The sequence below is a fragment of the Paludibacterium sp. genome (genome assembly GCF_019232825.1).
Lineage (GTDB): Bacteria > Pseudomonadota > Gammaproteobacteria > Burkholderiales > Chromobacteriaceae > Paludibacterium.
On record NZ_JAFAND010000112.1, the window covers coordinates 1 to 55514 of the forward strand.

The 55514-nt window shown below is 61.9% G+C and carries 56 protein-coding genes, 6 tRNA genes and 1 riboswitch (1 of these 63 running past the window's edge); of the genes, 32 read left to right on the forward strand and 30 right to left on the reverse strand.

Annotated features, from left to right (window positions below; all coding sequences use genetic code 11):
* The 6 genes from JOZ06_RS14140 to rsmD all read right to left on the reverse strand — a co-directional run.
* The coding region (locus JOZ06_RS14140; RefSeq protein ID WP_293230606.1) for a GTP-binding protein at window positions 1-165 on the reverse strand (165 nt) is incomplete at its 3' end.
* 44 nt (window positions 166-209) lie between these two features.
* Window positions 210-284, reverse strand: a tRNA-Thr gene (locus tag JOZ06_RS14145).
* Between the two features lie 23 nt (window positions 285-307).
* Window positions 308-381: transfer RNA gene (locus tag JOZ06_RS14150), tRNA-Gly, on the reverse strand.
* A 51-nt stretch (window positions 382-432) separates the two neighbouring features.
* A tRNA-Tyr gene (locus tag JOZ06_RS14155) sits at window positions 433-517 on the reverse strand.
* A 150-nt stretch (window positions 518-667) separates the two neighbouring features.
* The gene (locus JOZ06_RS14160; protein ID WP_293233520.1) at window positions 668-919 is read right to left on the reverse strand and encodes a YfhL family 4Fe-4S dicluster ferredoxin; all 252 of its coding nucleotides are present in this window, start codon (window positions 917-919) and stop codon (window positions 668-670) included.
* Between the two features lie 76 nt (window positions 920-995).
* Window positions 996-1547, reverse strand: coding sequence for a 16S rRNA (guanine(966)-N(2))-methyltransferase RsmD (gene rsmD / locus JOZ06_RS14165; RefSeq protein WP_293233522.1), 552 nt, complete (start codon window positions 1545-1547; stop codon window positions 996-998).
* Window positions 1548-1715: 168 nt separating this feature from the next.
* On the opposite strand from rsmD, the gene ftsY reads away from it, so the two are divergent.
* From ftsY to rpoH, 4 genes are all read left to right on the forward strand, one after another.
* A complete protein-coding gene (ftsY, locus tag JOZ06_RS14170; protein WP_366814859.1) occupies window positions 1716-2708 on the forward strand; it encodes a signal recognition particle-docking protein FtsY in 993 nt (330 codons plus the stop codon).
* An 18-nt stretch (window positions 2709-2726) separates the two neighbouring features.
* Entirely contained in the window at window positions 2727-3380 is a 654-nt protein-coding gene (ftsE, locus tag JOZ06_RS14175; RefSeq protein WP_293233524.1) for a cell division ATP-binding protein FtsE, read from the forward strand.
* Window positions 3377-4285 (forward strand): permease-like cell division protein FtsX, encoded by a 909-nt coding sequence (ftsX, locus tag JOZ06_RS14180; protein WP_293233526.1) that lies wholly within the window; start codon window positions 3377-3379, stop codon window positions 4283-4285. The genes ftsE and ftsX overlap by 4 nt, the downstream gene beginning before the upstream one ends.
* Before the next feature lie 121 nt (window positions 4286-4406).
* Window positions 4407-5258 (forward strand): RNA polymerase sigma factor RpoH, encoded by an 852-nt coding sequence (gene rpoH / locus JOZ06_RS14185; protein WP_293233528.1) that lies wholly within the window; start codon window positions 4407-4409, stop codon window positions 5256-5258.
* Between the two features lie 69 nt (window positions 5259-5327).
* Here the strand turns inward: rpoH and JOZ06_RS14190 are convergent, their stop codons facing one another.
* On the reverse strand, window positions 5328-7133 hold the full coding sequence (locus tag JOZ06_RS14190; protein WP_293233530.1) for a Wzy polymerase domain-containing protein: 1806 nt from the start codon (window positions 7131-7133) through the stop codon (window positions 5328-5330).
* Between the two features lie 109 nt (window positions 7134-7242).
* Complete coding sequence (locus JOZ06_RS14195; RefSeq protein ID WP_293233532.1) at window positions 7243-7719, reverse strand: pilin; 477 nt, start codon at window positions 7717-7719, stop codon at window positions 7243-7245.
* Between the two features lie 130 nt (window positions 7720-7849).
* Here JOZ06_RS14195 and JOZ06_RS14200 point away from each other — a divergent pair, with 130 nt between their 5' ends.
* A complete protein-coding gene (locus tag JOZ06_RS14200; protein ID WP_293233534.1) occupies window positions 7850-9196 on the forward strand; it encodes an adenosylmethionine--8-amino-7-oxononanoate transaminase in 1347 nt (448 codons plus the stop codon).
* Between the two features lie 71 nt (window positions 9197-9267).
* Complete coding sequence (proB, locus tag JOZ06_RS14205) at window positions 9268-10386, forward strand: glutamate 5-kinase (RefSeq protein ID WP_293233536.1); 1119 nt, start codon at window positions 9268-9270, stop codon at window positions 10384-10386.
* A 74-nt stretch (window positions 10387-10460) separates the two neighbouring features.
* Here the strand turns inward: proB and JOZ06_RS14210 are convergent, their stop codons facing one another.
* From JOZ06_RS14210 to ruvB, 3 genes are read right to left on the reverse strand one after another with little or no spacing between them, the layout of a single operon-like run.
* Complete coding sequence (locus JOZ06_RS14210; RefSeq protein WP_293233538.1) at window positions 10461-10871, reverse strand: hypothetical protein; 411 nt, start codon at window positions 10869-10871, stop codon at window positions 10461-10463.
* Window positions 10872-10913: 42 nt separating this feature from the next.
* Window positions 10914-11849, reverse strand: a complete 936-nt coding sequence (locus JOZ06_RS14215; protein WP_293233540.1) for an ROK family protein — start codon at window positions 11847-11849, stop codon at window positions 10914-10916.
* On the reverse strand, window positions 11842-12873 hold the full coding sequence (gene ruvB / locus JOZ06_RS14220) for a Holliday junction branch migration DNA helicase RuvB (RefSeq protein ID WP_293233542.1): 1032 nt from the start codon (window positions 12871-12873) through the stop codon (window positions 11842-11844). The genes JOZ06_RS14215 and ruvB overlap by 8 nt, the downstream gene beginning before the upstream one ends.
* Window positions 12874-12949: 76 nt before the next feature.
* A riboswitch (FMN riboswitch) is annotated at window positions 12950-13101 on the forward strand.
* Window positions 13102-13169: 68 nt separating this feature from the next.
* Here ruvB and ribB point away from each other — a divergent pair.
* A complete protein-coding gene (gene ribB, locus JOZ06_RS14225) occupies window positions 13170-13802 on the forward strand; it encodes a 3,4-dihydroxy-2-butanone-4-phosphate synthase (protein WP_293233544.1) in 633 nt (210 codons plus the stop codon).
* Window positions 13803-13960: 158 nt separating this feature from the next.
* On the opposite strand, the gene ruvA is transcribed toward ribB, so the two are convergent.
* Genes ruvA through amgK form a run of 4 tightly spaced genes read right to left on the reverse strand, consistent with a single transcriptional unit; the run spans window position 13961 to window position 16829 of the window.
* The gene (ruvA, locus tag JOZ06_RS14230; RefSeq protein ID WP_293233546.1) at window positions 13961-14554 is read right to left on the reverse strand and encodes a Holliday junction branch migration protein RuvA; all 594 of its coding nucleotides are present in this window, start codon (window positions 14552-14554) and stop codon (window positions 13961-13963) included.
* A 36-nt stretch (window positions 14555-14590) separates the two neighbouring features.
* The gene (gene ruvC, locus JOZ06_RS14235; RefSeq protein WP_293233548.1) at window positions 14591-15121 is read right to left on the reverse strand and encodes a crossover junction endodeoxyribonuclease RuvC; all 531 of its coding nucleotides are present in this window, start codon (window positions 15119-15121) and stop codon (window positions 14591-14593) included.
* A complete protein-coding gene (murU, locus tag JOZ06_RS14240) occupies window positions 15118-15828 on the reverse strand; it encodes an N-acetylmuramate alpha-1-phosphate uridylyltransferase MurU (protein WP_293233549.1) in 711 nt (236 codons plus the stop codon). Before murU ends, ruvC begins: the two co-directional genes overlap by 4 nt.
* Window positions 15828-16829 (reverse strand): N-acetylmuramate/N-acetylglucosamine kinase AmgK, encoded by a 1002-nt coding sequence (gene amgK, locus JOZ06_RS14245; RefSeq protein ID WP_293233551.1) that lies wholly within the window; start codon window positions 16827-16829, stop codon window positions 15828-15830. The genes murU and amgK overlap by 1 nt, the downstream gene beginning before the upstream one ends.
* Before the next feature lie 73 nt (window positions 16830-16902).
* On the opposite strand from amgK, the gene JOZ06_RS14250 reads away from it, so the two are divergent.
* From JOZ06_RS14250 to JOZ06_RS14265, 4 genes are all read left to right on the forward strand, one after another.
* Window positions 16903-19146 carry an LPS-assembly protein LptD gene (locus tag JOZ06_RS14250; protein WP_293233553.1) on the forward strand — a complete coding sequence of 748 codons (2244 nt, stop codon included), beginning with the start codon at window positions 16903-16905 and terminating at the stop codon, window positions 19144-19146.
* A 2-nt stretch (window positions 19147-19148) separates the two neighbouring features.
* A complete protein-coding gene (locus JOZ06_RS14255; RefSeq protein WP_293233555.1) occupies window positions 19149-20429 on the forward strand; it encodes a peptidylprolyl isomerase in 1281 nt (426 codons plus the stop codon).
* Window positions 20426-21406 (forward strand): 4-hydroxythreonine-4-phosphate dehydrogenase PdxA, encoded by a 981-nt coding sequence (gene pdxA / locus JOZ06_RS14260; RefSeq protein WP_293233557.1) that lies wholly within the window; start codon window positions 20426-20428, stop codon window positions 21404-21406. Before JOZ06_RS14255 ends, pdxA begins: the two co-directional genes overlap by 4 nt.
* A gap of 141 nt (window positions 21407-21547) precedes the next feature.
* The gene (locus JOZ06_RS14265) at window positions 21548-25372 is read left to right on the forward strand and encodes a DUF3683 domain-containing protein (protein WP_293233559.1); all 3825 of its coding nucleotides are present in this window, start codon (window positions 21548-21550) and stop codon (window positions 25370-25372) included.
* A 627-nt stretch (window positions 25373-25999) separates the two neighbouring features.
* On the opposite strand, the gene JOZ06_RS14270 is transcribed toward JOZ06_RS14265, so the two are convergent.
* Together JOZ06_RS14270 and JOZ06_RS14275 are read right to left on the reverse strand one after the other, a co-directional pair.
* Window positions 26000-26905 carry a hypothetical protein gene (locus tag JOZ06_RS14270; protein ID WP_293233561.1) on the reverse strand — a complete coding sequence of 302 codons (906 nt, stop codon included), beginning with the start codon at window positions 26903-26905 and terminating at the stop codon, window positions 26000-26002.
* A 137-nt stretch (window positions 26906-27042) separates the two neighbouring features.
* Entirely contained in the window at window positions 27043-28356 is a 1314-nt protein-coding gene (locus JOZ06_RS14275) for a hemolysin family protein (RefSeq protein WP_293233563.1), read from the reverse strand.
* Between the two features lie 128 nt (window positions 28357-28484).
* On the opposite strand from JOZ06_RS14275, the gene JOZ06_RS14280 reads away from it, so the two are divergent.
* Window positions 28485-28886 carry an HIT family protein gene (locus tag JOZ06_RS14280; RefSeq protein WP_293233565.1) on the forward strand — a complete coding sequence of 134 codons (402 nt, stop codon included), beginning with the start codon at window positions 28485-28487 and terminating at the stop codon, window positions 28884-28886.
* 81 nt (window positions 28887-28967) lie between these two features.
* Entirely contained in the window at window positions 28968-29807 is an 840-nt protein-coding gene (locus JOZ06_RS14285; RefSeq protein ID WP_293233567.1) for a sulfurtransferase, read from the forward strand.
* On the opposite strand, the gene JOZ06_RS14290 is transcribed toward JOZ06_RS14285, so the two are convergent.
* Complete coding sequence (locus JOZ06_RS14290) at window positions 29804-30355, reverse strand: alpha/beta hydrolase (protein ID WP_293233638.1); 552 nt, start codon at window positions 30353-30355, stop codon at window positions 29804-29806. The genes JOZ06_RS14285 and JOZ06_RS14290 overlap by 4 nt on opposite strands.
* 5 nt (window positions 30356-30360) lie before the next feature.
* A complete protein-coding gene (locus JOZ06_RS14295) occupies window positions 30361-31143 on the reverse strand; it encodes an exodeoxyribonuclease III (RefSeq protein WP_293233569.1) in 783 nt (260 codons plus the stop codon).
* Between the two features lie 67 nt (window positions 31144-31210).
* On the opposite strand from JOZ06_RS14295, the gene pyrE reads away from it, so the two are divergent.
* Window positions 31211-31852, forward strand: coding sequence for an orotate phosphoribosyltransferase (gene pyrE / locus JOZ06_RS14300; RefSeq protein ID WP_293233571.1), 642 nt, complete (start codon window positions 31211-31213; stop codon window positions 31850-31852).
* Between the two features lie 94 nt (window positions 31853-31946).
* Here the strand turns inward: pyrE and JOZ06_RS14305 are convergent, their stop codons facing one another.
* On the reverse strand, window positions 31947-32270 hold the full coding sequence (locus tag JOZ06_RS14305; RefSeq protein ID WP_293233573.1) for a hypothetical protein: 324 nt from the start codon (window positions 32268-32270) through the stop codon (window positions 31947-31949).
* Between the two features lie 159 nt (window positions 32271-32429).
* On the opposite strand from JOZ06_RS14305, the gene JOZ06_RS14310 reads away from it, so the two are divergent.
* Window positions 32430-33515, forward strand: coding sequence for an ionic transporter y4hA (locus JOZ06_RS14310; RefSeq protein WP_293233575.1), 1086 nt, complete (start codon window positions 32430-32432; stop codon window positions 33513-33515).
* A 47-nt stretch (window positions 33516-33562) separates the two neighbouring features.
* On the opposite strand, the gene JOZ06_RS14315 is transcribed toward JOZ06_RS14310, so the two are convergent.
* From JOZ06_RS14315 to cutA, 4 genes are all read right to left on the reverse strand, one after another.
* Window positions 33563-33638: transfer RNA gene (locus JOZ06_RS14315), tRNA-Lys, on the reverse strand.
* Between the two features lie 73 nt (window positions 33639-33711).
* Window positions 33712-33787, reverse strand: a tRNA-Lys gene (locus JOZ06_RS14320).
* 23 nt (window positions 33788-33810) lie between these two features.
* Window positions 33811-33886 (reverse strand) — tRNA-Lys (locus JOZ06_RS14325).
* Between the two features lie 112 nt (window positions 33887-33998).
* Entirely contained in the window at window positions 33999-34322 is a 324-nt protein-coding gene (cutA, locus tag JOZ06_RS14330) for a divalent-cation tolerance protein CutA (protein WP_293233577.1), read from the reverse strand.
* A 15-nt stretch (window positions 34323-34337) separates the two neighbouring features.
* Here cutA and JOZ06_RS14335 point away from each other — a divergent pair, with 15 nt between their 5' ends.
* Window positions 34338-34772, forward strand: a complete 435-nt coding sequence (locus JOZ06_RS14335) for an FxsA family protein (protein ID WP_293233579.1) — start codon at window positions 34338-34340, stop codon at window positions 34770-34772.
* Between the two features lie 6 nt (window positions 34773-34778).
* On the opposite strand, the gene JOZ06_RS14340 is transcribed toward JOZ06_RS14335, so the two are convergent.
* Window positions 34779-35078 carry a DUF167 family protein gene (locus tag JOZ06_RS14340; RefSeq protein ID WP_293233581.1) on the reverse strand — a complete coding sequence of 100 codons (300 nt, stop codon included), beginning with the start codon at window positions 35076-35078 and terminating at the stop codon, window positions 34779-34781.
* 62 nt (window positions 35079-35140) lie between these two features.
* On the opposite strand from JOZ06_RS14340, the gene JOZ06_RS14345 reads away from it, so the two are divergent.
* The 5 genes from JOZ06_RS14345 (at window position 35141) to JOZ06_RS14365 (ending at window position 37802) form a co-directional block, all read left to right on the forward strand.
* Window positions 35141-35605, forward strand: a complete 465-nt coding sequence (locus tag JOZ06_RS14345; RefSeq protein ID WP_293233583.1) for a Dps family protein — start codon at window positions 35141-35143, stop codon at window positions 35603-35605.
* A 58-nt stretch (window positions 35606-35663) separates the two neighbouring features.
* Window positions 35664-36419 (forward strand): energy transducer TonB, encoded by a 756-nt coding sequence (locus tag JOZ06_RS14350; RefSeq protein WP_293233585.1) that lies wholly within the window; start codon window positions 35664-35666, stop codon window positions 36417-36419.
* 11 nt (window positions 36420-36430) lie between these two features.
* The gene (locus JOZ06_RS14355; protein WP_293233587.1) at window positions 36431-36802 is read left to right on the forward strand and encodes a VacJ; all 372 of its coding nucleotides are present in this window, start codon (window positions 36431-36433) and stop codon (window positions 36800-36802) included.
* 64 nt (window positions 36803-36866) lie between these two features.
* Complete coding sequence (locus JOZ06_RS14360) at window positions 36867-37286, forward strand: thioesterase family protein (protein WP_293233589.1); 420 nt, start codon at window positions 36867-36869, stop codon at window positions 37284-37286.
* A 24-nt stretch (window positions 37287-37310) separates the two neighbouring features.
* A complete protein-coding gene (locus tag JOZ06_RS14365; protein ID WP_293233591.1) occupies window positions 37311-37802 on the forward strand; it encodes a TlpA disulfide reductase family protein in 492 nt (163 codons plus the stop codon).
* Between the two features lie 297 nt (window positions 37803-38099).
* Here the strand turns inward: JOZ06_RS14365 and JOZ06_RS14370 are convergent, their stop codons facing one another.
* The 3 genes from JOZ06_RS14370 to dapA all read right to left on the reverse strand — a co-directional run bounded on the left by JOZ06_RS14370 (window position 38100) and on the right by dapA (window position 41514).
* The gene (locus tag JOZ06_RS14370; protein WP_293233593.1) at window positions 38100-38585 is read right to left on the reverse strand and encodes a peptidylprolyl isomerase; all 486 of its coding nucleotides are present in this window, start codon (window positions 38583-38585) and stop codon (window positions 38100-38102) included.
* An 885-nt stretch (window positions 38586-39470) separates the two neighbouring features.
* Complete coding sequence (gene bamC / locus JOZ06_RS14375; protein WP_293233595.1) at window positions 39471-40619, reverse strand: outer membrane protein assembly factor BamC; 1149 nt, start codon at window positions 40617-40619, stop codon at window positions 39471-39473.
* A gap of 19 nt (window positions 40620-40638) precedes the next feature.
* Window positions 40639-41514 carry a 4-hydroxy-tetrahydrodipicolinate synthase gene (gene dapA, locus JOZ06_RS14380; RefSeq protein WP_293233597.1) on the reverse strand — a complete coding sequence of 292 codons (876 nt, stop codon included), beginning with the start codon at window positions 41512-41514 and terminating at the stop codon, window positions 40639-40641.
* A 169-nt stretch (window positions 41515-41683) separates the two neighbouring features.
* On the opposite strand from dapA, the gene JOZ06_RS14385 reads away from it, so the two are divergent.
* The gene (locus JOZ06_RS14385) at window positions 41684-43309 is read left to right on the forward strand and encodes an ABC-F family ATPase (RefSeq protein ID WP_293233599.1); all 1626 of its coding nucleotides are present in this window, start codon (window positions 41684-41686) and stop codon (window positions 43307-43309) included.
* A gap of 257 nt (window positions 43310-43566) precedes the next feature.
* Window positions 43567-44307 carry a 3-oxoacyl-ACP reductase FabG gene (fabG, locus tag JOZ06_RS14390; RefSeq protein WP_293233601.1) on the forward strand — a complete coding sequence of 247 codons (741 nt, stop codon included), beginning with the start codon at window positions 43567-43569 and terminating at the stop codon, window positions 44305-44307.
* Window positions 44308-44396: 89 nt separating this feature from the next.
* Here the strand turns inward: fabG and cysB are convergent, their stop codons facing one another.
* Window positions 44397-45353: an HTH-type transcriptional regulator CysB gene (cysB, locus tag JOZ06_RS14395; RefSeq protein WP_293233603.1), complete on the reverse strand. Its 957-nt coding sequence runs from the start codon at window positions 45351-45353 to the stop codon at window positions 44397-44399.
* A 116-nt stretch (window positions 45354-45469) separates the two neighbouring features.
* Between cysB and JOZ06_RS14400 the strand changes: the two genes are divergently transcribed.
* The 9 genes from JOZ06_RS14400 (at window position 45470) to JOZ06_RS14440 (ending at window position 55113) form a co-directional block, all read left to right on the forward strand.
* Complete coding sequence (locus JOZ06_RS14400; RefSeq protein WP_293233605.1) at window positions 45470-46162, forward strand: phosphoadenylyl-sulfate reductase; 693 nt, start codon at window positions 45470-45472, stop codon at window positions 46160-46162.
* 3 nt (window positions 46163-46165) lie between these two features.
* Window positions 46166-47818: a nitrite/sulfite reductase gene (locus JOZ06_RS14405; protein ID WP_293233607.1), complete on the forward strand. Its 1653-nt coding sequence runs from the start codon at window positions 46166-46168 to the stop codon at window positions 47816-47818.
* Window positions 47802-48314 (forward strand): DUF934 domain-containing protein, encoded by a 513-nt coding sequence (locus JOZ06_RS14410; protein ID WP_293233608.1) that lies wholly within the window; start codon window positions 47802-47804, stop codon window positions 48312-48314. Before JOZ06_RS14405 ends, JOZ06_RS14410 begins: the two co-directional genes overlap by 17 nt.
* A gap of 241 nt (window positions 48315-48555) precedes the next feature.
* Window positions 48556-49209, forward strand: a complete 654-nt coding sequence (locus JOZ06_RS14415; RefSeq protein ID WP_293233610.1) for an OmpA family protein — start codon at window positions 48556-48558, stop codon at window positions 49207-49209.
* A gap of 156 nt (window positions 49210-49365) precedes the next feature.
* A complete protein-coding gene (locus JOZ06_RS14420; RefSeq protein ID WP_293233612.1) occupies window positions 49366-50286 on the forward strand; it encodes a bifunctional riboflavin kinase/FAD synthetase in 921 nt (306 codons plus the stop codon).
* 11 nt (window positions 50287-50297) lie between these two features.
* A complete protein-coding gene (gene ileS / locus JOZ06_RS14425; RefSeq protein WP_293233614.1) occupies window positions 50298-53081 on the forward strand; it encodes an isoleucine--tRNA ligase in 2784 nt (927 codons plus the stop codon).
* Window positions 53074-53550, forward strand: a complete 477-nt coding sequence (lspA, locus tag JOZ06_RS14430) for a signal peptidase II (protein WP_293233616.1) — start codon at window positions 53074-53076, stop codon at window positions 53548-53550. Before ileS ends, lspA begins: the two co-directional genes overlap by 8 nt.
* A gap of 65 nt (window positions 53551-53615) precedes the next feature.
* On the forward strand, window positions 53616-54554 hold the full coding sequence (ispH, locus tag JOZ06_RS14435; protein WP_293233617.1) for a 4-hydroxy-3-methylbut-2-enyl diphosphate reductase: 939 nt from the start codon (window positions 53616-53618) through the stop codon (window positions 54552-54554).
* A gap of 106 nt (window positions 54555-54660) precedes the next feature.
* A complete protein-coding gene (locus JOZ06_RS14440; RefSeq protein ID WP_293233619.1) occupies window positions 54661-55113 on the forward strand; it encodes a GNAT family N-acetyltransferase in 453 nt (150 codons plus the stop codon).
* Between the two features lie 19 nt (window positions 55114-55132).
* Here JOZ06_RS14440 and JOZ06_RS14445 read toward each other — a convergent pair whose 3' ends face one another.
* Window positions 55133-55514: the end of an HD domain-containing phosphohydrolase gene (locus tag JOZ06_RS14445; protein ID WP_293233621.1), read on the reverse strand. 2516 nt of this gene lie beyond the right edge of the window; only the last 382 of its 2898 coding nucleotides appear in the window; its start codon lies beyond the right edge, outside the window; its stop codon occupies window positions 55133-55135.

Consider the following 55514-nt stretch of genomic DNA (forward strand, 5'->3'; position numbering starts at 1 on the left):
TTCCGGCGCGCTGTCGATTTGATCGTAGCCCTTGGCTTCACCGCCGAATTTCTTCGACAGAATCGTGGTGATAGCGGCGGTCAGGGTGGTCTTGCCATGGTCCACGTGACCGATGGTGCCGACGTTTACGTGCGGTTTGGTCCGCTCAAACTTCTCTTTTGCCATGATAAACTTTTTCCCTGAAATCCAAATAAAAAAGTTACGCGGTATGGTGCCCATGGGCAGAATTGAACTGCCGACCTCTCCCTTACCAAGGGAGTGCTCTACCCCTGAGCTACATGGGCCTCTTACAACAAGGCTTTAACGCTGGAGCGGGTGAAGGGAATCGAACCCTCGTCATAAGCTTGGAAGGCTTCTGCTCTACCATTGAGCTACACCCGCCTAGCACGAACGAACGACCAACTTACACGCCGCACAAGACGCTAGTAAATCTGGTGGAGGGAGAAGGATTCGAACCTTCGAAGGCAGAGCCGTCAGATTTACAGTCTGATCCCTTTGACCGCTCGGGAATCCCTCCGTGAAGAGAGCCGAATATTATAGAAGCCCCCTGGGGGTGTCAACACCAGAAAGTCATTTTTTCCTGATTTTTTTGCTCCCGGCAAAGACAACGCCCGGCGTGCTTGGCAGCCGCGCCGGGCGTTATCTTTGCCATCAACGACTTAGCGTATCAAGCCTTGCTGGAAATGCGCTGATACTTCTGCATCAGCTCATCCGGCGTCTCCGGCCGCGCGGGATCCAGCGGAATGCAATCCACCGGACACACCTGCTGGCACTGCGGCTCGTCGTAATGGCCCACGCACTGCGTGCACAAATCGGGGTTGATCTGATAGATCTCCTCCCCTTGCGAAATCGCGTGGTTGGGGCACTCGGGTTCACAGACGTCGCAGTTGATGCACTCGTCGGTAATCATCAAAGCCATAATTCAATCCTCTACACATTGCACGGCAGGCGCGACCAGTCGATCCAGCCCCGCCCATTCATTCATTAAACACCATTCAGCCGGCGATTTCGCGCGCGATCAGCCCATAGCACACCACGCCCGCCTTGCCACGCCGCGACACCTCCCAACCGGGAAGCGCCGGCCAAGTCCGGCTTTCCAGATAAACCACCGCATCGGCCGCCAACACCGGCGCGAGCAGCGGCAGCACTTCAGACAACAGATCGCTGTCATAGGGCGGATCGACGAACACCACGTCGAAGGTCTCGCGGGCTGCGCGCAAAAAATGCAGCGCATCGGTGCAGAGCACGTCGACCTGCGTCGCGGCCAGCAACTGCCGATTCGCCTGCAGCGCTTCCGCCACGGCACGGCCTTTTTCCACCATCACCACACGACCCGCGCCTCGCGATGCGGCCTCGAACCCCATGGCGCCGCTTCCGGCGAACAGATCGAGGCAACGCTTGCCATGCAGCGACTGCCCCAACCAATTGAACACCGTTTCGCGCACGCGGTCCGGCGTCGGCCGCAAACCCGACGAATCGGGGAACGGCAACAGGCGCCGGCGGTATTCGCCACCGATGATTCTGACCTTGTTTCGCTGCTGATTCATGCCACCTGCCAAAGTAATAATATTACTGCTTGTCGGACGGACTGACACCGCCATCGATCAAACTTCGTCAACAAGATCGCTATTCTTTCATGAACCGGTGTTCCGGGCACAGCTTTAAAAGGTACAATTTCACATTCCCTTCTTCTATTAAGCACCGACAGGGCACGCATGTTCAGTTTTTTCAAGAAAAAACCCGACGCAGAATCCGCCGACGCGGCACAACCGGTCATCGAGCAGCCCGCCGCCGTGGCGCCGCGAAACTGGACTGAACGGCTGAAGTCCGGACTGGCCAAAACCCGCGACAAGCTGGGCAAGAACCTGGCGGGGCTCTTTGGCGGCGGCCAAATCGACGAGGCGCTGTACGAAGAACTGGAAACGGTTCTATTGACCGCCGACATGGGCGTGGACGCCACAGAGCATCTGCTGCGCGAAGTGCGCGAGCGCGTGACGCTCGCCGGTCTCAAGGACAGCGCCGAACTGAAGGAAACGCTCAAGGCGGTGCTCTTCGAGCTCATCTCGCCGCTGGAGGTGCCGCTCGCGCCACGCGCCGCCACGCCTTTCGTCATCATGATGGCCGGCGTCAACGGCGCCGGCAAAACCACCTCCATCGGCAAGCTGGCCAAATATTTCCAATGCCAGGGCTTAAGCGTGCTGCTCGCCGCCGGCGACACCTTCCGCGCCGCGGCGCGTGAACAGCTGATCGAGTGGGGGGAGCGCAACAACGTCACGGTCATCGCCCAGCAAGGCGGCGACGCAGCGGCGGTCTGCTTCGACGCCATCAACGCCGCCAAGGCGCGCGGCATCGATGTGGTGCTGGCCGATACGGCCGGCCGGTTACCGACGCAGTTGCATCTGATGGAAGAAATCCGCAAGGTCAAACGCGTCATTCAGAAGGCCATTCCCGAGGCGCCCCACGAAGTGGTGCTGGTTCTGGACGCCAACATCGGCCAGAATGCGCTCAATCAGGTCAAGGTCTTCGATGAAGCGCTCGGCTTGACCGGCCTGATCCTTACCAAACTCGACGGCACGGCCAAGGGCGGCATCATCGCCGCTATCGCCAAACAACACCCGGTGCCGCTGCGGTTCATCGGCGTCGGCGAGGGCCTTGACGATCTGCGGCCTTTTTCGGCGCGCGAGTATATCGACGCGCTGTTCGATTGAGTTGAGGAACAACTACGCATGATCCAGTTCGACCAGGTGACCAAACGCTATTCCGGCGGCATCGAGGCACTGAAGAACCTGTCGTTTTCCATCGAAACCGGCGAAATGGTCTTTCTGGCCGGTCACTCCGGCGCCGGCAAATCCACGCTGCTCAAGCTGGTCGCCGGCATTGAGCGCGCCACGCAAGGCGCCGTGCTCGTCAACGGCCAAAACCTGAGCCGGATGCGCGGCAATCAGATCTGCTTCGTTCGCCAGCATATCGGCATGGTGTTTCAGGATCACAAGATCCTGTTCGACCGCAATGTTTTCGACAATGTCATGCTGCCGCTCGACATCATCGGCTTCGACCGCCGCGACGCCGCCCGGCGCGTACGCGCCGCACTCGACAAAGTCGGGCTGCTCGGCCGCGAGAAAGCCATGCCGATCCGTCTGTCCGGAGGCGAGCAACAGCGCCTGTGCATCGCCCGCGCCGTCGTGCACCGCCCATCGATCCTGCTGGCCGACGAACCCTCCGCCAACCTCGACCGCGCCTACGCGCTCGACATCATGGAGTTGTTCAAGTCGTTTCATCAGGTCGGCGCCACCGTGCTCATCTCGGCGCACGACGAAACCCTGATGGAGGACTACGGCCGCCGCATCATCCGCCTGCGAGAGGGACAATTTGCCGCATGAGACACTTTTTCTATCTGCACGCGCAAAGCGCCAAGGGCGCCCTGGCCAAGATTCTGCGCCAACCGTTCGGCAGCCTGCTCAACCTGCTGATGCTGTCGGTGGCGCTGGCGCTGCCGCTGTCGCTGTTTCAAGCCATCGCCAGCCTGCAGGACTGGGCCGGCCGGCTGACCGCCACGCCGCAGATCACGCTCTATATGGAGCAAAGCGCCGAGGCGGCGGACATCTCTGCCGTCAACACGACGCTGCACAAGCATCCGGAAGTGCAATCCTTCGTCTTTATCAGCAAGGGCCAGGCGCTGAAAGACATGGAAGCGCGCAACGGCCTCTCCGGGCTCTCCGACGGGCTCGGCGCCAACCCGCTGCCGGACGCCTTCGTGGTGACACCGACCACGCTCGACCCGCGCGAGCTCGATATGCTGCAAAAGGAGCTTTCCGGCCTGCCCATGGTTGAAAGCGCACAATTCGACGCCAGCTGGGCAAAACGCCTGTTCGCCATGATTTCGCTCGGCCGGCAGCTCACCTGGTTCCTCGCCGGGGTGCTCGGGGTGGCGCTGGTGCTCGTCACCCATAACACCATCCGCATGCAGATTCTGGCACGGCGCGACGAGATCGAGGTGACCAAGCTGATTGGCGCGCCCGATAGCTTTATCCGCCGTCCCTTCATGTACCACGCATTATGGCAAGGCATTCTCGCCGCCTTGATCGCATGGGGCTTGACCTGTTGGCTCGCCATCGTCGCCAACCCGCCCATTCGGGAATTCGCCCGGCTGTACAACGAACAGGTTTCGCTACGCATGCTGCAACCGCAGGAACTGGCGGTCTTTATCGCCGGCGCAGCCATCCTCGCCGTCATCGGCGCCCGCTTGGCCGCGGATCACCACCTGCGGCAAATCGTGCCGCACTGATGTGATGCAGACAAGCTATTGAACGGATAAATAAATACATAGATTGATGCAACTTTCCTGACTAGCACTCGACTAACCCGAGTGCTAATATGGCATCACCCTATCGGAGAATCATCGCCTTATGACCACAACTTTCGCATTGCCCGTTCCATCCACTTCCGGCAGCCTGGAGCAGTACATCCAGGCGGTTAACAGCATCGCCATGCTGTCGGCCGAGGAAGAGAACGAGCTGGCAACCCGCTACCACGGATCCAACGATCTGGATGCGGCGAAAAAGCTTGTGCTGTCGCACTTGCGCGTGGTGGTGTCGATTGCGCGCGGGTACGCCGGTTACGGCCTTCCGCAAGCCGATCTGATCCAAGAAGGCAACATCGGTCTGATGAAGGCCGTGAAGCGCTTCGAACCGAACCGGGGCGTGCGCCTGTTCTCTTTCGCCATTCATTGGATCAAAGCGGAAATCCACGAATTCATCCTGCGCAACTGGCGTCTAGTGCGTATCGCCACCACGAAGCCGCAGCGCAAGCTGTTCTTCAACCTGCGCAGCATGAAGAAGAACTTCTCCGCCCTGACCGATGCCGAGGCGCAAGCCATTGCCGACGACTTGGGCGTCAAGCGCGAGGAAGTGCTGGAAATGGAAACGCGCTTGACCGGACAAGATATTGCCCTGACCGCCGATGATGGCGACGAGGAAGGTTTCGCGCCGATCGACTGGCTGGCCGACGCCGAGGCCGAGCCGACCCGTCAGTTGGAGAAAAAAGCCCTGGCGCAATTGCAGACGGTCGGCTTGGAAAAAGCCCTGTTGTCGCTCGACGAGCGCAGCCGGCGCATCATCGAAGCGCGCTGGTTGGCCGACGACGGCGGCGCCACGCTGCACGATCTGGCGGCCGAATTCGGCGTCTCGGCCGAGCGTATTCGTCAAATCGAGGCCAAAGCGCTGGGCAAGATGAAACACGCGATGTCGGCTCAGGCCTGACCCATACCGCTTCCCCACGACAAAAAACCCTGCGCTAGCGCAGGGTTTTTTGTCGTCGTCGATGGTGTTTTACTCTACCGGCGTACTGCGGTACTTCGCCGGCAGACGGGCATAAGCCTCGCTGCTCATTTCGCGCAGCCGCGTCCAGGAAGCCGGGCCATCCTGCAGATCCTCGATGAAATCCTGCGCGTAGGTCGGGAACGACGCCAGCGCCAAATTCAACGTCTGTTCGGCCTGCGGCTCCTGCCCCACCATCGCCTGCATCTCGGCCTGCTTGAGCAGCACATCCGGATAGGGGCGGATCGCAGCCAGCAGATCGATCAACGCGCGTTTGCGGGGCAAATCGTCCGGCGTGGCCTCCAGGTAGTTATCCAGCGTATAGATGGCATGGAACGCATACAAGGGCTCGGTGTGGATGATGGCGATCAGCCGTTCGATGCGCGGGTTGTCGATCTTCGCGTTGTTGGTAGGCGTATAGAGCCGGGTCAGTTCGGCATAATGCTTGACCGAGTCAATGGACACCGCCCCCAGCGCCACCATGCCGACAAACAGCACGAGCCGCCACAACACCCGCAACCCGGTGCCGCGACCGCGTTCCGGCAGCGGCGCCAGCGCCATGAAAATCACCAGCATGGCGAGAAAATACAGGTACCACAGCGGATACTCGACCATGCTGTGAATCAGCGTCACCGCCATGCAGGCCAACGGCAACACGCCCTCCACCTGTGCGCGCTGGCTGAAGTAAGGCCAAATCGCCCAGGCAAACCCCAAGAGCACGACAGCGGTGATCACCCAGCCCATTTCCGCCAACAGCTGCAGAATCAAGTTATGCGCGTTGGTAAACAGCCCGCTGTTGACGCCGTCGTTGGCGAACTGCGGCAGCGCCTGCAGCGTGACGCTTTGCGCCGCATACTGCGACCAGCCTACCCCGCGCGCGGCGTGGGCGCGGAACACCAGCCACGCCTTATGCATTTCGCCAAACCGGCGGGAAGACATGTCGTCGCCATTGGCTGCCAAACGCTCAACGCCGGAGGAGACGGCGGCGTGGCTGTGGGTGAAGAACGCCACCGCCTGATTGGCGTATGGCAGCAGGAACTGTCCCGCGACGATGGCGCAACAGGCGAAGAACATCGCCAACATCATCCTACGGGAAATCGCCGTGCGCACACGGGCATGCCAGATGATGCCGATGAGCACCACCGCCACCACATACAGCAGTACGGTGCGCGAGGCGGCATACGCCAGCATCAACGACAGCCAGAGGGTCCACAGCATGAACCAGCGGCCGCGCACTTTCTCGATCGAAAACAGGTACACCCCGGCGATCATGCCCCACATCAGATAGTGCGCGTACTGGTTACGCTGACCGATATGCCCAAAGATGTTGGTGGTGGGGTGCGAAGAGTCGTAGAAGACCACGCCGTTCATCATCGTCGCCAAACCGGTCAGTTGGGTGAACCCGATCAACGATTGCACCAAGCTGCCGATCACCAGCGCCCAGGCTAGCCAGAAAGTCAGGCGGGGGAGGCCTATTTCGTCACGCAGCGTCAGCGTGACCGCGGCCAATACCGCCAACGCGCAAAAACTCAGCGCGGTCGCGTAATTCATGCCCGGAAACAGGATCTTGACGAACCAAGGCTGCAAGGCCCAACACAGCGCCAATGCCAAACACCAAATCGTGGCGCGCGGCAGGCGTTCGAACAACGTACCGTTGCAAGCCAGCAACAACCCGGCGCCCAGCGCCAGCCAAACCGTGCCGATTTCCCCCCACCATTGGGGCAGCGGCACGTAATGAATCGGCGAAGCGAAAGGCACGATGGCTATCAGACACCAGAATAAGGTGGCCATCGTCAAAGTCAGGGTTCTGAATTGCATAGCTCGGGGTCGTTTCGGTGAAGCCGCAAGGATAGCGCAAAAATCGCGCCAAGCCAGCACGGTTTTCATCAAAGTTGCTCAAACGCATACACCCGAGTGATGCCTGACTCTATTTAGCTGGTCCAGCGAGGCTGCGGCAATTCGCCGGCAGCAGGCGCACGGGGATCGCGGACTGGCCCGCCGCACCACCGGATCGACAACGCCAGGTGATCACGCCGCCCGCCCTTTCCCCCTCCATGGAAAAATGGCGCTCGTCGACTTCCGGATTGCCGGTACCGCGTAGCCTGACCGTCAGCAAACCATTCCCGTTTGAATTCAGCGTATAGGAAATCGACGCCACCAAATCCGTGGCGATGTCGTCGATTCCGGCCTCCGCCTGGTTGGTGGGCATCTGGCCTTTTGCGATGGCGTACTCCGCCACGCTGACGCGCGCCGCCGCCAGCAGCTGCACCGCCTCCGCCAGCCGCGCGCGCGTACTGTAATCCTGATAGCGCGGCATGGCGGTCACGGCCAACACGCCGATGATGGCCACCACAACCATCAGCTCAATCAACGAAAACCCCGCCGACTCTCGATATACGCGCATGCTGACTCCTCGCCGACCGCCCAGAAGGGAACAGACTCATGCTAGCGCGCCACCGGCTGACAGGCACGGCCGCGCGGCACGGCGCCGTGGTAGCATCTTTACCCTGCTTTTCATCTCTAGGAATATCGGCATGTCGAACCAAGACTGGCTCAACCGCAGCCTTCAGGCCGTCTGGCACCCTTGCACGCAAATGAAGCGCCATGAACGCTTCCCGCTGGTGCCGATCGCCAGCGCTCAAGGCGCCTGGCTGACGGATTTCGACGGCAAACGTTACCTCGACGCGGTCAGTTCCTGGTGGGTCAACCTGCTCGGCCATGGCCACCCGCGCATCAAGCAGGCCCTGCACGACCAGCTCGATACGCTCGAGCATGTCATGCTGGCGGGCTTCACCCACCGTCCGGTCATCGAACTGTCCGAGCGCTTGGCGGCGCTCTCCGGCCTCGGCCACGCTTTTTATGGTTCCGACGGCGCCAGCGCCACTGAAATCGCGTTGAAAATGAGCTTCCACTATTGGAAGAACAGCGGCAAGGCGCAGAAAAGCCGCTTCATCAGCCTGGAGAACAGCTATCACGGCGAAACCATCGGCGCGCTGGCGGTGACCGATGTGCCGCTGTTCTCTGCAACCTATGCCCCCCTCATCGCGCGTGCCTTGCGCGTGCCGACGCCGGACGCGCGCCAAGCAGCGCCCGGCCAGTCCGCTCGCGACGTGGCGCTCGCCGCAGCGCGCGCGCTGGAGAACGTGCTGGCCAAACATGCCGGCGACGTGGCGGCGCTGATTCTCGAGCCGCTGGTCCAAGGCGCGGCCGGCATGGCCATGTACCATCCGGACTATCTGCGCGAGGCGCGGCGCTTGTGCGACCAATATCAGGTGCACTTGATCGCCGACGAAATCGCCGTCGGCTTCGGCCGCACCGGCACGCTGTTCGCCTGCGAGCAGGCCGACATCCGCCCCGACTTCCTGTGCCTGTCCAAAGGCATCACCGGCGGCTTCCTGCCGCTGTCGTGCGTATTGACCACCGACAACGTCTATCAGGCGTTTTACAGCGAGGACGTGCGCGCAGGCTTCTTGCACTCGCATAGCTACACCGGCAACCCGTTGGCCTGCAGCGCGGCACTGGCCGTGCTCGATACCTTGCGCGACGAGGACATTCTGGCGGGCAACCGCGACAAGGCGGCACGCTTTAGCGGCATTCTTGCCCCGCTCGCCGCACGCACAGACGTACGGCACTTTCGCCAACAAGGGATGATTTGGGCTTTCGACGTCGACACGCCGCGCGGGGATTTCGCCCAAGCGTTCTTCGCCGCCATGCTCGAACGGGGCTGCCTGGTGCGGCCGATCGGCAATACGGTGTACTACATGCCGCCCTACTGCCTGCAAGACGGCGAAATGCGCCAGCTGGCCGAGGCGACGGCCGAGGCGCTGGACGCGCTCGCCCGCGAGGCGGGCGGCGCGCCCGCGCAACCGGCATTGCCCTAATAACCCGAATAGGCTTCGCGCCGAGGCGCCGACTCCTTATAATTATTTCTTTTACCCGGATAACGTTCATTATGCATTCGGTTATTCACTCGGCCAGCCGCATCGTCGTCAAAGTCGGTTCCAGCCTGGTCACCAACGACGGCAAGGGGCTCGACCTGGCGGCGCTCGGCCGCTGGGCGGAGGAGATTGCCGAACTCAAGCGGCGCGGCAAGCAGGTGGTATTGGTCTCCAGCGGCGCCATTGCCGAAGGCTGTCAACGGCTCGGCTGGGCCGCGCGGCCCAAGAGCGTCGATCAACTGCAGGCCGCTGCCGCGGTCGGCCAGATGGGGCTGTGCCAAGCGTATGAATCGGCCTTCCGCGCCTTTGGTCTCGGCACCGCGCAGATTCTGCTCACGCACGAAGACCTGGCCGACCGCACGCGCTACCTCAACGCGCGCTCGACGCTGACCACGTTACTCAATCTCAACGTGGTGCCGATCATCAACGAGAACGATACCGTGGTCACCGATGAGATTCGCCTGGGCGACAACGACACGCTGGGCGCGCTGGTCACCAACCTGATCGAAGCGGATGCGCTGGTGATCCTGACCGACCAGATCGGCCTATTCACCGCCGACCCGCGCAAGGACCCGCTGGCAAAGCTGGTGCAAGACGCCACCGCCGGCGACCCGGCGCTGGAGGACATGGCCGGCGGCGCCGGCAGCCGCGTCGGCACTGGCGGCATGTTGACCAAGATTCTGGCCGCCAAGCGCGCGGCGCACAGTGGCGCCCACACCGTCATCGCCTGCGGCCGCGAGCCGCACGTGCTGTCGCGTTTGGCCGACGGCGAGCACATCGGCACCCAGCTGCAGGCCGTCACCAGCCGGCTGGCGGCACGCAAGCAGTGGCTCGCCGACCACCTCAAGCTTTCTGGCCGCGTCACCGTCGATGCCGGCGCCGCCCGCGCCATCGTCGCCAAGGGCACGAGTCTGCTGCCCATCGGCGTCGTGGCGGTGGAGGGCGACTTCCTGCGCGGCGAGGCCGTGGCCTGTGTCGATCCGCAAGGCAACGAGCTGGCGCGCGGACTCGTCAACTACAGCTCGGACGAGGCGCGGCAGATCGTCAAAGTCGCCACGCGCGACATCGAGGCCGTATTAGGCTATATCGGCGAGCCGGAGCTCATTCACCGCGACAACATGGTGGTTCTGTAACGGAACGGCGAAGCTGCCAAACAAAAAGCCGCGCTCCATAGGGCGCGGCTTTTCGTGAATATTGACGAGGCCGGCTACGAGGCGTCGTCGGCGTCACGCCGTTGGCGGCGCAGCTCGATGCTGCGCATGATGACGATGGCAATCATGCCACACAAGAAGAACAGCAACAGCATCCAGACGATCGACTGCAGCGTTTCGATCAGCGTGCGATAGATTTCCAGCACCCAGCTCATGAAGGTCAGCGGCGGCGGCGTGCCGTTATCGCCCTTGTTGGCAATGTACTTCTGCAGCTCCCACAACTGCACGCCCCCGGAAACACCCACCACCACAATGGCGAATTGGATGTACTTGTGCCAAGCGTCGGCCAGTTCGGTGCCAACGATGCGCGCCAGGATACTGTCGACCGCTTTGTCAAAAAAGCGCGCGGTCAGTACCGACGCCAACAGCGACACGACCAGCGCCACCAGCAACATGACTAAAAACATGCCTCACCTCGTCTCTTCGTATTCTGATCTATTGCGATCATTCTAGTCGTCGGCGCCCGCGGGCGCCCCCTCATTCCATAACCAAGCCGCGCCGCGCACGCCGGACGAATCGCCATGCGCCGGCGCCACCAGGCGCGTCAGGACACGGTCGGAGAACACGTAACGTCCCCAACGCGCCGGCACGCCCTCGTACAACGCCGGAATATTCGATAGCCCCCCGCCAAGCACGATCACGTCCGGGTCGAGGAGATTGATCACGCCGGCCAGCGCGCGCGCCAGCCGATCCAGATAGGTATCGAGCGACGCCAGCGACGCTTGGCACACGCCACTGGCAGCGCGCTCGGCAATCTCGGCCGGCTCAAGCGCCAACCCTTGCTCGCGCAGACAGGCCTCGCTCCAGGCCGGCCCTGACAGGTAGCGTTCGATACACCCGGCACGGCCGCAATAACAGGCGGGCAGCGGTAAATCGGCCGCCCCCGGCAACGGCAGCGGATTATGCCCCCACTCGCCGGCGATGCGGTTTGCCCCGTCAAGCACCCTTCCGTCCACCACAATGCCGGCACCGACGCCGGTGCCGAGAATCACGCCGAACACCACGCGCGCACCTTGCCCCGCACCATCGACCGCCTCGGACAAAGCAAAGCAGTTCGCGTCGTTGGAGAGGCGCACCGGGCGATCCAGTTCGCGCGCCAAGTCCTCCGCCAGCGGTTGGCCGTTCAGCCAAACCGAGTTGCAGTTCTTCATGCGCCCCGTCAGGGCGGAGACCGCGCCTGGCGTGCCGATCCCCACCGTGCCGCGCGCGCCCAATTCGGCCTCCGCCGCGCGCACCATACGGCCGATCTGCGCCACCGACGCGGCATAGTCGCCGCGTGGCGTCGCCTCGCGGCGCCGCAACAACACCTCGCCCGAACGCGACAACACCATGATTTCGGTCTTGGTGCCGCCCAGATCCACGCCGATACGCAACAGATCAGTCATTGCGCGCCAAGCCGAAGTGGGTGAACGCCAATGCCGTGGCCACACGGCCGCGTGGCGTGCGTTGCAGATAGCCCTGCTGAATCAGGAACGGCTCGATCACGTCCTCGATGGTGTCGGTGCTCTCGCCGATCGCAGCGGCGACATTGTCGAGCCCGACGGGCCCCCCGGCGAACTTCTCGATCACCGCCGACAACAACTTGCGGTCCATCACGTCCAATCCCGCCACATCCACATCCAGCATCGACAAGGCCGCATCCGCCACCTCGGCGCTGACCACGCCATCGGCGCGCACCTCGGCGTAATCGCGCACGCGGCGCAGCAGCCGGTTGGCGATACGCGGCGTGCCGCGGCTGCGTCGCGCCACCTCGAAGGCGCCGTTGCCGCCCAGGGTGACGTTCAACAGCCCAGCCGAGCGCTGCACGATGCGCGTCAATTCTTCCGGCGTGTAAAACTCGAGCCGCGACACGATGCCGAAGCGGTCGCGCAGCGGATTGGTCAGCATGCCGGCGCGCGTGGTAGCGCCGACCAGGGTAAAAGGGGGCAGATCGATTTTGACCGAGCGCGCCGCCGGGCCTTCGCCGATCATGATGTCGATCTGATAGTCCTCGAGCGCCGGGTAGAGAATTTCCTCGACCACCGGGCTTAGACGATGGATTTCGTCGATGAACAGCACGTCGTGCGGTTCCAGATTGGTCAACAGCGCGGCCAAGTCGCCGGCGCGCTCCAAGACCGGACCGGAAGTCTGACGCAGGTTGACGCCCATTTCGCGGGCAATGATGTGCGCGAGCGTGGTCTTGCCAAGTCCCGGCGGACCGAACAGCAGCACGTGATCCAGCGCCTCGCCACGCTTTTTCGCCGCCTGGATGAAGATTTCCAGCTGCTCACGCGCTTTGACCTGGCCGACATACTCGTCGAGCAGCTTGGGCCGCAATGCGCGCTCCAACGCCTCTTCCTGCGCCGAAAGCGTTTGCTGCGTCACGATGCGGCGCGGTGCGTCGCCCATGAGATTGTCGGTTTCCAGCATGACGGTCCATTAATTGAGGGGATTAGACTGCAATCTTATCATCCTGCTATGATGATTGCCGACCTTCGGGTCAAGACAACGTCTTCAGGGCGGGGTGCGATTCCCCACCGGCGGTAGGCTGGAATCTCCAGCGAGCCCGCGAGCGCCTGTCGCCTTCCCGGCGGCAGGGTCAGCAGATCCGGTTCAATGCCGGAGCCGACGGTATAGTCCGGATGAAAGAAGACTTCCCCGCGTCTGTTCAGGCGCGGGTCTGCCCTGCATGCGTGTTTCTCAACGATTTTTCGAGGACCGATGCAATGAACTTGCTGCAAGAAACCCCTATCCATACCGTGGCAACCGTGCTGGACACGTTCAAGCGCGGCTTGCCGATCGCGCTTTTGGACGACGACGACCGCGAAAACGAGGCGGACCTGATCGTCGCCGCCGATAAACTGTCGGTACCGATCATGGCGCAACTGATCCGCGACTGCAGCGGCATCGTTTGCCTGTGCCTGACGCGAGACACGGCCGAACGGCTGCAATTGCCGTTGATGGTCGAGCACAACCAGAGCCGTTACGGCACCGCCTTCACGCAATCGATCGAAGCCCGCCATGGCGTCACCACCGGCGTCTCGGCCGCCGACCGCGTCACCACCATCCGCGCCGCGGTCGCGCCGGATGCGCGGCCCGAGGATTTGGCCCGCCCGGGACATGTCTTCCCGTTGATCGCCCGAGATGGCGGCGTACTCGAGCGCCGCGGCCACACCGAGGGCGCGGTCGACCTGGCGCGGCTTGCCGGGCTATCGCCGGCGGCGGTGCTATGCGAATTGATGAATCCCGACGGTACGATGATGCGTGGCGAGGCGCTTGAGCGCTACTTGGCGCGCTTTTGCATTCCGCGGTTGACGATCCAACAGCTGGCGGACTACCGCCAGCGTCTTGGCGTCTAATGACGAAGGGGGGCTGTGGCGCACTGCCTGCGGCCAGTGCGCCCTACGCGAATGGAAGCCCGTTGCGTAGGGTGCAATCGGCGCGCAACGCGCGGCATTGCACCAAACACCGCGGGCATGACGTCTTTTTCATCCTCCGAGGTAACGCCGCCCCAGTTTCAGCCTTTGGCCAGACCCTTGAGCGCCAGGCGGATGCCCTCGCTGACGTCGACGTCGGCCGGCAATACCTTCATCGCCGCCTGCGCCTCTTTCTCGCTATAGCCGAGCGCGATCAGCGCGTTGAGAATGTCGCCGCGGCCATCGTTGGCGGCGGCAAACGGCAGTCCGCCCGGCGTGGCGAGCGCGGCGCCCGTGACCAGCTTGCCACGCAGCTCCAGCACCAGCCGCTCGGCGGTTTTCTTGCCGATGCCCGGCACCGCGGACAGCCGCTTCAAGTCTTCGCTGGCAATCGCCTGCGCCAACTCGTCGGCGCTCATGCCGGAGAGAATCGCCAGTGCGATGCGCGCACCGATGCCGGTGACCTTGATCAGCTGACGGAAGGTCTCGCGTTCGGCCCGGCTCAGAAAACCAAACAGCAGATGCGCGTCCTCGCGCACCACTTGATGGATGAACAGCACCACCTTCTCGCCCAATGACGGCAACTGATAGTAGGTCGTCATCGGCACGTCGACCTCATAACCGACCCCCTGCACATCGATCACCACCTGCGGCGGCAGTTTTTCCAGCAACACCCCGTTCAGGCGTCCGATCATCTTGGCTCTTTCATCGAATTGAAGGTAAAAACCGGCTCACACCAGCCGCCCGCCTTTGACGCGCAAGCCGAGCGCCCCCGCGGCGGCCAGCGCCGGGCCGCCATGATTGGCATGCGCCAGCGCCACCGCCAACGCGTCGGCGGCATCGGCCTGCGGCGTGCCCGACAGCGACAACAGCCGCACAACCATGTCCTGCACCTGCGTCTTGTGCGCCTTGCCCTGGCCGACCACCGATTGCTTGACCTGCAGCGCGGTGTACTCCGCCACCGGCAGGTCGCGCAACACCAGCGCCGTCACCACCGCGCCGCGCGCTTGCCCAAGCATCAGCGTCGCCGCCGGATTGACGTTGACGAATACCTGCTCGACCGCCGCCTCGTGCGGCCGATAGGTTTCGATCACTTCGAACAGATGCTCGGCGATCACGCGCAGCCGCTGTGCCAGCGGCGCCCCTTCCGGCGTGCGGATGCAGCCGGAGGCCACATAGTGGCGTTGCTGACCGACCACGTCGATCACTCCGAAACCGGTGATGCGCGAGCCGGGATCCACGCCAAGGATGCGTCGGCTCACGGCAGGCTCCAGCCGCGGGCGATGTGGTCGGCTTGCCGCAGGCGCTCCGGGGTGCCGACATCCAGCCACACGCCATTGAGCCGCTCGCCATGGATGGTGCCGCGCGCCATGGCTTCGACGAACACGTTCAGCAGTGTTTCGCGCACCGGCGAGCGCTGCGCGAGACTGGCCAGCAAGGACGGATGATAGGCGCCGATACCCGCGTAGGTCAGCCGCGGCAACCCCGCCACAGCCTCTCGCGTAACCAGACCGTCCGCATGCAGCGTGAAATCGCCTCCCGGCCGGTGTGGCGGATTGTCGACCAGCACCAGATGGGCTTGGCGCGCCTCACCGTCGAGCCGGCGCGCCATCTCGGCCAGCGGGGCGAAATCCAGATCGCACAACACGTCGCCGTTAACCAGCAAAAAGGGCGCCTCACCTAATAGCGGCAGCGCCTGGGCAATGCCGCCGGCCGTTTCGAGCGCCTCGCGCTCGGCCGACCAGGCGATGCGCACGCCGTAGGCGGCGCCGTCGCCGAGCGCCGCCTGCAGCGTCTCGCCTAGCCAGGCATGGTTGATCACCAGATCGGTAATGCCGCAGGCCGCCAATCGACGGATGTGCCAGCCGATCAGCGTCTCGCCGCCGGCCATGAGCAGCGGCTTGGGCGTATGGTCGGTCAACGGCCGCATGCGCTCGCCGCGCCCCGCGGCCAGAATCATCGCTTTCATTAGAAGGAGAACCCGCTTTGCACCTCGTCGCCGTCCAGCTCGACCAGCAGCTGATAGAGCGGCGCGAGTTCCTGGTAACGGCGCGTGGTTTTCTTCAGGTATTTGAGGAACCGCGGCACCTCGGGCAGATAGCGCTCCTTGCCGTCACGGTGCCACAGACGGCAGAAGATGCCCGCCACTTTCAGATGGCGCTGTACGCCCATCCACTCGAAGTCGCGGTAGAAATCGTCGATATTGGCCGCCACCGGCAGACCCGCCTTGCGCGCCTTCTCCCAGTACCGCACCACGATATCCAGCACCAGCTCCTCGTCGAACTCGATGAAAGCGTCGCGCAACAGCGACACCAAATCGTAGGTGATCGGGCCGTAAACCGCGTCCTGAAAATCCAGCACGCCAGGCCGCCCGTCGGTCAGCATCAAATTGCGCACGATATAGTCGCGATGCACGAACACCTGCGGCTGCGCCAAGGCGCGGTCAAGCACCAGCGGCACGCTGGCGTCCCAGAGTTTGCGCTGGGCGAACGTCAATGGCCGTTGCAGCTCTTTGGCGGCGAACCACTCCGGAAACAGGTCGACTTCGCGCTGCAATAAGTTCCGGTCATAATTGGGCAACGCCCCCGGGCGGCTTGCCCGCTGCATCTCGATCAAACTGTCGATCGCTTCCAACAACAGCAAGCGCGCGGTCGCCGGTTCGGACTCCTGCTGCAATGCCGCCATATAGGTGACGTTGCCAAGATCCTGCAGCTCCATGAACCCCTGTTCGCGGTCGTGGGCATAGATTTGCGGCACATTGAGCATCGCCAACACCTCGCGCGCATGCGCATAGGGCGCGGTGTCCATTTTATCCGGTTGGGCATCCATCAGAATGCGAGTGGAGCCGTCTGGGAACGTCGCCCGGAAATAACGGCGGAAGTCGGCGTCGGCCGCCGCGAACGCCACCTGCAAGTCGATTCCAGGGTGTCGATCGGAAAGCCACTGCTTTAGTTGTGCTAATCGCTGCATGTCTGTTGATTGCGGTACTGGTAGAATTGTGCGATTTTATACCGCCGACTGCACCCACGATATGGTTTTGTGCATGCCAAGAATTCAAAAGACACAGATTGTTCTGGCGCTTGCTGCCGCCTTTTCCGCCACATTTGCGTACGCGGATGACCCAACGGATTACGTGGCGCCTTCTCAGCCGGTGCCGGGAGAGGCGCACGTCACGGCCGATCACATCGACGGCACGATGAACGAGGTGCTGCGCGCGCGCGGCAATGTCGTGGTGACGCGCGACGATCAGAAGCTCAACAGCGACTGGCTCGACTACTACCAAGCCAAAAACAACGCCAAGGCGGGTGATCATTTTACCCTGACCCGCCAGCAGGACCGTATCGACGGCACCTTGCTCGACTACAACCTCGACAGCCGCACCGGTACCGGCCAGCAGCCGGTCTTCCGCTCCGGCACGCCGGGCAAGCAAATGCGCGGCAACGGCCAGGAAGTGATTTTCCAGGGCAAGGATAACTATCGCGTGCTGCAGTCGCAGGCCACCACCTGTTCGGTCGGCGACGACAGCTGGTACCTGCGCTCGTCGCAGCTCGACCTCGACTACACCACCGGCGTGGGCACCGCGCGCAACGCGCGCGTCGTGTTCCAAGGCGTGCCGCTGATGTATACGCCGTGGATGGACTTCTCGCTCGACGGCCGGCGCAAATCGGGCTTTCTGTATCCGACGCTGCAGGGCGGCAGCACCGGGCTGGATCTGGCCATCCCCTACTATTTCAATCTGGCGCCCAACTACGACGCCACGTTGACGACCCATACGAACAGCAAGCACGGCGTGATCCTGGGCGGCGAGTTCCGCTATCTGGAACCGACCTACTCCGGCTGGTTATATACCGAACAGAACACACGGGATCAAGCCACCGGTCATTACCGCTATTTGTGGAGCGGCGCGCATAATCAGACGCTGGCCCCTGGGCTGTCAGTCGGCTATGACGGCACCCAGGTGTCGGACGATAATTATTTCAGCGACTTCGGCGACCGCTATACGGTAGCCGCCAACGTCAACCTGGTGCGCGAGGCCTATGCCAACTACGGCACCAGCTGGCAAGGCGGTTCGGCTGGGCTGAACGTGCTGGTCCAACGCTACCAGACGCTGCAGGCCACGGGCACGACGGTAACGCCGCCATACGCCCGGCTGCCGCAGTTGACGCTGACGGTGAATCAGGATCTGCCGCTCGGTCTGTCCGGCAACCTGACGAGCGTGGTCACGCAGTTCTCGCATCCGACGCTGCAGGAAGGCAAGCGCTTCGTGCTCTACCCGAGCGTCACGCTGCCGTTCGAGCGCAGCTGGGGCTTTTTCAAACCCAAGATCGGCGTCAACGCCACCGAGTATCAGCTCGACAGCTACGGCGGCAGCAACGGCTCGACCATCGATCGCACCCTGCCGATCGCCAGCATCGATACCGGACTGTATTTCGACCGCCAAGTCGACCTGTTCGGCGCAGAACGGACCCAAACGCTGGAGCCGCGCCTGTACTACCTGTACGTGCCGGCACGCGACCAGAGCAACATCCCCAACTTCGACTCGTCGCTCAACGACTTCGGTTTCGCGCAGATCTTCTCCGAGAACGACTATTCCGGCTATGACCGCCTCTCGCCGGCCAACCAGGTCACCGCTGCACTGACCTCGCAGCTGATCGACAACGACAGCGGGCGGGAAATCATCCGCGCCGCCTTCGGCCAACGGTTCTACTTCAACTCCACCCAGTTGCTGTACAACCCCAATCAGCCGGGCGACGGCTCGCTCACCCAGCGCACCACCGGTGCGTCGGACTTTCTGGCGAGCCTGGGCGGCGAGGTCGTCAAGAACTGGAATCTTGACAGCCTCTATCAATACAGCGCCACCACTCACGCGCCGGTACAGTACAATGTATCGCTACGCTACCAGCCGACGGCGGGTAAGGTGGTGTCGTTGCGCTACCGCTTCTACACCAATGACCAAGTGAACGCGCAAGGCCAGCCGGAAAACCTGCACGAAATCGACCTGGGCACGCAGTGGCCGATCACGCGCCAATGGTACGGATTGGCGCGCGTCGACTATTCGCTGCAGGACCGTCAGATGATGAATCAGTTGGCCGGCGTCGAATACAACAACGGCTGCTGGCTGTTACGCCTGGTGGTCCAGCGGTACATTACCAATCTGACCCAGACCAAGACGGGATTCTTTGTGCAACTTGAACTCAATGGATTGGGCGCCATGGGTGCCAACCCGCTCGACACGCTGCGCCTGGCCATCCCGGGCTATACCCCGACCTCCAACCTTCAACCATGACCATGAATAAACTTCTGCCCGCACTGCTGATGTCCGCCGCGCTCACTCTGGCCCATGCGGCACCGGTTCAACCCGTTGACCGGATCGTCGCCGTGGTCAACAAGAGCGTGATCACCGAACTCGACCTGCGCGCCCGGGTTGCCGAGGCCGAGGCCTCGCTGCGCGAACAGCACGTGACGCCGCCGCCGGCGGATGTGCTGCGCCGGCAGGTGCTCGATCAAATGATTACCGAGACGACTGAACTGCAATTTGCCGACAGCAATCACGTCACGGTGTCCGACAGCGATGTCGATCAAGCCATCCAACGCGTGGCCCAACAGAATAAGTGGGATCTGAACGGGTTGCGCCAGAACCTGGCCAAACAAGGGATCGCCTTCGACACCTTCCGTGCCGACGTGCGCCGCGAGTTGCTGCTCTCCAAACTGAAAGAAAGCGTCATCGGCTCGCGCGTCACCGTCACCGACGCCGAGGTCGACCAAGCGCTGAAAAACCCGCAATTTGCCAACAACACCGAGTTCAATCTGGCCAACATCCTGATCGACGTGCCGGAGCGCGCCGACAGCACCGTGGTCGAGGCCCGGGCACAACGCGCGCATCAGGCACTGGCCGAACTCAAGGCCGGCAAGCCATTCGGCAACGTCGCCGCCGCCTACTCCTCGGCGCCGAACGCCATGCGCGGCGGCGAGGTCGGCTGGCGACCAGCTGCGAGCCTGCCGCCCGAATTCACCGCCATGCTGGAAGCGATGAAGCCCGGCGACGTCACTGACGTCATCCGCACCCAGCAGGGTTTCTATATCTTCCGCCTGGTCGACAAACGCAGTGGTCAGACGCAGCAAATGGCCGAGCAATTCCACACCTTCCACATTCTGATCCGCACCAATGAGGCGGTTTCGGAGAACGACGCGCGCACCAAGATCCTGCAGATCCGCGACCGGATTCTGCGCGGCGCCTCGTTCGAGGAGATGGCCAAGCTGTATTCGGAAGACGGCAGCAACCTCAAGGGTGGCGATCTGGGCTGGCTTGCCCGCGGCGATACCGTGCCGGAGTTCGAGCAAGCAATGCTGTCCTTGCCGCTGAACACCGTTTCGGAGCCGGTACGTTCGCCGTTTGGCTGGCACCTGATCAAAGTCGCGGCCAAACGCACGCAGGACGTCACCGCCGAGCGAGGCCGCTCGCTGGCGCGTCAGCAGATTCATACCCTCAAAGTGGATGAAGCCTATATCGACTGGGTGCATCAGCAGCGCGATGCCGCCTTCGTCGACGATCGCCTGAGCGAGCAATGAGCGGTCAGCGCCCCGTTCTGGCGATCACGGCCGGCGAGCCGGCCGGCATCGGGCCCGACTTGGCGCTCGACCTGCCCACACTGCCCGGCCGCGCCCGGCGCGTGGTGCTGACCGATATCGATCTGTTGCGCGGCCGTGCCGCGCAATTGGGGCGCGCCGTTTCGCTCGTCCCCTACCATCCGCAACAAACGCCGCCGGATGGCGCGTTGGAAGTGCTGCACATCCCGCTGGCGGCGCCGTGCGAAGCCGGCCGCTTGAACCCGGCCAACGCCGCTTTCGTGCTGGCCACGCTCGACCGCGCCATTGCCGGCTGTCAATCGGGCGAATTCGCCGCCATGGTGACCGGCCCCGTGCACAAGGGCGTCATCAACGACGCCGGCGTGCCGTTCACCGGACACACCGAATACCTGGCCGAAAAGACCGGCACGGCGCGCGTGGTCATGATGCTGGCCGGCGAACAGCTGCGCGTGGCGCTGGTGACCACCCACCTGCCGCTACGCGCGGTGGCCGACGCCATCACGCCGGCCGATCTGGATCAGGTCATCCGTATCCTGCACCGGGATCTCGTCGCCCGTTTCGGCATCGCCAAACCGCGCATCCTGGTGGCCGGGCTGAACCCGCATGCGGGGGAAGGCGGCCACATGGGCCGCGAGGAAATCGACGTCATCATTCCGGTGCTCACCCGGCTCATCGCCGAGGGCATCGACCTGCGCGGCCCCTTGCCGGCCGACACGCTGTTCAATCCAGAGCGCCTGAGCGGCTGCGACGCCGTGCTCGCCATGTATCACGACCAGGGCTTGCCGGTGTTGAAGTACGCGACCTTCGGCCACGGCATCAACATCACGCTGGGGTTGCCCATCGTCCGCACCTCGGTCGATCACGGCACGGCGCTGGACCTGGCCGGCAGTGGACGGGCATCGAGCGGCAGCCTGTTCGAAGCGGTGCGTCTGGCGGAAGCGTTGGGCGCGCGCCGCTGACAATGTCAGACAATATCCAAATACACGACAAACGCTTCATGTCGAGAGAATATTCCGCCTAATATCCCCCATCACAACATCGTTTTCTGCGTCGCAGCATTTGGGATACACTTTCCCTAGACAAAGACGATCGAGCAGAAAATGACTGTGAACCTTCCGGCAAAAGCGCGACTGCGCGAAATACCTTATAACTACACCTCATTTGCCGACCGCGAGATCATGATTCGCCTGTTGGGCGAAGACATGTGGCAGCTGTTGGAGGCCTTGCGCGCCGAGCGCCGCACCGGCCGCTCGGCACGCATGCTGTTCGAAGTGCTGGGCGATATCTGGGTGGTGGACCGCAATCCCTATCTGGTGGACGACCTGCTGGACAACCCCAAGCGCCTGTCGGCGCTGGTCGGCGCCATGCACCACCGCCTGCGCGAAATCGACAAGCGCCGCGAGGGCAATGACAAGGTCCAGGCGCTGATCGCCGCCACCGCGCGCGCGGTCGGCCGCTTCGAGGCGCAATTCAGCGAGACGCGCGTCTTGCGCGCCCAGATTCTCAAGCGACTCTCTCGCTTTACCCGCCGCGACAACATCCTGTTCGATGGCTTGGCGCGCGTGTCGCACGTGACCGACGCCACCGACTGGCGGGTCGAATATCCATTCGTGGTGCTATGCCCCGATAGCGAGGCGGAGATCGCGCCGCTGGTCAAAGGCTGCATCGAGCTCGGCTTGACCATCATTCCGCGCGGCGGCGGCACCGGCTACACCGGCGGCGCCGTGCCACTGGACGGCATGTCCGCGGTCATCAACACCGAAAAGCTCGATCGCCATCAGGGCGTCGAATATATTCCGCTGCCGGGCCTGGCCGGCAGCCACGCCACCATTCAGTGCGGCGCCGGGGTGGTCACTGCCCGCGTGTCGGAAGCCGCCGCCGAGGCCGGCCTGGTCTTTGCCGTCGACCCCACGTCGGCCGAGGCGTCCTGTATCGGCGGCAACGTCGCCATGAATGCCGGCGGCAAGAAAGCCGTGCTATGGGGCACGGCGCTCGACAACTTGGCCAGTTGGAAGATGGTCGACCCGGACGGCAACTGGCTGTTCATCGAGCGGCTCGATCACAATTACGGCAAGATCCACGATGTCGCGGTGGCGCGCTTTAGCGTATCGCGCTTGGCCGAGGATGCCAGCACCGTGCTCTCGTCGGAGACGCTGGAGATCCCCGGGCGCACCTTCCGTAAAACCGGCCTCGGCAAAGATGTCACCGACAAGTTCCTCGCCGGACTGCCCGGCGTGCAGAAGGAGGGCTGCGACGGCATCATTACCAGCGCGCGCTTCGTTCTTCACCGCATGCCGGACCATGTCCGCACCTTGTGTCTGGAATTCTTCGGCACCGTCACTCAGGCGACGCCGGCCATCGTCGAGATCAAAAATTACGTCGACGCCCACCCCGCCGTGCAGTTGGCCGGTCTAGAGCATCTCGACTGGCGCTACGTGCGCGCCGTCGGCTATGCCACCAAGGCCAAGTCGCGCGGCCGCCCCAAGATGGTATTGCTCGCCGATATCGTCGCCGACGATGAGCAGGCGCTGGCGGAAGCGTGCAGCCACGTGGTCCGGCTCGCCAACGCCCGAAACGGCGAAGGCTTCGTCGCCGTCAGCCCCGAGGCGCGCAAACGCTTCTGGCTTGACCGCTCGCGCACCGCCGCCATCGCGCGCCACACCAACGCGTTCAAGATCAACGAGGACGTGGTGATTCCGCTCGACCGCCTGGGCGACTACTCGGATGGGATCGAACGCATCAACATCGAGCTGTCGACCAGCAACAAAATCCGGCTGCTCGATACGCTGGCCGACTATTTCCACGGCCGGCTGCAGGTCGATACCGAAGGCAGTGCGCTCTCCGACGACGACATGATCGCCGGACGCCGCGACGCCGCCCTTGCGCTGTTGACGCAAGTCCGAGAACGCTGGCAGTGGATGCTGGACCATCTCGACAGCCCGCTGGACGACTACCGCGCCCGCTGGCCCGAGATCGAAGGCCTGCCCGCCGCCGGCACGCTGTTTACCGCCCTGCGCGATTTTCAGCTGCGCATCAGCTGGAAAGGCGAGGTCCAGCAAGAGCTGGAAACCATGTTCGCCGGCAAAATCGATGCGCCGATCCTGGCGGCGATCCACGCCATCCACCAAAAAGTACTACGCAGCCGGGTGTTCGTGGCGCTGCACATGCATGCCGGCGATGGCAACGTCCACACCAACATCCCGGTCAACTCCGACGATTACCAGATGCTGAGCGCCGCCAATCAGGCGGTGGCGCGCATCATGAATCTGGCGCGCGGGTTGGATGGCGTCATTTCGGGCGAACACGGCATCGGCATCACCAAATTGGCTTTCTTGCGCGAGGAGGAGCTGGCGCCCTTCGTCGCCTACAAGCAGCGCATCGACCCGAAAGGCCATTTCAACCGCGGCAAGCTGCTGCCCGGCGCCGACCTGCGGCGCGCCTATACGCCATCGTTCGCGCTATTGGGGGTGGAATCGCTGATTCTGGAACAATCGGATATCGGCGACATTGCCAATTCGGTCAAGGATTGCTTGCGCTGCGGCAAGTGCAAGCCGGTGTGCTCGACCCACGTGCCGCGCGCCAACCTGCTCTACTCGCCGCGCAACAAGATTCTCGGCGTCGGCCTATTGACCGAGGCTTTTTTGTACGAAGAACAGACCCGTCGCGGCGTCAGCCTCAAGCATTTCGAGGAACTGTCGGATGTCGCCGACCACTGCACCGTCTGCCATCGCTGCGTCAAGCCCTGTCCGGTCAACATCGATTTCGGCGACGTTTCCATCGCCATGCGCAATTTCCTGCGCAAGACCGGCAAGAAGTCGTTCAACCCCGGCACCGCGCTCGGCATGGCATTCCTCAACGCCAAGGACCCCGCCACGATCAAGATGCTGCGCAAGGGCATGATCGAATGGGGCTACAAGGCGCAGCGCAGCGCGCACGCCTTGGCGCGGCGCTTCCATCTGCTGGGCGACCAGACCAGCCATCCGCCGTCCACGGCCGATAAGGCGCCGGTCAAGGCGCAGGTGATCCACTTCATCAACAAGCCGATGCCGGGCGGACTGCCGAAACGGACCGCGCGCGCGCTGCTCGACCTGGAAGACCCGACGGTGGTGCCGGTGATCCGCAAGCCAGAACTCGCCGACGACGCCGAAGCGGTGTTCTATTTCCCCGGCTGCGGCTCGGAGCGCCTGTTCAGCCAAGTCGGGCTCGCCACGCAAGCGATGCTGTGGCATATGAACGTGCAGACCGTGCTGCCGCCGGGCTACCTATGTTGCGGCTACCCGCAGACCGCTTCGGGATTCAGCGACAAGGGCGAGGCCATCACCACGGAAAACCGCGTGCTATTCCACCGCGTGGCCAATACGCTCAACTATTTGGACATCAAGACCGTGCTGGTCAGCTGCGGCACCTGCTTCGACCAGTTGACCAAATACCATTTCGAAGACATTTTCCCCGGCTGCCGCGTGCTCGACATTCACGAGTACATGATGGAAAAAGGGCTGCATGTCGACCAAGCGTCCGGACAGCGCTACATGTATCACGACCCCTGCCACACGCCGATGAAGAGCTATCAGCCGATCAAGGTAGTCAACGAGCTGATGGGCGGCGGCGTCAAGCTCAACGACCGCTGCTGCGGCGAGGCGGGCACGTTCGCCGCCAGCCGGCCAGACGTCGCCACGCAAGTGCGCTTCCGCAAGCAGGAGGAAATCGAGCACGACATGGCCGCGTTGCCGCCGGGCGACGGCAAGATCAAGATTCTGACGTCTTGCCCGTCATGCCTGCAGGGGCTGTCGCGCTACAACAGCGACACCGGCACCGAAGCCGACTACATCGTGGTGGAAATGGCGCGGCTGACGCTGGGAGAAAACTGGATGCCGCAGTATCTCGACGCGGCCCGCCAGGGGGGGATCGAGCGGGTGCTGCTGTAGTGGGGAGTTAGGAGTTGGGAGTTGGGAGTTGGGAGTGGGGAGTAGCGTGCGCTCGCGAAGCAGCGCACGGAAAACTGTCAGCCGCGCTCCCTTGTCTTTTAGGCGGCAGCTAGATTAGGGTTTGGCTTGCGGCATCCGCCGCAAGCGGCACGGCCCCGGGGTATCTCACACCCCGAGGCCGCTGACCACAGCAACTCCTTATCCTCTTAACCATAGGAGAAGTTGATATGGCTACTTGCCATGGTACTGCAGTCCCATCGCCCCGTTCAAACCACGACCTCCGCCAATTGCCGTTGTTCTCTCTGATCTCGGAACTGTGCGCACCGCGCGCGGGCCAAGCCGACCCCAACGTTTGCCGGCTTATCGTCGACAGCCGATTGGACTGGTCGGCACTACGCGTTGATTCAGAGCGGTCATGGCTCTACTTGCCGGAGGTGGTGCGAACAAGGCGGGTGGCGGGTTGCATGATTCTCACTGCCGAGTAGGGCTCTAACGGAGGCGGAGGCCGCTGGCCTCCGATCCCGTACGACTCCCCACTCCCCACTCCCGACTCCCTCCCTGACATCTAGACGCAAAAAAGGGAGACTCGCGTCTCCCTTTTTTGTTACGACCGAATAATCCGGGGGATTACTTGGAAGCGGTAGCCTTCTTGGCAACCTTGTGATGCTTCTTGGCAACAGCCTTCTTGGCCGGAGCGGAAGCGTCAGCTTGAGCCTTTTGAGCCGAAGCGGCAGCCTTCTTAGCTACCTTATGATGCTTCTTGGCAGCCTTCTTGGCCGGAGCGGAAGCGTCAGCGGCTTGAGCCTTTTGAGCCGAAGCGGCAGCCTTCTTAGCTACCTTGTGATGCTTCTTGGCAGCCTTCTTGGCCGGAGCGGAAGCGTCAGCGGCTTGAGCCTTCTGAGCCGAAGCGGCAGCCTTCTTAGCTACCTTGTGATGCTTCTTGGCAGCCTTCTTGGCCGGAGCGGAAGCGTCAGCGGCTTGCGCCTTTTGAGCCGAAGCGGCAGCCTTCTTAGCTACCTTGTGATGCTTCTTGGCAGCCTTCTTGGCCGGAGCGGAAGCGTCAGCGGCTTGAGCCTTCTGAGCCGAAGCGGCAGCCTTCTTAGCTACTTTGTGATGCTTCTTGGCAGCCTTCTTGGCCGGAGCGGAAGCGTCAGCGGCTTGAGCCTTCTGAGCCGAAGCGGCAGCCTTCTTCATAACGTGCTTCTTGGCAGCGTGCTTCTTGGCAGCCTTCTTGGCCGGTGCGGAAGCGTCGGCGGCTTGAGCCTTCTGAGCCGAAGCGGCAACCTTCTTAGCTACGTGCTTCTTGGCAGCGTGCTTCTTGGCAGCCTTCTTGGCCGGAGCGGAAGCGTCAGCGGCTTGCGCCTTTTGAGCCGAAGCTTCAACCTTCTTGGCTACGTGTTTTTTAGCAGCATGTTTTTTAACAACGTGATGCTTGGCCGGAGCGGCAGCAGCGGCCGAAGCGTCAGCAGCGAAGCTGCTGGCGGAAACCAGGCCGAATGCAGCGGTCAGGATAAGCGCAGCGATCTTTTTCATGAAAATCTCCACAATGGATGAAGTGTGACTCCTGAAGCACTGCAGTCAGCGCTTCTATAGTCGGTATCCTAGGCATGCCCCGTCTATCCGTCTGTGAGTGGTATGTAAGGTCATGTAACGACGTGTACATACTTTCTTTACACTTTCGGCTCATCCATCGTAGGTGCTTGTAGTTGCGTCACCAGCAGCTGATCAACCTTGAAGTGATCGGTATCCACCACTTCGAACTTGTAGCCGCCGTACTCGACCACATCGGTGCGTTTGGGGATTTTGCGCAACATATACATCATGAAACCGCCGATGGTCTCGTAATTGGCGTCATCGGGGAATTCATCGATATCCAGCGCGCGCGACACGTCCGTCAGCACGGTGCTGCCATCGATCAGCCACGACCGTTCATCCCGACGCAGGATCTGCTCTTCCTGCGTCTGGCTGACCAGATCGCCCATGACCGTGCTCATCACGTCGTTGAGCGTGATGATGCCGACGACCAGCGCGTATTCGTTCATCACCACCGCGAAATCCTCGCGGCCGGCCTTGAAGCGTTCCAGCAGCTCGGACAAGGTCAGCGAATCGGGAATCACCATCACCGTATGGATCGGCAACTCCTTGCGCAACGAGATCGGCAGCCCCTTGAGCAGCCGCATCAGCACATCCTTGGAATCGACATAACCGACTACGCGGTCGACGGTTTCGTCGCATACCAGGAATTTGGAATGCGGCTGCGAGGCGATCTTCTCGCCAATTTCGTCCTCCGAGTCCTGCAGCGTGAAATACACGATACTTTCACGACTCGACATCGACGACGGCACGGTTCGGCTTTCCAGCTCGAACACGTTCTCGATCAGATGATGTTCCTGCCGTTGCAGCACCCCGGCTTCCGCGCCGGCATCCATGATGGCGAAAATATCGTCGGAGGTGATTTCCTCGCTGCGCGCCGTCGGCAAATTGAACAATTTGCACAATTGGTTGGCGGTGCCATTGAAAAACCACACCAGCGGACTAAATAGCGTCAACGAAAACAGCAGCGGCCCCACGATCACCACCGCGAATTTTTCCGGGTGAATCATCGCGGTGCGCTTGGGAATCAGGTCGGCGAAGATGATGAAAAACGTCGTTACGACCGCGAACGATAATACGAAGCTCACCGAGGCCAGCAAATCGCCGCGATAAAAGGCGCCGATCCAGTTTTCAAAAAACGGCGTCAGCGCCGACTCGCCCAAGATACCGCCCAGAATCGCCACGGCATTGAGACCGATCTGCACCACGGTAAAAAACTTGCCGGGCTTTTCCTGCAGCGACAATACTTTTTCCGCGCGCATATCCCCTTCATCCAGGATCTGCCGCAGCTTCATTTTACGGGATGCGGCCAACGCGATTTCCGAAACGGAAAAAAACGCGCTCACGCACATCAAAAGAAAAATGATCAATAAATGACTAGAGAGGCTCACAACCATTTCCTTGCTCTAAATAGACGGCTTTGCCGTTAGCTTCCCGCATTTGCATTACATCCGTGCAATCCAATTCGATGCGAAAGCCTATGTTAGGATACATTAATTTCCTTGATGGTAATAACACGATGGATTGCGAACTTTGCCAAGCGGAAGGCGAAACGCTGCTGTTTCGCGATGAAAAATTGCGGGTCATCCTGGCCAACGAGGCGGACTACCCCGGTTTTTGCCGCATCATTTGGCATGATCACGTCAAAGAGATGTCGGATCTGAGCGATGCCGACCGCCAACACTTATTTGATTGGCTGATGCGCACCGAGTGCGCCGTGCGCGCGGTACTCGCCCCCGACAAGGTCAATCTGGCCTCGCTGGGCAACATGGTGCCGCATCTGCACTGGCACGTCATCCCCCGATTCGCCGACGACGCCCATTTCCCCGCGCCGATCTGGGCGCCGGCGCGGCGCGACAGTCACCGCCAGGCGCCCGCCGATCTGGCGGCCCGGCTCAAAACGGCGCTTGCCGCGCACTAGGGCCCTCATCCCCGCCGGATGGCGGCTTGCCGTGCCGAGCCCGAGTGGATAGGCTGTTCTCGACAACCCAGGAGAATAGCCATGTTTGACACCCTCATCCGCGCCGACGAACTGTTGGCCCGGCGAACGCCCGACTGGGTGATCCTCGACTGCCGCTTCAGCCTCGACGACCCGCAGGCGGGCGAAGCGGCATGGCGCCAGGGCCACCTGCCCGGCGCGCATTACCTCAATCTCGACTACCACCTCTCGGGCATCAAAAACGGTCAGAACGGGCGGCACCCGCTCCCCGACGGCCAGCGTCTGGCCGTCGACCTGGGCGCGTGCGGCATCGGTCCGGACACGCAGGTGGTCGCTTACGACGATGGCGCCGCCATGTATGCGGCGCGGGCCTGGTGGCTATTGCGCTGGCTGGGCCACGAGCGTGTGGCGGTGCTCGACGGCGGCTTGTCCGCCTGGCTTGCCGCCGGCGGCACAACCGACGGCGCCGACCCCGAGCGCCACACGCGCCGCTTTGTCATGCGCGCATCGCGCGCGCAGGCGGTCGATGTCGAGCAGGTGCAGAACAATCTGGCCGAGCCGCAATTTCGCGTGGTCGACGCGCGTGCGCCGGAGCGTTTCGCCGGCGTCGGCGAAACGCTCGATCCGGTCGGCGGCCATATCCCCGGCGCGCTCAACCGCTTCTTCCGCGACAATCTGACCGATCAGGGGCATTTCAAGGACGCCGCCGCGCTACGGCGCGAGTGGCTGGCGCTCCTGGGCCCCGCCGAGGATGGCACGGACATCGTGCATCAGTGCGGCTCGGGCGTCACCGCCTGCGTCAACCTGCTGGCCATGGAGGTGGCCGGCCTCCCCGGCAGCAGCCTCTATCCGGGCTCGTGGAGCGAATGGTGCGCCGACCCGGCACGGCCGGTCGCGCGTTAGTCGCCCAAGATCAAACGCTGCAATAGCCGCTGCCCCGCTTCCCATTGCCCGAGCCGGCTATCGGCGTTGATATGGCCGGCAGGCCCAATGTCGACGAACGAGGCGCCCCAGCGGTCGGACAGCGTTTGTGCGCACTCGATGGCGCAATAGGGGTCGTTGCTGCTGGCCACGACGATCGCCGGAAATGGCAAGCGCCAGTCCGGCTCGTCGCCGAAGCCTTCGGCCGGCACATCGGCGGCAAACGCCGCGCCGCGCACATCCGGCGGCGCCACCAACAAAGCGCCTTTGACGCGCCGCTGCGCGCTAAGGCTCAACGATGCCGCCCAATGCGCCACCGTGCTGCAGCCGAGGCTGTGCGCCGCCAGCACGACGTCGTCGTCGGCTTGCGCCACGGTCTCGGCGAGCGCGCGCACCCAATCGGCACGGCGAGGATGCATCCAATCATGCTGTTCGACGCGCAGGCAGCCGGGAAAGGTCTTTTCCCACAAGGTTTGCCAATGCAACGGCCCGGAGTCCTGCCAGCCCGGCACAATCACCAATGCCACCATGTCGCTCACCGCCAGTCCGGGTGGTCGTAATCAACGATCAGCGGCGCGTGATCGGAGAATTTTTCCTCCTTGTAGACGGCGGCGCGCACCGCGCCGGCGGCGATGCCCGGCGTGGCCAGCTGATAATCGATGCGCCAGCCGACATCCTTGGCGTACGCTTGTCCGCGGTTGCTCCACCAGGTATAGCCGGGCGCCTCCGGATACAGCGTGCGCCAGGTATCGACCCAACCGACGCGCTGGAACAAGTCGCCGATCCAAGCGCGTTCCTCTGGCAAGAAACCCGAATTCTTCACATTGCCCTTCCAGTTTTTCAGGTCGATCTCGCGATGCGCGATGTTCCAGTCGCCGCACAGCACCATTTCGCGCCCTTCGGCATGGAGCGCCTCGAGAATCGGCAAAAAACGTTTCATGAAAGCGAATTTCACCAGCTGCCGCTCCTCGCTGCTGGAGCCCGAGGGCAGATAGAGGGAAACCACGCTCACATTGCCGAAGTCGGCGCGCAGATAGCGCCCCTCGGCATCGATGTCGGCGATGCCCAATCCTTCGACCACCCGGTCCGGCGCGCGCCGGCAATACAAGCCGACACCGCTGTAGCCTTTCTTTTCCGCCGGATGGAAAAACCCGTGATAGCCATCGGGCGCTTGCATGTGCGGCGCCAGATCGGGCAATTGCGCCTTCAGCTCCTGCACGCAAACGACATCGGCGCCGCTTTGCGCCATCCAGGTGAAAAACCCTTTTTTATCCGCTGAGCGGATGCCATTGAGGTTGGCGGAAACGATTCGAAGCACGCGGCTCTCCCATGGTATGCTTGCCGGCATCAAACGCACGATGCGGACAGTTTTTTCGAGGTTATAGATGAGTAATTTCCGTCACGATTTTATTCGATTTTCCCTGGACAAGCAGGTACTGCGTTTCGGTTCCTTCACGACCAAGGCCGGCCGCCAGTCGCCGTACTTCTTCAACGCCGGTCTGTTCAACGACGGTCTGTCGACATTGACGCTGTCGCGCTTCTACGCCCAGGCCATCGAAGAGAGCGGCATCGGCTTCGATATGCTGTTCGGCCCGGCCTACAAGGGCATCATCCTGGCCTCGGCCACGGCCATGGCCCTGGCGGAGCGCGGCCGGAACCTGCCGTTCGCCTACAACCGCAAGGAAGCCAAGGACCATGGCGAAGGCGGCACGCTCGTCGGCGCGCCGCTGGCCGGCAAGGTGCTGATCATCGACGATGTGATATCGGCCGGCACTTCGGTGCGCGAATCGGTCCAGCTGATCCGCGCAGCCGGCGCCGAGCCGGCCGGGGTGGCCATCGCGCTCGACCGCATGGAGCGCGGCCAAGGCGAGCTGTCGGCCGTGCAGGAGGTCAGCCGCGACTTCGGCCTGCCGGTGGTGGCCATCGCCACGCTGGAGGATATGCTCGGCTATCTACAGCAAAGTCCCGAGCTGCAATCGCACCTTGAGGCCGTACGCGCCTATCGGCAACAGTACGGCGTGCGCTGAGCGCGTCTGCAACACAAACAAAAAGCCGGCAATGACCCTGCCGGCTTTTTGTTTGTCGGGCGCTTAGGGCCCTCTGATTCAGAGGGCCCCTCACTTACTGCCCGCTGTCTTTTCGCTTCCATGCGGCGCTTAGCGCCGAACTCAGCTGATCCATCGTCTGCTTGGCCGATTGCTCCGCCGATTGCGCGGCGGCAAGTTCGGCATTACTGCGCTCGGCGGCGGCCTGCGCATCCTGCAAACGTTGATCGGCCAGTTTTTTGTTGGCTTCCGCCTGAACCCGCCGGTTGGTGGCCTGGGTCATCTGGGCGTCACCCTGCTGATAGGCCATCTGCGCCGCCAGCAATTGTTCGTCCACGGTCTGCGCAGCGGCCACCACCGCGGCCAGCGACAACAGCAGCCCCAAAGCCATGTTTTTCATGCGAGGACTCCATCCAGTTACGTTTCACGATTGAATTATGCGTCACGGCCGTGGTCCAGACAATTGCCCACGCCAACGGCAATGACACTAAGGCCCCTCTGATATGCCATTGCGTTATTTTGCAACGACGATTGCCGTCATTAGACATTGGAAAGCGTCATGAGTGCTCGCACCCATCCCCTCCCGCTGTGGACACGGCTCGCCCCCTTTGCCGGCTGGCTGCTGCTGGCCGGTCAGTACGCCGGCCTCGGCCGCGCCTGGCAAGGTTTGCTGCTTGCCGGCTTGCTCGTCGGCGTACTGGCTGCCGTCCATCACGCGGAAGTCGTGGCCCACCGTGTCGGCGAGCCATTCGGTACGCTGGTGCTGGCCGGCGCCATCACCGCCATCGAGGTCGCGCTCATCGTCACGCTGATGCTCAGCGGCGGCAGCGCCGCATCGATGCTCGCGCGCGACACCCTCTTCGCCACGGTGATGATCATCCTCAACGGTATCGTCGGCCTGTGCCTGCTGGCCGGCGGCCAGCGCTTCGGCGAACAGCGCTTCAGCCTGATGGGCGCCAGCGCCGCGCTCTCGACGCTGGCGGCGATCGTCTCGCTGACGCTGATTCTGCCCAACTACACCACCACGGTGTCCGGTCCGCTCTACAACCCCCGTCAGCTGGCGTTTGTCGCCGTGGCATCGGTCACGTTGTACGCGGCATTCGTTTTCGTCCAGACCGTGCGTCACCGCGATTACTTTCTGCCGGAGATCGGGGAGGCCAACGAAAGTCTGCACGCACCTCCGCCATCCTGGCGCGTGGCGTTGATCAGCCTCGCCTGTTTGATCGTGGGTCTGGGGGCGGTCGTGCTGCTGGCCAAGGCCATTTCCCCGCTGATCGAATCGGGGGTGGCCGCCATCGGCGCGCCGCGGGCATTGGTCGGCGTGATCATCGCCGTCATTGTGCTGCTGCCGGAAGGATTGGCGGCATTACGCGCCGCCCGGGCCAATCGCCTGCAGACCAGCCTGAATCTGGCGTTGGGCTCGGCGTTGGCCAGCATCGGCCTATCGATTCCGGCAGTGGCCCTCGTATCGATCGCCCGCGGCTGGCCGCTGACACTGGGGATCGATGCCAAATCGACGGTGCTGCTCCTGCTATCGTTCCTGATCGCCACGCTGACGCTGGGCAACGGCCGCACCACCATCCTGCAGGGCATGGTGCACTTGGTGCTGTTCGCCACCTATTTGTTCTTGACCGTGATTCCCTGACGAGAGAAACGAAAAAGCCCAGACGGTTGTCTGGGCTTTTTACAAATTGGTGGGTCGTGAAAGGCTCGAACTTTCGACCTACGGATTAAGAGTCCGCTGCTCTACCAACTGAGCTAACGACCCGGCATTACTGCGAGGACAGACTTTAACAGATCGTCGTATCCAATGCAACTGAGCCGGCTGGCTGCCTGAAGGATGGTGGGTCGTGAAAGGCTCGAACTTTCGACCTACGGATTAAGAGTCCGCTGCTCTACCAACTGAGCTAACGACCCCCTTCTGGTACTACAAGCCGCTCTGGTGGGTCGTGCAAGATTCGAACTTGCGACCAACGGATTAAAAGTCCGCTGCTCTACCAGCTGAGCTAACGACCCCCGAGAGACCGCAACTATAATGAGGGGTTTTTCGGATGTCAACGATTTTTTCCTAAAACCCCACGCCGGATGGCTTTTCGCCGCTCGCGGCACCCTCCAGCGCAACGCGGAACTACTCGCTTGAAAAAACCTGTTCGGCGACCCATGTTAAGTATTCAGGCAAGCCGGCGGCAATGTCGCAAGCGATGATTTCCGGCACCTGATACGGGTGCAACGCCCGCAGCCGCTGTTCGAGCTGCGGATAGGCATCGGCGGTCGTCTTGATGAGCAGAGGCACTTCTTCGGCCTTTTCGATCCGCCCCTGCCAGCGGTAGACCGACTGGCATGGCGCCAAGACGTTGACGCAGGCGGCCAGTTGCGCCGCCACCAGTTGCTCGGCAATGCGATCGGCAACCGCGCGGTCGGGCACATTGCAAAACACCAATAACGCTTTCATGGCAAACACTCCATCATGCCCATCTTTCTTTTCATCCTATTGCTACCCATCATCGAAATTTTGCTGCTGGTCCAACTCGCAGGCCACATCGGCTTTTTGGGCACATTGCTGTATCTGATCTTGAGCGCCATGCTGGGTAGTTGGATGCTGCGCCACCAAAAGGTCGGCGCCTTGCTGGCACTGGGCAGCGTACTGCGCCACGGAGAAGGCACCTCCATTTATTCCCTTCTCTGGCCGCTGCGCTATGCCCTGGCGGGTGTATTATTCATCATACCTGGCGTGCTCAGCGAGATCGCCGCACTGATGCTGTTGCTGCCCCTCAAGGGGCCGAAACTAAGCGGACGAGCTGAAGCCCAAACCCCACCCGCAGACGACCATGTGTTCGAAGGGGAATTTCATCGGGTCGACGACCCGGCAGGACAGCTCGGCCGCGCACCGCGCGACGATTAGACGGCCTCAGCCGTCTAGTCCAAGGCGCGCCATCACCGTCGGCTCATCGGCCGGCGTATCCACCGCCACGATCTTGTGCCGATTCTTTTCGCCGACCAGCAGCGCCACCTGCCGCTTAGGCACGTCGAAACGCGCGGCAAGCCAGGCGATGAGCGCGGTATTGGCCTTCCCTTCCACCGGCGGCGCCGCCAAGCGGATCTTCAGCGCGTCGCCGTGCTCGCCGCAGGCTTCGGTTTTCTTGGCGCCTGGCTGGATATGCAGGGTCAGGGTGAACCCGTGTTCAGTGATTTTCAGCCAGGGTTTCATGGCAACTTTCATCAACAAGGACACGCCGTCTCTTTCGGCACGGTCCATATGGAGGACGCAGCATGGATATCGGCATTAATCAGCAAGACCGGCAACAGATCGCGGACGGACTCTCCCATCTCCTGGCAGATACGTACACGCTTTACCTTAAAACGCACAATTTCCACTGGAACGTCACCGGCCCCATGTTTCAAACGCTGCATCTGATGTTCGAGCAGCACTACAACGAACTGGCGCTGGCGGTGGATCTGATCGCCGAGCGCATTCGCGCGCTCGGTCACCCGGCCCCCGGCAGCTATGCGGATTATGCCCGCCTGACAGCCATATCGGAAGCCAGTGGCGTGCCCAAAGCGGAGGACATGATCCGGCAACTGGTCGAAGGGCATGAAACGCTATGCCGCACCGCGCGCAGCATTTTCCCCGTGGTGACGCGCGCCAGCGACGAGCCCACGGCCGACTTGCTCACCCAGCGGCTGCAGGTGCACGAAAAAACTGCTTGGATGCTGCGCAGTCTTCTGGAAAAATAAGCCGGAACAAGCCCTTGCCCCCGCCTTTGGCGGCGGGGGCAACCAGTCCGGATAGGAAATGGCATCAACTCGCCCCCGCTCACAATCGCTCGACCATGCTTGGCCTTTGCTGCTCGCCTTGCTGCTATCGCTCGGGGCACATCTATTGCTGCTGTGGCTACCGCCCGTGCCGCCGCCGCAGAGCGTGCCATCGGTGCCGCCGCCGCTGCGCCTGACACTCGCGCCACCGCTCCCCGCACCGCGCAATCGGCCGCCGATGCAGCCCGTCGTGGAACGCATCACGCCCAAAACCGTTGCCAAAGCCCATGCGCCGACTCGCGGCAAGTCTGGTCATAGCGCCCGAACCGCGATGCCGGCTCCCGCGTCGCAGGCCGCCACGCCGGTGTCCACGGCGGTGTCCGCCGCGAGTCTCCTGGCGCAGATCGGCGCCGAAGCGCCGACGCCGACGGCACCAGTCAGCGGCAGGCTGGTCTATGGCAGCACGGCTCAGGGCATTGTGTGGCAGCAGTATATGGACGACTGGGTCCGTAAAATGGAACGCCTCGGTGCACTCAACTTCCCGCAGGAAGTGCGCGACCAGGGGCTCTCCGGCGGGCCCACCTTAAGCGTGATCATCAACGCCGACGGCTCGCTTGCCGACGTGCGCATCGTCAAGGGATCCGGGTATGCCACGCTCGATGCCGCCGCGGAAAGGATCGTGCGCGCAGCGGCGCCATTCGCCCCGTTCCCGCCGGCCGTGTCCGCCCAGGCGCGATCACTGGAAATTCGCCGCAAATGGCGATTCACCACCGGCAACGATTTGTCGGTGAAATAACAGGAACACTTATGTACGAAGTCAATCGCAGCGTCATCATCCTCCGTCCCAAACAACCTTTCCTGGACTGGCTGCAAAGTCTGCCTGGCGAGTTGGATCCCGCGCTCACGCTGACCGAGCTGCGCGAAAACGGCAACGCCATTCTGGTGCCGGCCGTGGATCGCCTGGATGAGTTGCATGAATTTCTGTCCCAGCACTGCCTCGCCCTGTTCGAAGCCGAACTGGCCGATTGGTGCGAAGAGGATCGGCTCTGGCCGCAACCGCTGACGCCCACACTGTTCGCACAGTGGTTCGACGTTGGCGTGCATGGCGTCGTCACCGATCTGGTGGAAGAACCGCTCGAGCGCGAACGCTTCCTGCCTTTCGATCTCAGCGACGAATAACGCAATACCAAAACAGGCATGGCTTGACCATGCCACACGGGGAAACCAAGGGAGAAACCGCTTTATGCCGCACACGACCCGCATTAAGGTCCGGGGTTATCACCTGGATCTGTATAGCCACGTCAACAATGCCCGCTATCTGGAATTTCTTGAGGAGGCGCGTTGGACATTATTCGAAGAACGCACCGACTTGCCGCGCTATATGGCCTCGGGCATCGCTTTGATCGTGGTGAATATCAATATTGATTATCGCTACCCTGCTACCATGGGCGATGAATTAATCATTGAATCGTCGGTCAAGTCGATCAGCAACCGCAGCGCAGTCATCCATCAGCGTGTGCTGTTGGCCGGCAAAGACACCGTGGTGGCGCAAGCCGACGTGACCATGGTGGCGTTTGACAGCCAAGCAGGCCGGGCGGTGCCGATTGCCGGCGAATTGAAGTCGGTGCTCGAATCGATGCAGGAACCGGTCGCGGCCGTCTAACCGTTTGAGAGAAAGTCCCATCGCATGAAAAAAACCTTGATTGCGCTGGCGCTGGTCTTGGTGGCCGGCTTCGCCGCTTACACGCTCTGGTTCAGCCCGACCCCGGCGCCCGATGTGCGCTTTACCACGCTCACCGGGCAATCGACGAGCCTCGCCGCGCTCAAAGGCAAAGTGGTGTTGGTCAATTTTTGGGCAACCAGCTGCCCGGGGTGTATCGAGGAAATGCCGCAGATGCGGCAAATGCTGCAGCAGTACGGTCCTGCCGGATTCACCGTGGTGGCGGTAGCGATGAACTACGACCCGCCGAACTACGTGCAAAGCTTCGCGCAAAAAAACCGGCTGCCGTTCCTGGTCACGATGGACACGCAAGGCCAGATCGCCAAGGCATTCGGCGACATCCAGCTGACGCCGAGCACCTTCCTGATCGATCGCAGCGGCAACATCGTCAAGCGCTACGTCGGGGTGATGAACTTCAATGAAATCCGTCAGTTGATCGAGCACAATACCCGCGCCTAAACGCGGATCAGCGACAAACGAAACAGCCAGGCCTCGCCTGGCTGTTTCGTCTTTTGGGACTCCGCCCCTAGGGCCTGTCTGCAGACTATTTGCGGCTGCGGCCGGCATCAGCGGGATGCAGCGCTAGAAGCGCGTCCCGCCGCAGTGTCATTCACTGCAAGGGGCAAGCGACAACGCGATGCGCCGGCTGATACCGGCCCCGAAGGGCTGGCCTGGTAAACGGCCAGATGCTAGGCCAGCGCAGTTCACAAATAGTTTGCAGACAGGCCCTAGGCCTCGCTGGAAGTGCTTCGGCGCTTAGTGGTCGTGATGGTGACCGTGGGCGCCGTGCACGTGGCCGTGGCCGAGCTCTTCCTCGGTGGCGGCGCGTACTTCGATCACCTTGGCGGCGAAGCGGATGGTCAGGCCGGCCAGCGGGTGGTTGGCGTCGACGACGGCTTTGCCATCGGCAATGTCGGTGACGCGGAACAGCAGGATTTCACCGCTTTCCGGATCATCGGCTTCGAACATCATGCCGACTTCGACGTCGGTCGGGAAAACTTCGAGCGATTCGACGCGAATCAATTCTTCTTCCGGTTCGCCGAAAGCGTCGTCCGGAGCGAGTTTGACGTCGACCGATTCCCCGACGTCCTTGCCATGCAGTGCTTCCTCAACCAGCGGGAAAATGCCGTCGTAGCCACCATGCAGATAGCTGATGGGCTCTTCGGTCTTGTCGAGCAGGTTGTTGTCGGCGTCGAACATCTCATAGTGGATAGTCACGACAGTATTTTTGGCGATTTGCATGAAAGTGTCCGTGCAGGAAAGTCATAAAGGCTTGACGGGCGAACCGCAGGCATCGCCGACAAGAGATAGGCGCGTTTGGCGCGCTTGCCGGCATTGTAAACCATTCGTCGTTCCTTGCCGATCCATCCTCTTGGGTAAAAAGCGCGCGCGACGCGCGCGAATGGCGACGCGAGTCGATTGGGTGTCGCCTGATGACAACACATGAAGGTGGGGGGCATCTGTGGACAGATCGCCATGGTAGGCGGTCTTTTGGAGGTAAATATTAGCCGGTAATGGATTTCGTCTTGGCATTCCGATAATTTTGTAGCACAATAACAACAAAATCTGTTCGCAATTGCGCATGTTGTTGGTTCGAAAACGGAACGAGAGGTCTTAGACCTGCCGTTTTGACTGCTTTGTTGCTTTGCAATAAGCTTTCGTCGCGTTCATGTTATTTTTGGACGTAATGCACTCTATGCAGGTTTTTTTTTCGTGCTACAATTTGCGCACTGAAGGATTTTCAGCCGTTCCCATCGTTTTAGATGGCTGCGATTAAACTGACGTCTTGTTCAACTTATCCTCTAAAGGTAAAGAAAAAATGAAACAGTCGCTCCTCGTTGCTGCCCTGCTGGCTGTGGCTCTGACCGCTTGCGGTAAGAAAGACGAAGCTCCCGCTGCTGATGCTTCCGCTCCGGCTGCTGCTTCCGCTCCGGCTGCCTCGGCTCCGGCCGCTTCCGCTCCGGCTGCCTCCGCTCCGGCTGCTTCCGCACCGGCTGCTTCCGCTGCCAACTAAGCGGAAATCGAGCAGTAATAAAAAACCGGCCTCGAGCCGGTTTTTTATTTGATGTGCGAAGCAATAATAAAAGGCCCGCGAAGCAATTCGCGGGCCTTTTGTTTTGCTCGGTGTTATTGCAACTCGGACTGTAGTTTCTGCAGTGCCGATTTAGCCGCGCCATCGGAGAGGATACGGCCTTGTTTGTCGGTAATCGACACGGCGGTGTTGCCCGGCGTGGTTTCTTTCACCCGTATCTGCAAACCGCTATCGTCGATCGCCGTTGCCTGCGGGGTGCTGCTGCGCCAGAAGGCGAGGCTCGACCAGAAACCGCCGCTTTCTTGCTTTTGATCGAGATCCGCCTTGGCCGGCTTGACGTAATAGATGCCTTGCGAGCGGTCGCGGTCGTCGACCACCAGGCCGATGCGGTCAAGCGCGAGGCCGACACGGCGCCAGGTGCGGTCGAAGGTGTCGCCGATGGTCAGCGTGCCGTTGGCAATCGGGTTGGCTTGCGTTGCCGTCGGGACGATGGTCTGTTTCAGTACGGTCTTGGCCTGTTCTTCACTCATGCCCAGGCGCATCATGAAGCGGCCGAGCATCTCGGCTTCCAGCTCCGGGTCGACCGGGCGCGGTTGCCAGATGGTTTGGGTTTTGTCTTTGTCGGTGTAGACCTCTTCCAGACCACGGTGAGAGAAATAGACCTCGGTGCCGCCGTTTTCACCCTTTTCCAGGCGGATGCGGAACATATCGCGCTCCGACGTGGAATAGACGCCGCCCAGACCGACCTTGTCGAGCAAAGCGCGCAGGCCGTCATTGGGCAGCTTGGCGCGGTTTTCCGCCCAGTCGGTTTCCATGATGCCGATGTTCGGCTCTTCGGTCTTGATGGTGAAGCCGCTGTCTTGCCAGAAAGCCTTGAGCATGGGCCACAGCTGGGTCGGCGTCTTGTTGCCGACGTCCAGCCAGCGCTGCGAGCCGGCGCGCATCATTTTGACCTGATCGACGTTGACTGCCACATCGCCATTATTGGCGGCCGGGGTGACGGCGGGGGCCGAAGCGCTCTCCTTGGCCATCTGGCTCGCGGACGCGCTGCTCGCGCCCGGCAGGCTGTATTTATCCTGGGTTTGCGGTGCAGTCAGATCCGGCGGAACCTCCAGGCCGGCATCGGCCGCCTTGGCCGGTACCACGGATTCGAAATTGGCTTTCTGGCTAAGCGGTTCACTAGTGCTGCAACCTGCGATCAGGCCGGTTGCCAGCAGAATCGCGGCAGGCGCGGTTCGTTTCATGCGAGCTCCCATCTTGGGGTTAGATGACTTCTGCTTGTTTCATGGCGGCCTCGACCAGTGGCTGACTGGCGTCGGTCAATGGCATCAGCGGCAAGCGGATGCCGTTTTGTATCAGCCCCAGTCTGGCCAGAGCCCATTTGCTGGGGGCCGGGCTGGGTTCGATAAACAATCGTTGGTGCAAATCCTGCAGCATAGCATTACAGCTTCGCGCCAGGGGAATATCTCCCGCCTGGGCTGCGAGGCATAGCCGGCTCATCAATCGGGGGGCGACGTTGGCGGTGACGGAGATCACACCGTGCCCGCCGCTGAGCAGGTAGGCCAGCGACGTGCTGTCGTCGCCGCTGTAGAGCGCGAAGTCGGCCGGCGCGTGGCGCGTCAAGTCTGCATGACGCGCCAGATTGCCAGTGGCGTCCTTGAGGCCGACGATATTGTCGATCTGCGCCAACCGCAAAATGGTGTCGTTGCTCAGGTCGGCGACGGTGCGGCCGGGAACGTTATAGAGCAGAACGGGGAGAGCGACGGCTTCCGCCTGGGCGCGAAAGTGCTGATATAAGCCTTCTTGGCTCGGCTTATTGTAGTAGGGCGCGACCGACAGCAGCATGTCGGCGCCGGCCGCTTGCATGTCGCGCGCCAATTCGACGGCGTGCGCCGTCGCGTTGGCGCCGGCGCCGGCGATGACCGTGACACGGCCTGCGGCGTGCTGCGCCACGGTCTGCACGACGGCGCGATGTTCTTCATGGGTCAGGGTAGGAGATTCCCCGGTGGTGCCGACGGCCACGATGCCGGCGGTGCCTTGTTCGATGTGAAAATCGACCAGGCGTTTTAACGCCGGGAAGTCGACCTGTCCATCCTCCCGCATCGGCGTGACCAGGGCGACCAAACTGCCAGTGAGCATAACGCTGCCTATAAAGGTCTAGAAATGTTAGTGCCCGATTGTAGCGGAATTCGTGCCGGCGTCGAAGGACTCTTTACTGTTTTACCCAATGTCCGGCGGACGGCGTAGATGTGCTAGAATCCGGTGTTTTTCCCGATACTTACGGCTAGCAGGCTGAAGGATCCAAAGCGTGATTACCACACAGAACATTACCATGCAGTTTGGCGCGAAACCGCTATTTGAAAAGGTTTCGGTCAAATTCGGTGAAGGCAACCGTTACGGCCTGATTGGCGCCAACGGTAGCGGCAAGTCCACTTTTATGAAAATTCTCGGCGGCGATCTGGAGCAGACCAGCGGCGAAGTCGCCATTGAAAACGGCCTGCGCCTGGGCAAATTGCGCCAAGACCAGTTTGCCTACGAAGACCAGCGCGTGATCGACGTGGTCATGATGGGGCACACCGAGATGTGGGCTGCCATGGCCGAGCGCGACGCCATCTACGCCAATCCGGAGGCCACCGAGGCCGATTACATGCATGCCGCCGAACTGGAAAGCAAGTTCGCCGAGTTTGGCGGCTATACCGCCGAGGCGCGCGCCGGCGAGCTGCTGATGGGCGTCGGCATCCCGACCGACCAGCATGTCGGTCTGATGAGCGAAGTGGCGCCGGGCTGGAAGCTACGCGTGCTGCTGGCGCAGGCGCTGTTTGCCGATCCGGACATCCTGTTGCTCGACGAACCGACCAACAACCTGGACATCAACACCATCCGTTGGCTGGAGCACGTGCTCAACGAGCGCAACTCGACCATGATCATCATTTCGCACGACCGGCACTTCCTCAATTCGGTCTGCACGCACATGGCCGACTTGGATTACAACACCATCCGCATTTATCCGGGCAACTACGACGACTACATGATCGCCTCGACCCAGGCGCGCGAACGCCAACTGGCGTCCAATGCCAAGGCCAAGGAGCGCATCCAGGAGCTGCACGAGTTTGTGGCGCGTTTCTCGGCCAACAAATCCAAGGCGCGTCAGGCGACCTCGCGCTTGAAGCAGGTCGACAAGCTCAAATCGGAGATGGTGGAAGTAAAGCCGTCTTCGCGCCAAAGCCCGTTCCTGCGTTTTGAAGTGGACGACAAGAAGAAGCTGCATCGTCAGGCCGTGGAAATTGCCGGTCTGTCCAAGTCGTTTGACAAGCCGTTGTTCAAGGATTTGAACCTGATCCTGGAGGCGGGGCAGCGCCTGGCGATCATCGGCCCCAACGGTGCCGGCAAATCGACGCTGGTCAAGTTGCTGGCCAGCGCTTACGACGGCACGGCGGCCGATGTCACCGCGGATGCGGGCCGTATCAAGTGGGCGGAGAAGGCCGAGATCGGCTATTACCCGCAAGACCACGAGAACGATTTCGATTCCGACCGGACGCTGTCGGAGTGGATGCGCGACTGGGCGCAAGACGGCGACGACGAGCAGGTCGTGCGCGGCACGCTCGGCCGGCTGTTGTTCTCCGGCGATGACGTGACCAAGGCGGTGCGCGTGCTGTCGGGCGGCGAGAAGGGCCGCATGCTGTATGGCAAGCTGATTCTGACCAAGCCCAATGTGCTGATCATGGACGAGCCGACCAACCACATGGATATGGAAACCATCGAGGCGCTGAATATGGCGCTGGAGCAATACAAGGGTACGCTGATCTTTGTATCGCACGACCGCCAATTCGTCGGCTCGCTGGCCACGCAAATTCTCGAACTCGATGGCGAGGGCGGCTATCAGTACTACATGGGTGAGTACGAGGACTATCTGGCCAGCCGTGGTCTGGAATAAGCCTTTGACCCACCAGGGAAAACGGCCGCGCTCGCGGCCGTTTTTTTATGGGCGCCGCATCATTTTTTTGCTATGCCAACGGCTTTACCCCCAGCAGAGGCTAGTCTATAGTCAGCTTACCGATTTGTGCGCTGCAATATGCGTATGGCACAAAGCCTCGGTTAACATAGCGGCTCGCATCACCATAACAACGATCAACAGGGGGACAGTGCGGCCAGACCGTTCTGTCGGAGAAAATAGCCATAGAAGGAAGCATCATGAAATTACAAGGTAAGGTATCGATCATCACCGGCGCGGCCAGCGGCATTGGCAAAGCCACCGCGGAGAAATTCGTCAAGGAAGGATCGATCGTTGCCGTGTGCGACGTCAACATCGAAGCGGCTCAGGCGCTGGCCGGCGCGTTGGAAGCAGCCGGCGGCAAGGCCGCAGCCTATCGCGTCAACGTCACCGACAAAGCCGAGATCGCCCGCATGGTGGCAGATGTGAAGGAGCGTTTTGGCCGCATCGACGTATTGGTGAATAATGCCGGCATCGTGAAAGATGCGCAGCTGATCAAAATGACGGACGAGCAGTTTGACGACGTGATCGACATCAACCTGAAGGGGGTCTACAACTGCACCCGCGCCGTGGTCGACACCATGGCGGCGCAGGGGAGCGGCGTGATCCTCAATGCGTCGTCGGTGGTGGGCCTGTATGGCAACTTCGGTCAGACCAACTATGCCGCCACCAAGTTCGGCGTCATCGGTTTCGTCAAAACCTGGGCCAAGGAGCTGGGCAAGAAAGGCATTCGCGCCAACGCGGTGTGCCCGGGGTTTGTCGCCACGCCGATTCTGAGCGCCATGCCGGAAAAAGTGATCCAGGCCATGGAGGAACGCGTGCCGATGCGCCGCCTGGCGCAGCCGGAGGAAATCGCCAACGTCTACGCCTTCCTGGCCTCCGACGAAGCGAGCTACATCAATGGCGCGGCCATCGAGGTGACCGGCGGTCTGACGCTGTAAGGCGGTGCGGTGCAAAGAAAAAAGCGCGGAAGAGGTTTCCGCGCTTTTTTGTTCGGAACTCAGTGGCAAATAGCTTGTTCGGCGGGGCCTTAACCCTCTTCGTCCTGCTCGTCGTCATGTGCGCTGGCCAGCAGCGCGGTCTCGACCTCGCGCCGGTGCAGATGCGGCGCGAACAACTCGATGAAGGTGTAGGCGAAACCGCGGAGATAGGCATCGCGGCGGATGCCGATCTTGGTGGTCGACGGTTCGAACAGATGGCTGGCGTCGATGATGCGCAGCCCCCTGTCGCGTTCGGGCTCGAATGCCATGGTGGCGATGATGCCGATGCCCAGCCCCAATCCGACATAGGTTTTGATCACGTCGGTGTCGATGGCCGTCAGCGTTACCGTCGGGTTGAGATTCTGATTGGCGAAGGCCTTGTTGATCTTGGATCGGCCGGTAAAGGCGAAGTCGTAGGTGATGATCGGGTAGCGGGCGATATCCTGCAGCGTGATCGGATGGTCGAGCGCCAACAGCGGGTGATCGTCCGGAACCACGACGCCACGGTTCCATTCGTAGCACGGCAGCATCGCCAATTCCTTGAACAAGGCGATGCCCTCGGTGGCAATGGCCAAATCGGCCTCGCCGCTGATGACCATGTCGCAGATCTGTGTCGGGCTGCCCTGCTTGATCGACAAACGCACTCCCGGATAGCGCTGCATGAAGGCGGTGATGGTCGCCGGCAGCGCATAGCGCGCTTGCGTGTGAGTGGTGGCGACGGTCAGCGAGCCTTCGGCCTCGCGCGAAAATTCGTCGCCCACGCGCTTTAGATTTTGTGCTTCGCGCAGGATGCGCTCGGAGATTTTCAGCACCTCTTTGCCCGGGTCCGACACCGCCACGACGCGCTTGCCGTTGCGGATGAAAATTTGAATGCCGAGCTCGTCTTCCAGTAGGCGGATCTGTTTGCTGATGCCGGGCTGCGAGGTATGGAGTTTCTCGGCGGCTTCGGATACGTTCAGACCCTGTTTGGCCACTTCAACCAGATAGCGGAGCTGCTGCAGCTTCATGCGGGAGGCGCCTTGTTTGTTAAAACTAAGAGTAATTAAATACTAACACAATATTCTTTTAGGTTCGTAGGTCATTTGGGTAGCATTCATCAGTAATATAAGGAACGAATTTCACCATGAATGACGAACAACGGCTGGAGGCGACGCGCGACCGGCTTCAAGACATCCATGCACGTTATGGCGCCGTGGTGTTGGCCAACAGCCTGGGTGCCGAGGATATGGTGCTCACCGATTTGACCGCCCGGCTGGGGTTGCCTTTCGGCGTCTTTTGCCTGGATACCGGGCGCCTGCCGTCCGAGACCTACGACTTGCTCGACCGGTTGCCCGAGCACTACCCGGCGCTGACGCTTAGCGTGTATTACCCCGATGCCGAGGCGTTGGCGGCCTGGGTCGGCCAGCATGGCGTCAATGCCTTTTATCGCGGCGTCGAACTGCGGCAGGCCTGCTGTCACCTGCGCAAGGTCGAGCCGTTGGCCCGCGCGCTCGCGGGCCAGCAGGCCTGGATCACCGGCATGCGCCGCGAGCAGTCGAGCACGCGCAGCGAATTGCCGTTCGAGGCGTTCGATGACGACCATGGTTTGATGAAATTCAACCCGTTGGCCGACTGGCAAGAAGCCGACGTCTGGCGGTATATACGCGAACACCAGGTGCCGTACAACGCGCTGCACGACAAACACTACCCCTCCATCGGCTGCGCGCCCTGTACGCGAGCGATCGCCGTCGGCGAGGATCTGCGCGCCGGCCGCTGGTGGTGGGAAAACCCCGAAACCAAGGAATGCGGCTTGCACGTGCGCATCCCCCAGGGCTGAGCCATGTATCAATACGATGAAATCGACCAGCGCATCGTCGACGAGCGGGTCGCGCAGTTCCGCGATCAAACCGAGCGCTTTCTGGCCGGCGGTCTGAGCGAGGACGAGTTCCGTCCGCTGCGGCTGATGAACGGCCTCTATGTCCAACGCCATTCGCCGATGCTGCGCGTGGCCATTCCCTACGGCATGCTGGCGGCGCGTCAATTGCGCAAGCTGGCCGAGATCGCTCGTCGTTTCGACCGGGGTTATGGCCATTTCACCACGCGGCAAAACATGCAGTTCAACTGGGTCCGTTTGGAGCAGGTGCCGGACATTCTGGCTGAACTTGCCACGGTGCAGATGCATGCGATCCAGACTTCCGGCAATTGCGTGCGCAACACCACCACGGACGCTTTTGCCGGCCTGGCGGCGGACGAGGCGGTCGATCCGCGCCCCTGGTGCGAGATCATCCGTCAATGGAGCACGCTGCACCCGGAGTTCGCCTTCTTGCCGCGCAAATTCAAAATCGCGGTATCCGGCAGTGCCGAAGACCGCGCCGCCACGCTGGTGCACGATATCGGCTTGACCGCTTATCGCAGCCCGGCGGGGGAGGTCGGTTTTCAAGTGGCCATCGGCGGCGGCTTGGGCCGCACGCCGATTGTCGGCGACGTCATCAAGCCGTTTTTGCCGGCGCGGCACCTGTTGACCTATCTGGACGCCGTGCTGCGCATCTACAACCGCTTCGGCAGGCGCGACAATAAATACAAGGCGCGCATCAAGATCCTGGTCAAGGCGATGACGCCGGAAGGCTTCGCCGCCAAGGTCGAGGACGAATGGCTGCACTTGAAGGACGGTCCGTCGACGCTGACCGACGCGCACGTGCGCCATTACGCCGATTTCTTCACGGCGCCGGCCTACGGCGCCGCGGATGCCGGCGAACTGGCCGCGCGCCGCGCCGAGGACCGTGCCTTCGACCGCTGGGTCGAGCGCAATACCCGGGCGCAGCGCCAGGCGGGATACCGTAGCGTGATCCTGTCGCTGAAGAAAACCGGTGTGCCGCCGGGCGACATCACCGCCGAGCAGATGGAGGCCGTGGCCGACTGGTCCGAGCGTTTCGCCTTCGGCGAGGTCCGTGTGGCGCATGAGCAGAACCTGATCCTGCCCGACGTGCCGGAGCGCGATCTGTACGCCGTCTGGCAGCTGGCGCGCGCCCAGGGGTTCGCCACGCCGAACATCGGCTTGCTGACCGACATCATCTGCTGTCCCGGCGGCGACTTTTGCGCGCTGGCCAACGCCAAGTCGATTCCGGTTGCCGAGGCCATTCAGCGGCGGTTCGAGGATTTGGACTATTTATATGACCTCGGACACATTCAATTGAATATGTCCGGTTGCATGAACGCCTGCGGCCACCACCATATCGGCAATATCGGCATTCTGGGCGTCGATAAGAATGGCGAGGAGTGGTACCAGATTCTGCTCGGCGGCAGCCAAGGCAACCAGGCCGCGATTGGCAAGGTGATTGGGCCGTCGTTCGCGCGCGCGGTCATTCCCGACGTGATCGAACAAATCCTGCAGGTGTTCATTGAGCGCCGCCTGCCGGACGAATCCTTCCTCGATGCCGTGCGCCGGCTTGGCATCGATCCCTTCAAGGAGCAAGTCTATGCGCAACATCATTGACCGCGGCGGCGTGCGCGACGATGGCTGGCTGCTGCTGCGGCCGGATGACGCGGGCGCACTGCCCCCGTATGCGGATGACGCGGACGTGATCGTGCCGTTGACGCATTGGATCGCCGAGCGGGGGCGGTTTGCCTCCCGGCTGGGCAGGACGGCGGTCTGGCTCGGCGCCGACGCCGATCCGGCGGCGTTGCAGACGGAATTGAACCTGTTAACGCTTGTTGCTATTGACTTTCCCAGCTTTACCGATGGACGGGGCTATAGCAGCGCTAGATTGTTGCGCGAACGATACAATTATGCCGGGGAGCTAAGGGCGATCGGGGACGTGTGGCATGACCAGCTGCAGGCACTCTGGCTCGTGGGCTTTGATAGCTTCGAAATCAAATCTGGCAAGCCTTTGCCTACCAATGCAAACCTGGTGCGCCCCTTTAGCGAGCACTACCAATCGAGCTTTCGCCAGCCGCAGCCGCTGTTTCGTCGGCGCATCAATGTCCGCTGAAGTGTTGTAAATTTGTTACAATACTTGTGCGATAGGGGCAGACGAAGTAGGTTCATGAGCGACGGCTTGGTTTTTTTTGCCTCGGCGGGGCTGTTGACACGGGGTAGCCTGATTCCTATAGTGCCGGTTAACTGCATAAACACAGCCGAAGCAAGAATCTGTTGTTTGCAGCCAAGCTTTACCTTGTGAGCCCCTGTACCTCACGCATGGGCTTGTAATCAGATAAGAAAGAGGGAAAAACATGACTAAACAGCTGAAACTGAGCGCTCTGGTCGCTGCTCTGCTGATTTCCGCTAGCGCCTTCGCGGACAAGCCGGGCTATGCGGTGGACCAATCGACCGACGCCGTTGCCCGTGACAGCTACAACGAATGCTGGCATTCCGGTTACTTCGACAAGGCTACCCAAGGTCTGGTCGAGTGCGGCGACAAGGCAGCTGCCGCTCCGGTAGCGAGCGCGCCGGCGGCCGAACCGACCGTTACCCATGAGAAAGTAACGCTGTCGGCGAAGGTTCTGTTCGCTTTCGACAAGGCTGTTCTGCGTCCGGAAGCCAAGGATGTGCTGGACCCGCTGGTTAACCGCCTGAAGGGCGATGCAAACCTGAAGGGTGTTGCCATCAATGGTTACACCGACTTCCTGGGTTCGGAAAAGTACAACCTGACCCTGTCGCAAAAGCGTGCTGACGCCGTTAAGGACTACTTCGTGGCCGGTGGCGTACCGAGCGACAAGGTGGTTGCCGTAGGCCAAGGCCCGGCGAACGCTTCGATGACCGAAGAGTGCACCGCCAAGTTCAAGTACAAGAAGGCGCATCGCGCTTCGGCCGCTCTGAAGAGCTGCCTGGAACCGGATCGCCGTGTTGAACTGGTGATCGACACCGTTCAAGCCACCAGCAAGTAATCGGCCTCGCCGTTTACTCGAACCGCCTGCCACATGCGTGGCCGGCGGTTTTGTTTTATATCCCGCGCCCACCGGGCCCTGGCAGAGGCGATCTGGACGCTCGCTAGGACTGGCGGCTACAATCAGACGTTTCAGTATGCAATCAGACCCCCGCTCATGCAGGTATTTTTTGGAAACCCACGCCGCTTTGCCTTGTCCCCGTGCGCGTTGACCATCGGCAACTTCGACGGCGTGCATCGCGGCCATCAGCGGATGTTGGAACGGCTACGCAGCGAAGCGGATTCCCGGCAATTGCCCGCCGCGTTGTTGACGTTCGAGCCGCATCCGCGTGAGTTCTTTGCCCGCGGCGAGCCGACGGCACGCTTGTCGACGCTGCGCGACAAGCTGGCGTTCTTGCGCGAGTCCGGTCTGATCGACTACGTTTTCGTATTCCGCTTCAATCACGGTTTTTCCGGCATGTCGGCGCAGGATTTCATGCAGCACGTCTTGCGTGACGCGCTGCAGGCCCGTTATCTGCTCATTGGCGACGACTTTCAGTTCGGCGCGGGCCGTCGCGGCGATTTTGCTATGCTGTCCTCCGCGCCATGGCTCGTCACCGAGGCGATGCCCTCGGTGCTGGTGGAAGGCGAGCGGGCATCGAGTTCGCTCGTGCGCGACCGCTTGGCGGCCGGGGATTTGCAGGGGGCCGCGACGCTGCTGGGGCGCACCTATCAGTTGTCCGGCCGGGTCGTGCACGGCAAGAAGCTAGGCCGGACCATCGGTTTCCCCACGGCCAATGTGCATTTGCCTCACCGCAAGCCGGCGCTGTCCGGCGTGTTCGTGGTCGAGGCCGATACCCCGGCGGGCCGCTTTGGCGGCGTGGCGAGCCTGGGGCGCAACCCGACGGTAAGCCAAACGCAGGATTACAAGCTGGAAGTCCACTTATTTGATTTTGCCGGCGATTTGTACGGTCGCCGCATCGTGGTACGTTTTCTAAAAAAACTGCGCGACGAAGCGCGCTATGATGACCTTTCCGCATTGGTGGCCCAAATTGAACGTGACGCCGCCGAAGCCCAAACCTATTTGACCAGTTTGTAACGAGATCAGGCATGAGCATCGACTACCGAAAAACCGTCAATCTACTCGATACCCCGTTCGCCATGCGCGGCGATCTTGCCAAGCGCGAGCCGGGCTGGGTCAAGCGCTGGCATGACGGCAAGCGCTACGAAAAGTTGCGCCGGCTTGCCGCCGGCCGGCCGAAGTTCATCCTGCACGACGGACCGCCCTACGCCAACAATGACATTCACTTGGGCCACGCGGTCAACAAGGTGCTCAAGGATCTGATCATCCGCTCGAAAACGCTTGCCGGTTTCGACGCCCCGTATGTGCCGGGCTGGGACTGCCATGGTCTGCCGATCGAATTGATGGTCGAAAAGCTGCATGGCAAGTCGATTCCCGCCGCCAAGTTCCGCGAGCTGTGCCGCGAATACGCCAAGGAGCAAGTGGCGCGGCAGAAGAAGGGTTTCATCCGCCTGGGCATTCTGGGCGATTGGGAAAACCCCTACTTGACGATGGACTTCAAGACGGAAGCCGACATCGTGCGCACGCTGGGCAAGGTCTTCGAGAACGGCTTCCTCAATAAGGGCGAAAAGCCGGTGCACTGGTGCATCGAGTGCGGTTCGTCGCTGGCCGAGGCCGAGGTCGAATACGAGGACAAGGTGTCGCCGGCGATCGACGTCGGTTTCAAGGTCGCCGACGCCGCGCGTCTTGCGCGCGTCTTTGGCCTGGCCGCGCCGCTGGAAGGCGTCATGGCGGTCATCTGGACCACCACGCCGTGGACCCTGCCGGCAAATTTGGCGGTATCGGTCAATTCGGCGCTGACCTATCAACTGGTCGAGACCGACAAGGGCGTGCTGATCCTGGCCAAGGATCTGGTGGCGGCGACGCTCGCGCGTTACGGCGTCGAAGCGCATCGCGTGCTGGGCGAGGCCAAGGGCGAGGCACTGGATCTTTTGCCCTTGTCGCACCCGTTCTATGCGCGGCAAGTGCCGATCATCTGCGGCGGTCACGTGACCACCGAGGCGGGTACCGGCCTTGTGCATACGGCGCCGGCGCATGGTTTGGACGACTATATTGTCGGCCAGGCCTATGGACTGGGCATCGATAATCCGGTGGCGGACGATGGCCGCTATAAGGCCAGCACCGAGCTGTTTGCCGGCATGCTGGTGTGGGAAGCCAATCCCAAGGTCATCGAGACGCTTATCGCGCATGGCGCGCTGATCCATCAGGCCAAGCTGTCGCATAGCTACCCGCATTGCTGGCGTCACAAGACGCCGATCATCTTCCGCGCCACGCCGCAATGGTTCATCAGCATGGACCGGCCCGGCCACGGCGGCGAAACCTTGCGCGCCGTCAGTCAGCGCGCGGTCGACGCCACTGAATTTTTCCCGGCATGGGGCCGTGCGCGCCTGGACGCCATGATCAAGAACAGCCCCGACTGGTGCGTGTCGCGCCAGCGTAACTGGGGTGTGCCGATGACCTTCTTCGTGCATAAGGATTCGGGTGAACTGCATCCGCGTTCGGCCGAGTTGCTGGAAGAGGTGGCGCTGCGCATCGAGCAGCAGGGCATCGAGGCTTGGTTTAGCCTGGATGTGCGCGAACTGTTGGGCGACGAGGCCGAACAGTACAAGAAATTGAACGATACGCTGGATGTCTGGTTCGACTCCGGCTCGACCCATTTCGCCGTGCTCAAGCAACGGCCAGAGCTCGCCTGGCCGGCGGATCTCTACCTGGAAGGATCCGACCAGCACCGCGGCTGGTTCCAATCCTCGTTGAAGACCGGTTGCGCCACCATCGGCCGCGCGCCGTACAAGCAGTTGCTGACGCATGGCTTCACCGTGGACGACAAGGGCTACAAGATGTCCAAGTCGCGCGGCAACGGCATCGCGCCGGAAGAAATCTGCAACTCGCTTGGCGCGGACATTCTGCGCTTGTGGATCGCCTGCGCCGACTACTCCGGCGATATGGCGCTGTCGCAGGAAATTCTCAAGCGCACGACGGAAAGCTATCGCCGCTTGCGCAACACGCTGCGTTTCCTGCTGGCCAACCTGTCGGACTTCGACCCGATCGACCACGCCGTGCCGTTCGAGCGCCTGCTGGAGATCGACCGCTACGCGCTGACGCGCGCCAAGGCGCTGCAGGAGAAGGTGGCGGGCGAGTACTATGCCCGCTACGCCTTCCACCATGCCATGCAGGAAATCGTCGTCTACTGCGCCGAGGATCTGGGCGCCTTCTACCTCGACATCCTCAAGGACCGCCTGTACACCACCGCCGCGCCGTCTCCGGCGCGCCGCTCGGCGCAAACCGCGCTCTACCACATTACCCGGTCGCTGCTGCTGCTGCTCTCGCCGGTGTTGTGCTTTACCGCGGACGAGGCGTGGGAGGTCTTTACCGGTAGCGACGAAGAATCGACGCTGTTCCATACTTGGCACGAGTTTCCGCAAGAGGAAGCCGATGCCGAGGCCCGGCTGACGGCCAAGTGGGACGCCATCCGCGCGTTGCGCGCCGAGGTCAACAAAGAGATCGAAGTGCTGCGCGCCGGCGAGCAGCTGGGCTCGTCGCTGCAGGCCGAGGTCGACATCGAGGCCGATGCGGCGCTGTTCCCGCATCTGGCGAGCGTGGGAGAGGATCTCAAATACGTGCTGATCGTTTCGCGCGTCGGCGTTGCCCAAGGCGACGTCACCCGTATCCGCGTCACCCCGTCGGCGCACGAGAAGTGCGAGCGCTGCTGGCACTATCGCGCCGACGTCGGCCGTCATGCAGAACACCCGACGCTTTGCGGTCGTTGCGCGCAGACGTTGGCGGGGCACGGCGAGGGCCGGCAGCATGCATGAGAATCGTCGTTGGCCGTGGTTTGGCATGGCCGTGCTGATCATCGTTCTCGATCAGCTGGCCAAGCTGTATTTCAATGGTAATTACCAGTACGGCGAAACGCGCGCGGTGATTCCGGGGTTGTTCAATTTCACGCTGATCTACAATCCCGGCGCCGCCTTCAGCTTTCTGGCCGACGCCGGCGGTTGGCAGAAGCATGTCTTCACCGTGCTGGCTTTCGCGGTATCGGGCTGGTTGGGGTGGAACATCGTGCGCGGCCGCTTCTCTTGCCTGATGCGCTGGGCCGCCGCCTTCATCATGGGCGGCGCGCTGGGAAACGTGATCGATCGCGTGGCTTATGGCCATGTCGTCGATTTCATCCAAGTCTACTACCATAATTGGTACTATCCGGCTTTCAACTTGGCGGACTCCTTCATTTGCGCCGGCGCGGCGCTGATGGTGCTCGACAGTCTGAGAAAGCCTTCGCACTGATCCCCGCCGGTCCGCCCGCGCGGACCGGTATCCTGATTCACCTGCATGCCTGAAGGACCGACCCGATGAACAAGACGATTATGCTAGCCAACCCGCGCGGCTTTTGCGCCGGGGTCGATCGGGCCATCGCCATCGTCGAACGCGCCATCGAGCGCTTCGGCGCGCCGATCTACGTGCGCCACGAAGTGGTGCACAACCGTTTCGTCGTCGATCAGTTGCGCGAGAAGGGGGCCATTTTCATCGAGGATCTGGCCGATGTGCCTGTGGGCGCGGTGCTGATCTATTCCGCCCATGGCGTGCCGCTGTCGGTGCGGCAAGAGGCGGAAAGGCGCGGCCTGCAAGTGTACGACGCGACCTGCCCGCTGGTGACCAAGGTGCACGTCGAGGTCAAGCGCATGCACAAGGCCGGCATGGATATCGTCATGATCGGCCACGCCGGTCACCCCGAGGTGGAGGGGACGATGGGCCAGGTGCCCGACCGCATGTATCTGGTGGAAAACGTCGGCGACGTGGCGAAACTCGAGGTCGAGCACCCCGAGGCGCTGGCCTATGTATCGCAGACCACGCTGTCGGTCGATGAGACGCGCGACATTATCGCCGCGCTGCAAGCGCGCTTTCCCCATGTCGCGAGTCCGAAGAAGGACGATATCTGCTATGCCACGCAAAATCGGCAAGACGCGGTCAAAGTCCTGGCTGATGCCTGCGATCTGGTGATTGTGGTCGGCTCGCCCAATAGCTCCAACTCCAATCGTTTGCGCGAGGTGGCGGCGCTCAAGGGCGTGGCGGCTTATATGGTCGACAACGCGAGCCAGCTCGATGCGGCCTGGTTCGATGGCCGAGCGCGCATCGGCGTGACCGCCGGCGCCTCTGCGCCGGAAGTGTTGGTCCGCGCCGTCATCGACCGGATTCGTGCCTGTGGCGTCGATGCGGTGACCGAGTTGCCGGGCGTGGAGGAGCGAACGAGCTTTGCGCTGCCTCCCGGACTGCGTGAAGAAAAAGTCTGATCCGCCGCGATGTTGTTTATTTCATAAGTGGCGGGCATGATGGGGCTCTACCCATCTATGGTTGCAACCTCGCCCGGCCACGGGCGCGAACAAGCGGAACACTGTCATGCCCACGCAAGCGCTTTTTCAAGCCAATCTCGACCACTTGGCCATCCGTCCCGCCACGGCGTATGAGTTCGCCGCGGTCGTTCGTCTCTACGACGAAGGCGGCTATGACGGCCGCTACCAGGCTTCGGACTTTCTCCTGCTGGCGATGATCGACATGGACGCCGTCGGCGTGGTGCGCTTGGTCAAGGAAGAGGGCTACACCCTGTTGCGCGGCTTGTATATCGGCAAGGCGTGGCGCGGACGCGGCATTGGCCGCCGTCTGCTGACCGCCGCCGCCGGCTATTTGACCGAGCCGTGCTACTGTCTGACGCAGACCTCGCTTCTGCATCTGTTTGCCGAGCAGGGCTTCGTTCCCTGTAGCGACGACATCGTCCCGCCATTCCTGCTGGAGCGCCGCCGCCGCTATGGCTGGACCGGCAAAACCTACCACGTCATCTACCGGCCCGATTAGCGCGAGCGTGCGTTGCACGCTACGCCGCTTGGTCCAGCATCGCCAAATAGGCGTCGACTTCCTCGACATCGCACAGCTCGGCGGACAGATACTGAGCCGCGTAGTCGCGCCAGATGCCTGATTCGAGGAACAGACGCAGCAACACGGGGTCCAGGTGTCCCTCGCTCGTCATGCGGCTCATGATGCGCAAAACCTCGCTCATGCGTTTGGCCGGCTTGTAGGGGCGATCCGATGCCGTCAGCGCCTCGAAGACGTCGGCAATCGCCATGATGCGCGCCAGCACGCTCATCTGATCGCCTTTGATGCCGCGCGGGTAGCCCTTGCCGTCCATGCGCTCGTGATGGCCGCCGGCGATTTCCGGCACGCGCGATAGATGTTTCGGCAGCGGCAGGCTTTCCAGC

Excerpts from the sequence above, each read along its gene's own strand:
- cutA (WP_293233577.1), bottom strand. The coding sequence starts at position 34,322 with ATGAAAGCGTTATTGGTGTTTTGCAATGTGCCCGACCGCGCGGTTGCC.
- JOZ06_RS14210 (WP_293233538.1), bottom strand. The coding sequence starts at position 10,871 with ATGTTTTTAGTCATGTTGCTGGTGGCGCTGGTCGTGTCGCTGTTGGCG.
- JOZ06_RS14420 (WP_293233612.1), top strand. The coding sequence starts at position 49,366 with ATGCAGGTATTTTTTGGAAACCCACGCCGCTTTGCCTTGTCCCCGTGC.
- JOZ06_RS14290 (WP_293233638.1), bottom strand. The coding sequence starts at position 30,355 with ATGGTGGCATTGGTGATTGTGCCGGGCTGGCAGGACTCCGGGCCGTTG.
- JOZ06_RS14370 (WP_293233593.1), bottom strand. The coding sequence starts at position 38,585 with ATGCAAATCGCCAAAAATACTGTCGTGACTATCCACTATGAGATGTTC.
- fabG (WP_293233601.1), top strand. The coding sequence starts at position 43,567 with ATGAAATTACAAGGTAAGGTATCGATCATCACCGGCGCGGCCAGCGGC.
- dapA (WP_293233597.1), bottom strand. The coding sequence starts at position 41,514 with ATGCTCACTGGCAGTTTGGTCGCCCTGGTCACGCCGATGCGGGAGGAT.
- proB (WP_293233536.1), top strand. The coding sequence starts at position 9,268 with ATGCATTCGGTTATTCACTCGGCCAGCCGCATCGTCGTCAAAGTCGGT.
- JOZ06_RS14190 (WP_293233530.1), bottom strand. The coding sequence starts at position 7,133 with ATGCAATTCAGAACCCTGACTTTGACGATGGCCACCTTATTCTGGTGT.
- JOZ06_RS14415 (WP_293233610.1), top strand. The coding sequence starts at position 48,556 with ATGACTAAACAGCTGAAACTGAGCGCTCTGGTCGCTGCTCTGCTGATT.
- JOZ06_RS14360 (WP_293233589.1), top strand. The coding sequence starts at position 36,867 with ATGCCGCACACGACCCGCATTAAGGTCCGGGGTTATCACCTGGATCTG.
- JOZ06_RS14215 (WP_293233540.1), bottom strand. The coding sequence starts at position 11,849 with ATGACTGATCTGTTGCGTATCGGCGTGGATCTGGGCGGCACCAAGACC.
- ruvA (WP_293233546.1), bottom strand. The coding sequence starts at position 14,554 with ATGATCGGACGCCTGAACGGGGTGTTGCTGGAAAAACTGCCGCCGCAG.
- lspA (WP_293233616.1), top strand. The coding sequence starts at position 53,074 with ATGCATGAGAATCGTCGTTGGCCGTGGTTTGGCATGGCCGTGCTGATC.
- JOZ06_RS14195 (WP_293233532.1), bottom strand. The coding sequence starts at position 7,719 with ATGCGCGTATATCGAGAGTCGGCGGGGTTTTCGTTGATTGAGCTGATG.
- cysB (WP_293233603.1), bottom strand. The coding sequence starts at position 45,353 with ATGAAGCTGCAGCAGCTCCGCTATCTGGTTGAAGTGGCCAAACAGGGT.
- JOZ06_RS14270 (WP_293233561.1), bottom strand. The coding sequence starts at position 26,905 with ATGAAAAAGATCGCTGCGCTTATCCTGACCGCTGCATTCGGCCTGGTT.
- JOZ06_RS14310 (WP_293233575.1), top strand. The coding sequence starts at position 32,430 with ATGAGTGCTCGCACCCATCCCCTCCCGCTGTGGACACGGCTCGCCCCC.
- ftsX (WP_293233526.1), top strand. The coding sequence starts at position 3,377 with ATGAGACACTTTTTCTATCTGCACGCGCAAAGCGCCAAGGGCGCCCTG.
- bamC (WP_293233595.1), bottom strand. The coding sequence starts at position 40,619 with ATGAAACGAACCGCGCCTGCCGCGATTCTGCTGGCAACCGGCCTGATC.
- JOZ06_RS14350 (WP_293233585.1), top strand. The coding sequence starts at position 35,664 with ATGGCATCAACTCGCCCCCGCTCACAATCGCTCGACCATGCTTGGCCT.
- JOZ06_RS14285 (WP_293233567.1), top strand. The coding sequence starts at position 28,968 with ATGTTTGACACCCTCATCCGCGCCGACGAACTGTTGGCCCGGCGAACG.
- JOZ06_RS14265 (WP_293233559.1), top strand. The coding sequence starts at position 21,548 with ATGACTGTGAACCTTCCGGCAAAAGCGCGACTGCGCGAAATACCTTAT.
- JOZ06_RS14160 (WP_293233520.1), bottom strand. The coding sequence starts at position 919 with ATGGCTTTGATGATTACCGACGAGTGCATCAACTGCGACGTCTGTGAA.
- JOZ06_RS14250 (WP_293233553.1), top strand. The coding sequence starts at position 16,903 with ATGCCAAGAATTCAAAAGACACAGATTGTTCTGGCGCTTGCTGCCGCC.
- pdxA (WP_293233557.1), top strand. The coding sequence starts at position 20,426 with ATGAGCGGTCAGCGCCCCGTTCTGGCGATCACGGCCGGCGAGCCGGCC.
- rpoH (WP_293233528.1), top strand. The coding sequence starts at position 4,407 with ATGACCACAACTTTCGCATTGCCCGTTCCATCCACTTCCGGCAGCCTG.
- amgK (WP_293233551.1), bottom strand. The coding sequence starts at position 16,829 with ATGCAGCGATTAGCACAACTAAAGCAGTGGCTTTCCGATCGACACCCT.
- murU (WP_293233549.1), bottom strand. The coding sequence starts at position 15,828 with ATGAAAGCGATGATTCTGGCCGCGGGGCGCGGCGAGCGCATGCGGCCG.
- ftsY (WP_366814859.1), top strand. The coding sequence starts at position 1,716 with ATGTTCAGTTTTTTCAAGAAAAAACCCGACGCAGAATCCGCCGACGCG.
- ispH (WP_293233617.1), top strand. The coding sequence starts at position 53,616 with ATGAACAAGACGATTATGCTAGCCAACCCGCGCGGCTTTTGCGCCGGG.
- JOZ06_RS14200 (WP_293233534.1), top strand. The coding sequence starts at position 7,850 with ATGTCGAACCAAGACTGGCTCAACCGCAGCCTTCAGGCCGTCTGGCAC.
- JOZ06_RS14400 (WP_293233605.1), top strand. The coding sequence starts at position 45,470 with ATGAATGACGAACAACGGCTGGAGGCGACGCGCGACCGGCTTCAAGAC.
- JOZ06_RS14405 (WP_293233607.1), top strand. The coding sequence starts at position 46,166 with ATGTATCAATACGATGAAATCGACCAGCGCATCGTCGACGAGCGGGTC.
- JOZ06_RS14440 (WP_293233619.1), top strand. The coding sequence starts at position 54,661 with ATGCCCACGCAAGCGCTTTTTCAAGCCAATCTCGACCACTTGGCCATC.
- JOZ06_RS14355 (WP_293233587.1), top strand. The coding sequence starts at position 36,431 with ATGTACGAAGTCAATCGCAGCGTCATCATCCTCCGTCCCAAACAACCT.
- ruvB (WP_293233542.1), bottom strand. The coding sequence starts at position 12,873 with ATGCTGGAAACCGACAATCTCATGGGCGACGCACCGCGCCGCATCGTG.
- ftsE (WP_293233524.1), top strand. The coding sequence starts at position 2,727 with ATGATCCAGTTCGACCAGGTGACCAAACGCTATTCCGGCGGCATCGAG.
- JOZ06_RS14335 (WP_293233579.1), top strand. The coding sequence starts at position 34,338 with ATGCCCATCTTTCTTTTCATCCTATTGCTACCCATCATCGAAATTTTG.
- ribB (WP_293233544.1), top strand. The coding sequence starts at position 13,170 with ATGAACTTGCTGCAAGAAACCCCTATCCATACCGTGGCAACCGTGCTG.
- rsmD (WP_293233522.1), bottom strand. The coding sequence starts at position 1,547 with ATGAATCAGCAGCGAAACAAGGTCAGAATCATCGGTGGCGAATACCGC.
- JOZ06_RS14305 (WP_293233573.1), bottom strand. The coding sequence starts at position 32,270 with ATGAAAAACATGGCTTTGGGGCTGCTGTTGTCGCTGGCCGCGGTGGTG.
- JOZ06_RS14255 (WP_293233555.1), top strand. The coding sequence starts at position 19,149 with ATGAATAAACTTCTGCCCGCACTGCTGATGTCCGCCGCGCTCACTCTG.
- JOZ06_RS14340 (WP_293233581.1), bottom strand. The coding sequence starts at position 35,078 with ATGAAACCCTGGCTGAAAATCACTGAACACGGGTTCACCCTGACCCTG.
- JOZ06_RS14280 (WP_293233565.1), top strand. The coding sequence starts at position 28,485 with ATGGATTGCGAACTTTGCCAAGCGGAAGGCGAAACGCTGCTGTTTCGC.
- JOZ06_RS14410 (WP_293233608.1), top strand. The coding sequence starts at position 47,802 with ATGCGCAACATCATTGACCGCGGCGGCGTGCGCGACGATGGCTGGCTG.
- JOZ06_RS14365 (WP_293233591.1), top strand. The coding sequence starts at position 37,311 with ATGAAAAAAACCTTGATTGCGCTGGCGCTGGTCTTGGTGGCCGGCTTC.
- ileS (WP_293233614.1), top strand. The coding sequence starts at position 50,298 with ATGAGCATCGACTACCGAAAAACCGTCAATCTACTCGATACCCCGTTC.
- JOZ06_RS14345 (WP_293233583.1), top strand. The coding sequence starts at position 35,141 with ATGGATATCGGCATTAATCAGCAAGACCGGCAACAGATCGCGGACGGA.
- pyrE (WP_293233571.1), top strand. The coding sequence starts at position 31,211 with ATGAGTAATTTCCGTCACGATTTTATTCGATTTTCCCTGGACAAGCAG.